A 55658-nucleotide genomic window follows, 5' to 3' on the forward strand; every position below is an offset into this window, starting at 1 on the left:
CTGCAAATTCAACCATCAAAGGTAAACACGCCCTAAATATGAGTAAATATTTTTACTAACTGAAATTTAAAACACAGCAAGCTCACAACTTGTATACAAGTTAATAACAAAATAAGGGGCGTTACAGATCATTATTTTACTAACGCAGTGGGTAAAACGTGTTTGAAGCCATAAAAACAACAATTAAGTTAGTAAAAAATTGATCTACTTAGGATATGTAAGGATTGTTGAGGCTATTGGTTGGCAACAAGATCAGAATTTTACCAACTTAAGTATCTGCCAGATCACTATTTAACTAACTAAACAGCACTGGCAGATCATTATTATACTAGCTAATTAAAAGCACCTAAAAGCTTTGTAAGCTGTTCTAAACGCTTATCAGTCATAACTTTATTATCTATTTTAATAGAAACATCACCGCTTTTAATATTACGCTGTACTGATATAAATTTGTTTTCAAGGACTGCTTCACGTTTTGGAGCAACTTCAGGCTCTGCAGTTAGGCGCTTAGTTATAGCCATAGCACGCTTGTCGTCGCTTGTAATAGCATTAAGCTCTTCATCGTTAGCAAGTGCATTAACAAGCTGGTTAAACGCAGCTTCGTCTCGCTCCTTTGCAATTACCAGCTTTTTAGCTACTTCACGACCTACATGATTAGCTGTAGGATAAAGTGAAATAACATCAGCAGGAATTTGCTCATATGCTTTTACCGCATCAGCAATCGCAGTGTGTGAAACACCTTCAATGGTCGCTATTTCACGGTACGAGCCTTTTTTACCTTGCTCAATTAATTCATTTTTAGTTTGCTGATAAGCTTGGCCGAGTTCCCATAAACTAGGCGCGATGTATTGATCAGACGACACAGCTAAAATTTTAGCATCTTGATCTGTAAAATCAGTAGAGCTAAGCACTAAGTAATCGGCGTTACCTAAAATACAAGCTTTTCGTCTACGTGAGCCTGCTAGTACTAAGCTAGTATCATTTTGCTCCCATAAAAGTGCAGGGTGTTGGTTACGACCATCTTCGCTAATAGCAGGTAATATATCCGATACCGACTTTTCGTTAAGCAGCGCTTGAACACGGCGGTTTTTACCATAAACCTGAGTACTTGCTTCAATATCGCTGTGTGGGATCACTTTACAAACTAGGGTAATTTCGCGCGTAGGATCACTAGGAGCAGGCATTCTAATTACATCGCCAGCGCTGGCTTGCTCTAAAAGTGCATCAAGACTGCTGTTACCTACAGCTGTTGCAAATGGATCTAAGCGGGTGTCGTTTTTACGTTTTCTAGCCATTTTTATTTAACATCCTTACTTAGGGGTATTGAGTGATGATTGAGTAGACTGCCAATTTGATCTAATTAACATTTCAAGTTCATCTACTACATCTTTGATATTTTCTTGAGCACGCATTAGTGACTCTCGGCTTGCTAAACTATCAGACGCTTTTTGATCAAAAATAGTATTAAAAGACGATGAACTAGCGGTAATTGCAGAGCTGTGATTAATTGGATAACTCATTACTTGGCGACCAAAAGCACTACGAACATCTTTTACTATATCGCGTTGAGAGTGATTACCTTTTACATAGTTGGTCACTAAAAATTGCATAAAGTCCCAACCGTTATGGCCTAAGGCTGCAACAGTATGATAAATCTCACCTAATCGTTTTAAGTATTTATTGTTAGCATCAAAATCAACAGCTTCTGGATGAACAGGAATAAGCATAGCAGTAGATGCCATTAAGGCGTTATAAAACATAAAGTTAAGGGTAGGGGCTGTATCAATTAATATAATGTCAAACTCATCTTTAACGGGGGCTATTACTTTTTCAAGTAACTTATGATAATGGCGAGTTTGCTCATAATTAGAGGTGTCTTTGAGTAAAGTAGCAGTTTCATGCTCAAAATAAAAATCGTCCATACCTGATGGTAAAACACGAATATTAGGAATATGGGTTGGTAAAAATGAATTAGAAACAAACTCTGGCCAAGTTTCACCTTCGTCTAAATCAATACAATCACGCATTAAATCGCCAACAGTAATTGGATCGTGCTCACTTGAAGGAAAGAAGCTTGAAGATGAACCTTGCGGATCTAAATCAATTATACCAATACGATAACGTTTGATATTTGTAGTTGCTAAAGCAGCTGCAATATTAACCATGCTAGTTGTTTTACCACAGCCACCTTTAAGCGAATTAATTACTATAACTTGTAATTTGTCGTCATCAGCACGGTGATCTGGCTTAATATCCATAATATCAGCCATAGCAAAAATGTTTACTAAAGTGTAAGCATAGTGGCCATTAGCACCGCGTTTTATATTAAGATCGTCAAAATCACCGTTATCATGTCGTCTTTTTAGGGTACGATTATTACAACCTAGTAAATCAGCTGCTGCTTTTTGAGTGTAGGTTCTTAATTCTTTTTCTTCTGATTTAAGATGAGCGCGGTAATGTTGAATACGTCCTTCTAGTGATTTTTCAGCAACTTCGGCAGTTGCTTTTAAAAGCCGGTAGGTACTTAGCGCGTTATTATTGATAGACATACTTTCTTCCTCAAAGTTAGGCTGCAAGTATAATGTCCATTCAATTAGCTGTAAACAACTATTTAAGACGACATGCATTTTAATAACAAGACATTCAAAAATATTTTTACACCATTAATATTGCTTAGTATAAATAAAGAAGTTTAAAGGTGGTTAAATATATAAGGTAATAAAGGTTAAGGGTGTATAATCTAAATATAACTCTATGATTTTTATAAATAATATAAAAAAAAGCAGATCAGCTTTATACTTGGTTAAGATCAGATCTTTATCTACCCTTGGATCACCTTTTTACTAAGCTATATTTTAAATGTAGGGTTATGCACAAGTTACTCAATTAGTTATGAACAAAAACAGCTTGGCAGATCAACTTTTTACTAAGTAAATTATAAAGTTATGCACCAAGCAGTGCTTTAAAACGTGGCTTTAATTGGTATAGATCTGATCTGTAGTAAGTACAGATCAGATCTATGCTAACTCAATAAGTCTTTATCCACAGGGATAAAAAATTTAAGGCTAATTTGTCGTGCTAATTTTACAAAAAAACTAAATGTGATGGACAAAATAACACCTGAGTTAGTAAAAATTAGATTTATAACTGTACTGTTAGTAAAATAGTGATCTAAAATCATGATAAATACATTAACCTTAGTAAAATAATGATCTGAACATTTTATTTAAACTCGGATCACTTTTATACTAACTTAAACATTTAACTTTTGTCGTTTTATGTGTTGTTATTAGCTGTCGCAATAAAAATGGAAATAAGAACAATGAGCCGAAAGGTCAACATCTCGGTAGATAACTTGCCCGATACACTAAGGGGCCAAATCCACGGGGTGGAAAGTGCAATCGATAACGAAAGTTTAGCACTGTTTACAGATAATAAAGATGTGCGAATTTCAATCGAAAATGCAGCTCATGGATTACGTGCTTACTCTAACACATTTAATCATTATGATTTGTGGGGTCGCTTTGTACGTTCTGGCCATAAAAAATTGCCATTAGAAGAAGCTCCTAAAAAAACAATAATAACGCGTAAAATATCTGAAAAAGTAGATGGTATTTTATATGATGGCGAAATAAAAATAACTCCTGCTGTTGTTAGTACGCGCAAAGATGGTGAAGACGTTGAATATTTAGTATGGCCATCAGATAGAGAAGAAAAAGTTGAGCGCGCACTTATTCGTTTAGCCTCTAAAGGTAAAATAGTAAAAATTAATTTTAAGTCCGGTATTCAATATGCTGTCGTTTTTTCTATGAACGAATTAGCACAGGAGCTTAAAGCGGTTGGGCAGTCAATGCCTTATCCAGCAATCAAAGAATCATTAGAAGCACTTCAAGGTTCTAAGCTTTCATTTAAATATTCTGCTACCGACACTAAGAATTCAGACATTGACGATTCTTTTTATGAGTCAAATATGAATTTTTTATCGTCGCTACACTTTAGTGGTAAAAAAGGTCAAGGTGGCAATGTTAAATGTGTTGCATGTTTAAATGCCTTTGTTCATAACATGATTGATAACCTTGAATACAAAGGATATTACTTTAATAGCGCGCAAGAATTAAAACGCGGCTTATCACGTTGGATGATGTTACGTTTGTATCATCTTTGGCGATATGCGGCGCCAGGTAAAACGTATCATTTTAGATTACTTTCTATTATGGAAAAATATGGCTCTATTTATTCTACCGATGACATTACTGAGAATAAATTAAAGGCATTACGTCGTGATATGACTACGACAATGAAAGATTTGATCGAAAAAGGGGCTATATCTGAATACAGCATCACAAATGTAAAAGATGATAAAACCGGAAATATTATCGACTACACATATGAAATGCATCCATCGGATCAATTTTGCGACGAGATACTTACATTAAACAAACACAATAAACGCATAGAAATTCAAGGCGGTAAACGTATTGTTGAGAATGCAGTTTTAATTGATGAAGATAAAATTGAAGAAATAGTAGAAAAATAAAAAGCTTTATTTTAAACAATTAAACACCAAACCAAAAAGGCCACATTATGTGGCCTTTTTAACATAATCATTATTTGTCTACTTGCTCTAAATATAACCGATCGACTAAAAAATCATACTCTCGCTTACGTGGGTGAGCATCTGGCTTTTGATAATCAGGTAAAATACCAAGCTTTACATCTGGTTCTGGGTTTATCAAAATAAAGGGTAATGCAGCACTAACGTGGTAACGATTTTGAGCTGTGTATCTAACATTTACTTGAGGGCTTACACGGGTAGGGCGTCTAATCCTTAATTTTTCTTTTTCACCTAAACTAGCTACACGCATTTGTTCTTGTGCAACTAATGATTGCCATTTTTGTTGATCAATCATTTTGGGGTTTCTGTAACCGGCCGATTTATCAAGCATCTCTAAAGCCATTTTTTTGGTGAGTGTTTTTGTTGCGTGTTTATGCATCCATGTAAAACGTACTGAAAAAGGCGAATCACTCTCAGAATGTATTTTTCTGTAGGCAGCTAAAGTAATTAAATTAGGCATTGCATTGTGTACCGCTTCAAAACGAGCATCGTTATTATCTATCGCGACAATACAAGCTTTAAAATCAGCCTTAGCTTTATTCACCTGAGCTATTCGATTATTAAGCGCTTCTTTATCTGCATTTTTAATTACAAGTAAACCAGGGTGGCGCTTTAAAACACGACTACTTAAACCATCTTTTTTATAAATATCAGTGAATGAATTAAGGATAGATTTATGTGCTAAATCACCCGAAATCCTATTAGTGATAATAGACTCTGGAACAATGTTTTCATCAGCGCTACTAATATCAGGCAACTGATAATATTCAGCCTTTGAGTATTCACAAGCCTTTAGCTCTTCTACTAACATTAATATTAGTTCATTCATTAAATCAAACTGACTTCTTATTTGTATTTTACTAACCATATGCAACCAAGAACACATCTTACTATTTTGTAATTATCACACATAACCTTTTGTTTGTTTATTATTTTCTCCAATTTATCTCTGTTGCTAAGATAAATTCTAAATAATATTAGGTATGATGTGTTCTTTATTTATTGGTTATACATATAATTACTACGTACACTCTAATTAAATGTAATTCGCTTGTATAATAGCCGGTAAATTAGCTGTGATCCCATTATTCAATGACTAAATCTAACTCACTAATCTACTATGGTGATAAATAATAAACTGCAAATCATGAATGTGAGATATTTTAATTATTTATACTCTTGATGATTGAGGCTTTGGACTCTGAGGGCAAAATGAGCGGTATCAATGTTATGGAGCTTTACTAAACAGCGCTTATTTGAGTTTGTATAAATTGTAAATTGGGTACGTAGTAGGCTAAGTGGATAAGCTAGCTTTAAATAACCTAAAGCCCCATAAACACTATTAGTAATTTTTGTTACCAATTCATTAGAGTTACCGGACCACGACCTAGCATAAGTTCACCTGCATTCATACTGATTATGTTTTTTAATTATTTTAACCCGTAAAGTTAAGATTACAAACCCTTATGTTAAGTATGATGTGTTCTCTTGTTGTTTGTATACACATAATGCTTGCCTTTAATTTAATATAAGATACTCAAAATATAATCAATTTACTTTTATCTTATTGTTATTAAATGAGTAAATATTATAAAAAAAACAAAAAAATGGCGTCCAGAACAGCTTTTTAAAGTTATAAAATTTATATATACCTAGCTCATAACTAAATAATTGGTAAATAGTGAATTTAGTCCTTGAACTTAGGTGCCTGCATACGTTAATTTCTTCTTATCAGGTAATGTAGGAATGAGGAAAGAACATGCAATCGTGGAACCCAAATAGTTGGAGAGAGCTGCCAATACTGCAGCAACCACAATACCCAGATCAAGAAGAGTTAAAGTCAGTAGAGGGCCAATTAAAAAGCGCTCCGCCATTAGTATTTGCTGAGGAAACAAGAAGCTTATTTAAACAGCTTGAAGATGTGTGCGAAGGTCGTGCATTTTTACTTCAAGGTGGTGATTGTGCTGAGTCGTTTAGTGACTTTAACGCAGCTAATATTCGCGATACGTTTAAAACCATTTTACAAATGGCGGTTGTATTAACTTACGGCGGTAAATGCCCTGTAGTTAAAATTGCACGTATGGCTGGCCAATATGCAAAACCACGCTCTGCAGATTTAGAAACAATTGATGGAGTTTCATTACCATCTTACCGTGGTGATATTGTAAATAGCTTTGAATTTACAGAAGAAGCACGCATACCAGACCCTCAACGTTTAATGAAGGCTTACCACAACAGTGCAGCTACATTAAACTTACTACGTGCATTTGCACAAGGTGGCTTAGCTGACTTACACCAGGTAAACCGCTGGAATATGGGTTTTGTTGCCGCTAATCCGCAAAAAGAGCGATTCCAACAACTTGCAGACAAAATTCAAGATGCACTTGAATTTATGGAAGTGTGTGGGATTAATTCTACAATTGCACCTAGCCTTAAAGAAACAGATTTATATACTTCTCACGAAGCCTTATTACTAGGTTACGAAGAAGCGCTAACACGCCGTGACCACCTTTCAGGTGATTGGTACGACTGTTCAGCGCACTTTGTTTGGATTGGTGAACGCACACGCCAACTAGATCATGCCCACATTGAGTTTTTCAAAGGTATTAAAAACCCAATAGGTGTTAAAGTTGGCCCTGGCATGGACCCAGATGACCTAATTCGTTTAATTGATGCAGTAAACCCAGATAACATCCCGGGTCGCTTAACGTTAATTACACGTATGGGTGCTGATGTTCTTCCAGAGAAACTGCCAGCACTAGTTCGCCGCGTTCAACAAGAAGGCCGTAAAGTAATTTGGAGCTCAGATCCAATGCACGGCAATACTGAAAAAGCGACATCTGGTTACAAAACACGTAGCTTTGATAATATTATGCGTGAGATCAGCCAATTCTTTGCAGTACACAAATCTGAAGGTTCATACGCGGGTGGTGTTCACTTAGAAATGACAGGTCAGCACGTAACAGAGTGTACAGGTGGTGCTTACGGTTTATCAGACGATGACCTAGCTCAGCGTTACAAAACACAATGTGACCCTCGCTTAAATGCAGACCAAGTATTAGAAGTTGGTTTCTTAGTAGCTGATTTATTAAAAGACGCTCGTAAGTAATAAGTAAAAAATTAAAGCCGCATATTGCGGCTTTTTTTAGCAAAATAATAAATTAGTTTGTTAGTACTTACGTCGCTCAAGGTTACTATCAATTAAGATTTTAGCAGATATTTCTTCTACCGAGTGATGGGTAGAATTAAAGTACGAAATTTTATGGCGCTTATATAGCATTTCTACTTCACGCACTTCTATTCGGCATTGCCTAATAGACGCGTATTTAGAATTTGCCATACGCCTATGTCTAATTGCAGCTAAACGTTCAGGGTCAATAGTCAGGCCAAACAACTTATGTTTGTAAGGGAGTAAACATTTAGGTAATCCCTCACTTTCTAAGTCGTCTTCTGTTATTGGGTAATTAGCGGCTTTAATACCGTATTGTAATGCTAAGTATAAACTTGTTGGTGTTTTACCACTGCGACTCACGCCAACTAAAATAATATCGGCTTCAGAAAAATTTTTAATATTGCCACCGTCATCATTCATCAGTGCGTAGTTGACGGCGTCAATTCTAAAATCATAGCTTTTTTCATGAATAGAATGCGTGCGGTGCATTTTTGGTACTGGTGCTACATCAAGCTCTTTTTGTATTTTTTCGCTATAAGTAGAGAGAAAATCGTAAGCAACAGCATCGGCCGATTTAATAATTTCACTTAAGTTATGATTAACGAAGGTAAAGAACACAAATGGCTTCTCACCTTCTTTTGCAGCAGTTGCGTTAATTAACGCTTTAATTTCATTTGCTTTTTCTTCTGTTTCCACAAAAGGAATAGTTTTATGATTAAAATCAACCGGAAATAACGACAAAGTAGCGTGCCCAAACACCTCTGAGGTGATTGCAGTACCGTCTGATATATAAAAAGCAGTTCTCATAGTTAACCTTTTTATTACGTTTAATCCCTAAAATGGGTTACTCACGGTTTACGTGAGGACTAATGCCAGTGTAGAATGAAGGTGACCTTTATAAAAGGTTTTCTTTCTTAACTCTCACAGTTTCAACTACAATTTGTTTTTTGGAGAAAGACCCGTGCAAGAATACGTTCTCTGGTATCAAGAGCTTGGTATGCAAGATGTTCCTCGTGTTGGTGGTAAAAATGCCTCACTCGGTGAAATGATTTCAAACCTAGCAAACGCAGGTGTACAGGTTCCGGGTGGTTTTGCCACTACAGCCGACGCTTTTAACGAGTTTTTAGATCAATCAGGACTCACCGCAAAAATTCACGACATTTTAGATACACTCGATGTTGATGATGTAAATACACTTGCCAAAGTAGGTGCCGATATCCGCCAATGGATAATCGATACACCATTCCAACCTAACCTAGATAAAGCAATCCGCGACGCTTACAGTCAACTCCACGGTGACACAACAGCAGAAGTTTCTTTTGCAGTACGTTCATCAGCTACCGCTGAAGACATGCCAGATGCATCATTCGCAGGCCAACAAGAAACTTTCCTAAACGTAGTAGGTATCGACTCAGTAATGGTCGCTATTAAACACGTGTTTGCTTCTTTATTTAACGACCGTGCAATATCTTACCGCGTTCACCAAGGTTACGATCATCGTGGCGTAGCGTTATCTGCTGGTATTCAGCGCATGGTACGCTCAGATAAATCAGCATCAGGCGTCATGTTTAGTATTGATACAGAGTCTGGTTTTGAAGACGTTGTATTTGTTACATCAAGCTATGGCTTAGGTGAAATGGTTGTACAGGGCGCAGTAAACCCTGATGAATTTTATGTTCACAAACCAACATTACTAAAAAACAAACCTTCAGTAGTACGTCGTAACATTGGTTCTAAAGCCATTCAAATGATTTACTCACAAGATAAAGCACATGGTAAGCAAGTAGACATCGTTGATGTAGACCCAGCGCTTTCAAACAAATTTTCGATTACAGATGAAGAAGTGCAAGATCTTGCCAAACAAGCTGTAATTATCGAAAAACATTACGGTCGTCCTATGGACATCGAATGGGCAAAAGACGGTAATGACGGCAAACTATATATAGTTCAAGCGCGTCCAGAAACCGTGCGCTCAAACGAAGACGCAAACGTAATGGAACGTTTTCAATTAAACGGTACTAGCAACGTAATTGTTGAAGGCCGTGCAATTGGTCACAAAATTGGTAGCGGTGTTGTACGCGTACTCGATTCAATTAAAGAAATGGATCAAGTACAAGAAGGTGACATTTTAGTGACCGACATGACCGACCCAGATTGGGAACCAATCATGAAGCGTGCTGCAGCCATTGTTACAAATCGTGGTGGTCGTACGTGTCATGCTGCAATTATTGCACGTGAATTAGGTATTCCAGCAGTGGTTGGTTGTGGTAATGCAACCGATTTAATCAAAGCGGGTCAAGAAGTAACAGTATCATGTGCCGAAGGCGATACAGGTTACATCTACGAAGGTATTTTAGACTTTGAAATACTAACGTCGCGTGTTGATAAAATGCCAGAACTACCAATGAAAGTGATGATGAACGTAGGTAATCCCGATCGTGCATTCGACTTTGCACGTTTACCGCATGCAGGTGTTGGCCTTGCCCGTGTTGAGTTTGTTATTAACCGCATGATTGGTGTGCATCCTAAGGCACTTTTAAACTTTGATGCGCAAACACCTGCTCTACAAGCAGAAATTACCGACATTATTGCCGGTTACGAATCACCTGTAGAATTTTATATCTCTAAGTTAGTAGAGGGTATTTCTACACTTGGTTGTGCCTTTGCACCAGAGCGCGTAATTGTGCGTATGTCTGATTTTAAATCAAACGAATACGCAAACTTAGTTGGTGGTGAGCAGTACGAACCAGAAGAAGAAAACCCAATGATTGGTTTTCGTGGTGCTGCACGTTATATCTCTGAAGACTTCCGTGATTGTTTTGCCCTTGAGTGTGAAGCAATAAAACGCGTAAGAAACACCATGGATATGACCAACATCGAAATCATGATTCCATTCGTACGTACCCTTGAAGAAGGTAAACGCGTAATCGAATTACTAGAAGAGCATGGCCTTAAACGTGGCGAAAATGGTCTTAAAGTAATCATGATGTGTGAGCTTCCGTCAAATGCATTACTTGCAGATGAATTTTTAGAAATGTTCGATGGATTTTCTATCGGCTCTAACGATTTAACTCAGCTAACACTTGGTTTAGACCGTGACTCAGGTTTAATCGCACATTTATTTGATGAGCGTAACCCTGCTATTAAAAAGCTACTTTCAATGGCTATTAAAACAGCTAAAGAAAAAGGTAAATACGTAGGTATTTGTGGCCAAGGACCTTCAGATCATGAAGACTTTGCAGCATGGTTAGTAGAGCAGGGCATTGATTCTGTTTCACTAAATCCAGATACAGTACTAGAAACTTGGTTATACCTAGCAGACAAACTTGCTAAATAATTACGGTTTTAGTTACTAATAAAAATGCCAGCTTTATAGCTGGCATTTTTGTATGTGGTATAATTTAGCGTGCTAATTTTTTATCTAAATAATTACACGATTTAGTTAAGGCTTTTTGGCATAGTTTTAAATAATGCCTCGCTTTTGGGTAGTAAAAAGAAAAGCACAGTAACCCCGCCATAAAAAATATTAGCGACGGGCCTGGCACGATTGCAAAAAACAACCCAAGCAAAATAAACAAAACACCTATGATCTGTAATAGTAATTTTTTCATATAAACCTCTATACATTGGTTTAACTTGATTATAAATACAGAACCTCAAAATACGACAAAAAGAGTGTTACAAACTGTAAAATCTTCAATTTCTATTAGCCATCACCATGATATAATTACACAAATGCCTTAAATTATCGCCGTCATGATAGCAACAATTACACAGCAAGATGCAGCGACCGAACTTGTCGCAAATTACTTAAGTACTATTAAAAATCAAGGTTTTAGCGGAGACACCGATGCAAGCTATGCAACGCGTTTAACTGCCTCTACCGATAACAGTATTTATCAGCAAATTCCGCAAGGTGTTATTTTTCCTAAAACTGAAAAAGACATTCAACTCGCTTTGCAAACCGCATCTCGCGACCCGTTTTTGTCGCTTACTTTTGGCCCTCGCGGCGGTGGCACGGGTACTAACGGGCAGTCACTAACGCCCGGTATTGTTGTTGATTTATCACGTTATATGCGAGAAATTCTCGAAATTAACGTAGAAGAAGGTTGGGTAAGAGTACAAACAGGTGTAATAAAAGATCAATTAAACGACTTTTTAAAACCTTATGGTTTTTTCTTTTCACCCGACTTATCTACTAGTAATCGAGCAACTATTGGCGGAATGATCAGCACCGATGCATCAGGCCAAGGGTCACTCGTTTACGGTAAAACCAGTAATCATGTTTTAGGTTTAACCACCTATTTGGTTGATGGCACACCTATGGTTACCTCGCCAATCGACATACAAAAAGCAAAAGTTATCGCCGAGCAAGACTCACTTATAGGCAGTTTATACAAAACAGTATTAGATATTTCTATTACGCAGCGCGATGCTATTTTAGAGAAATTCCCGCGTTTAAATCGCTTTTTAACCGGTTACGACCTAGAGCATGTGCTAAGTGATGACTTACAAACTTTTGATATGAGCAGGCTAATTACCGGATCAGAAGGCTCATTAGGTATAGTTACTGAGGCAAAATTAAACTTAACTCCCATAGCCGAGTTTAAAACACTCATAAATATTAAGTACGATAGTTTTGATTCTGCACTTCGTCATTCACCTTTTTTGGTAGATGCACGTGCAACCTCTGTTGAAACAGTCGACAGTAAAGTATTAAATTTAGCCCGCGAAGATATAATTTGGCATTCAGTATCGGACTTAATAACCGACGTACCAAATAAAGATATGCAAGGGCTCAACATGGTTGAGTTTAATGCAGTATCTCCCGACGACATAAAAGACAAAGTAAACACACTTTGTACATTATTAGATCAGTGCGTAGCAAATCAAACCAACGGTGTAATTGGTTATCAGTTAACCAACGATAAAAGCGATATTTTAAAAATTTACGCAATGCGTAAAAAGTCAGTGGGTTTGCTTGGTAATGTTAAAGGCAGCCAAAAGCCATTAGCCTTTGCCGAAGACACCGCAGTACCGCCAGAAAACTTAGCCGATTATATTGTAGAATTTAGAGCATTACTCGATAGCCATAATTTACAATATGGTATGTTTGGCCATGTTGATGCCGGCGTTTTACACGTACGCCCAGCACTTGATATGTGCGACCCAGAACAAGAAAAACTACTGCGTACAATTTCTGATGATGTTGTAAAACTCACTGCAAAATATGGCGGGTTAATGTGGGGCGAGCACGGTAAAGGTTATCGCAGCGAATATGGCCCAGAATTTTTTGGCGAGCATTTATTTAATCAACTGCGCAAAATTAAAACGGCATTCGATCCTAATAACAGAATCAACCCTGGTAAAATATGTACACCTATTGAAAGTGAAGACTCACTTGTAAGTGTAGATAGCCAAAAACGCTCGTACTTTGATAAACAAATATCTATCGATGTAAAAACCAGTTTTAATAACGCCATGACCTGTAATGGTAACGGAATATGCTTTAACTACGACGAAAATTCACCTATGTGTCCGTCGTATAAAGTAACCGGCGATCGTAGGCATTCACCAAAAGGGCGCGCAACATTAATGCGTGAATGGTTACGACTTCAAGAATCAAAAAATGTAGATTTACTGGAAGTAGAAAAAGAGCTTAATAAAGGTGAAGTTATTACCTGGTGGGAACGTTTTGTTCATAGCCGAGAAAAAAACAAAGGCGTTTACGATTTTTCTCACGAAGTAAAAGAATCTATGGATGAATGTTTAGCATGTAAAGCGTGTACAACTTCATGCCCAATAAAAGTAGATGTACCAACTTTTAGAGCGCGCTTTTTAAATTATTACCATAGTTATTACGCGCGTCCACTTAAAGATTATTTAGTCGCAAACATAGAAACTTCAGCTCCGCTTATGTCAAAATTTGCACGAGTAATTAATCCTGTTGTAAAAACCAATTTAGTAAGTGGGTTAATTAAAAAAACGGTTGGCTATGTCGATACACCTCAATTAAGTATTCCATCACTTGATAAACGTGTAGCCAAAGCGCATAAATTTAATTTTGAATTATTAAGCTCACTTTCAAGTGAAGAGCAAAATAATTATGTGCTAATTGTGCAAGACCCGTTTACTAGTTTTTACGAAGCTGAATTAGTACAAAGTTTTATAACGCTTATAACTGCACTGGGTAAAAAGTCAATGCTATTACCCTTTAAACCAAATGGTAAAGCACAGCACGTTAAAGGTTTTTTACACGAGTTTAAAGTAACAGCAAAAAATGCCGCCGAGTTTTTAAATAAACTCAGTGATATAAATGCGCCACTGGTTGGTTTAGATGCATCGTTGGTTATGTGTTATCGCGATGAGTACAACACTATTTTAGAAAATAACCGCGGTGATTTTCATGTACAAATTGCACATGAATGGCTGCAAACTCAATCTTTCAAATCGTTAAGTGCAACGCAAAAGCAAGATACAGAATTTACACTACTTAGCCACTGTACAGAAACAACGGCATTACCAAAAGCGGCAAGTGTTTGGAAAACTATTTTTACCGACATTGGTTTATCACTAAACACGACAAATACCGGGTGTTGTGGAATGGCGGGTACATACGGCCACGAAGCACAAAACCAAAAAAACTCTCGTGCACTTTACGAAATGAGTTGGAAACCAATTGTAGACAAAAATAAGCCAGAGCAACTTTTATCTACCGGGTTTTCGTGCCGCAGCCAAGTTAAACGCTTTGAACAATTTAAACCTAAGCACCCAATAGAGTTACTCGCACAGGTACTTAGCTAATAAAAGTTAAAAATAAAAAAGGCGTAACTTAAAAATAAGTTACGCCTTTTTTATTAATACCCATTCGCTTTATTAAATGACCAATTTTGAGGCTGGAAAAAAGCCTTTAAACTTCGGCAAAAATTTTGCTAATTTTTATAAAAGTTATTTAGATTGTTTAGCAAAACTATCTGCAATTGGCTTTGTACTTATACCGTGAATAAACACACTAAATAAAATAGTTGTCATGGCGATAGTTGCAATGTCGTATTTATTTTCTATTTGTGTATCTATAACCATTAAAGTAAAAACAATCGATGCTAAACCTCGCGGTCCAAACCAAGCAAATGTAAAACGTTCCTTAATATTGAGCGCTGTAAATTGAAGCGACAACATAACCGGAATTATTCTAATTAACGTAGTACTAAGTAACGCATAAATAATTATTTCTTTATTCAAATTTGGTAAAACTAAATATGCACAAACAAAACCAAACAGGCACCAAATCATTAACGATGTAAAATCAGCAATATGCTCCGAATCTTCAATCAGTTCTGCTCGCACACTTGTGTCTGAAAACTTATCAAATAACAAACCCGCAATAAATACAGCAATAAAACCACTGCCATGAAAATACTGCGTTATTGAAAAAATAGCCATGGCAAAACCTAATAGCAAAAATGGGCTAGTGTTTTGTGCAAAGTAATGACGTTTCATTGCAAAATTTAATACCGGAATAAATAAAGCAATTGAAGTAACAGCTATCAAGACAGCTAAACCTAATTCTCGCGAAAATACACCTAATGTTTGCGATGCTGTTATTGCTGAATCAGGATTTTTAGCAAGTAAAATAAATATTAAAAATACAGGTACACATAAACCATCGTTTAATCCGCTTTCAGTATTTATACCTTCTCGAATTTTTTCAGGTACATTTGTACTTGCTAATAAACCTTTACTTAACGCTGCATCGGTCGGCGTTAAAATTATTGCAAGCAGTGCAGTTTGAATAAGTGATAACTCTGTAAATAAAAATAGTCCAGCGCCAATGCCAAAAAGTAAAGTAAGGGGTAGGGCAACAAACAGTAATAAACTAGGATACTGAAAACTATGTTTTAAAACACTTAATTTAGATTTAGCCGCATCCGAAAATAAAAATATACTTAAAGTCAGTTCTATTAACGGTAATAAAAAATCTATACCCGTTTTTAATTCTTCGCCTTCATTGGGTAGTAACCACGCTAAGCCCATTCCGCCTAAAACAAAAAACATGGGTCCTGTAATTTCTGTCCGCTCTAATTGCCTAATAGAAATTGAGTAAACTAAAAATAAAAAACCTATAAATGCTATTACTAAGTATTCCATTAAATTTTCCTTTTAACGCCAGATTTTGCTCGCTCTTTAATATTTGTTTGAATATAAATTTGATCGGTTGTCGCAATTTTAGAGTGACCTAAATCTTCCGATAAATGTTTTAAAGGCCGTGTTTGTGCATCGTGTGTTGCACCGGTATGGCGTAGCCAATGTGCAGTTGCTGCTTCAAGTTGTTCTGCATCATCTTTAAAACCATCATCAAGTAAAGATTGTTGGGCTAAATCAAAACTTTGTTGCACTAAACGCCTAATTTGCCTAACGGTCATTCCACCTTGGCCACGAATTTTATGAACTAATGGTTCTGATTCGTCAACGCGAGGTAGGGCGGGTAACCCTCTGTATAATCGGTAGCGTTTTAAATATTCAACAAAATCATCACTTAACGTAACATCACGAAGTTTATTGCCTTTACCCATAATACGTAAAAACCAAAATCCGTCATTATCTTGCCAAAAATGAGACATAACAGGCGACCACTGCGGACGCTCTGACAATTCAGAAATCCGTAAATATAACCCTTTTAAACACGCTAAGGTAAATAAATTACGCTCAAGATCTGGTTTTTGTTCGCATAAATCACGTGTTACACCAAATACATATTCCCACTGAATATCACTTAATGTATCAGGAATTTGTATTTGAGACTGAACCACTAAATAGGGGCTATTTTTTTTAACCACAGGGACAAAGTTCGCGAATGTGCGTTCTTCTAATATCGCAAATTTAAAAAACACGTTTAATGCAGTAAACATAGCCGATAAAGTTTGCTGGCTTGCTATAGATTCTTTTTGCATGAAAGGGCGCCAATTTTGGTTTAATCGGCGAATACCTTGCTCATCTTTATAGCGCCATTGCACAGAAGTTGATGCCCATTTTTTATCTGGCTCAACCATAAAATCGACATAGGCTTCAATGTCTTCACGCTTTAAATCGAACACTGATTTTTCGGCAATTAACCAAGACCATAAATAAAAGCGTTCTAGCTCATTTCGAAAACGACTATATGTTGCTTCTGATTTTCGTCCGTAAACATATAAAAACTGGTATAAAAATTTAAGATCAGCCTTTGATTCAGTTACAGTCAAGCCAACTTGCTGTATAAAGGATGCAAGTTCTGGGTATTCTGATTTAAGAGTATCGTCATCAAGATGAGCAATTTGGTATCTTAATTGTTTTAACGTATCAACTAAAGCAACAAGCATAATGTGTAAATATTCAATAAAATAATAGACTTACAGCTTAACGTTAAAGTCCGATACTGTCTAGTATTGGACATAGTGAAAGTTTAATTATTTACACATTTTTACTGATTTAGTTTTGCTAGGTCTTTTTAAGGAAAGTTTATGAAAAAGTTTATTATTTTAAGTGTAATTACATTAAGTGTTTTACTTACAGGTTGTGCTACAACGGGCAGTGCTTCACCAGGCGAAAAGCGCTCTTTAGTGCAAAGCATGAAATCAAATACACTAGACAAATTATATGCACAAAAACCCGATGTTAAAAAACAAATTGCCAACTCGGCTGGTTACGCTGTATTTGATAACGCAAACGTCAATGTTGTTTTAGCCAGTTTTGGTGGTGGTTATGGTGTTGTAAAAAATAACCTAACCGGTAAATCAACTTACATGAATATGGGCGAAGCCGGTTTAGGCCTAGGTTTAGGTGTTAAAGACTTTAATGTTGTTATGGTTTTTCATAACCAAGCAGCAGTAAATAGATTTATTGAACACGGTTGGGCATTTGGCGGAAATGCAGATGCAGCTGCAAAATACGAAGATAAAGGCGGTGCATTGGTTGCCGAAGCTATTGCAGATCAAGTAACCGTATATTCTTTAACCGAAAATGGCCTTGCACTACAAGCTGTATTAAAAGGCACTAAATTTTGGGTAGATTCTGAGCTAAATTAACCCCTCATAACTCTCCTAAAAGCGGGCTGGTTTGTATAATCACGCTCGCTTTATTATAAACGACACAATTTAACATAACGTAATTTATGGGTTGTTATTTAAAAGTTGTAAAATCACATACTACCTTGTATATTTTTAATACTATTAAATATTTAAAGGAATAAAAATGACTGCTTTCAAAATACTGATGTTATTCATACTTCTCTGCTTTTCCAATAGTAATGCGTTTGCAAATAGTTCAACACCTTCATATTTACAAAATGAAATCAATGAAGCCCATAAAGCTTATTTGTTTAAAGATACAGCCACCGGTTTGTATGCATTAAACGCACTAGCTCGTTTGTTAAAGTTTATAGGGCCAGATGAGCTATCAATTGAAGGAACTAAATTAAACCTAGCATTAACTTATTTTAGAATTGGTCTATTACATGAAAAAAATGGTGATGAACTACTTAAAGATAAATATTTTTCACAAGCAATAGAGCTAGCTCCAAATTCAGAGGGAATTTTAACTAATGACTTTCGCTCATTAGCCAATAAACTTGATCACAATTTTAGTGAATGAAACATTTTATAAATAATGATTAGTCGATAGTTAAAAATTTATCTTATATAAAAGAAATCGTGACACTTTATTTCACAAAGTCATTATATAAATAATAAAGCTAGTTATTGAGGTATTAATAATTAGCTTTTTAAATTAAAAATCACACAAGATCTTGTGATGATTACCCTAAATTAGTTGGGAAAACACATCAACAATGTAATTAAGCTGAAATTACTTTTCGAATATCATTCTTTTCTACAAATTCTATTTATGAGATTAGCTTTAATTTTTCTTTCGAATCTACCTTTATCTTTACGCAGCCCTTAACTTATTGTCATTTAACACCCATAGATTTTATCTAGCCATCAATTTCTTATCAAACGCTTCAGCCAACTTTTCAGTTTCACTAAAAACGGTATTCCAATATTGAATACGTGTGTCTGCATCGAGATCAGTAAAGTCGTTTCTATCTGGAATTTTTCCGTAAGGTAAACCGGCTATAAATTCTTTTGATGGTGAGATCATCACAACATTATCGTAATTTTGTGGTGCTACTTTACGTTTTAAATTTTTATCGAACCACCCTGCTTTTGGCTCACTATTAAAATGCGGATATAAAATTAAGCCTGGGTTATTAATTTTTAAATCAAAGTGGTAGTCAATTATTCCGCCATCGCGATACATACCTTGTGGCGAACCGGCAATATTTTTTATTCCTTGCATAACCAGTGGTATTGAACCCGATGCAAGTAAGGCATCTTTTAAATTAGTTTGGCTAAGTGTTATGGTTTGGGTTTTAAAATTATAGCTATCGGTTATTGATAAGTTACTGTTTGGCGCGCCAAAAACAAATCGCTCGTACTGCAAACCTAATAATTTTCGGTTAACACGGTTGAGCATATAACTTTTTGATAAACCCATTAGCTGTATTAATTTATTTTCGCTGGCAATAAAACCATTCGATTTAGCCACTATAAAATGCGCTTTAAACACAGGGTTATTTATTATTTCGGTTACGCCGTTATCGCCAAAAACATCTTCAAGTAATGCGCGCGCTTTTATTGTTATTTCATTTGGTGTTGGTTTATTACTAGAATAACGAGTTTGCGAATACGATTTTGCTAAACGCTCAATGGCAGCAACCGGATCGTTTTGAGCAAAACACGCAGATCGAAATGCGCCAGCAGATGATCCGATTAAATTAAGTGGTTGGGTACGGTTTTTAAAAAACTCACCAAAAATATATTTGTCTAAGCCGAATAAAGTAAACCATTTAGGCCCGCCACTTGCCCCTAAAAAAGAGGTAAATAATTCGGGTTTAAAGCCCTGCTCGTTAATAATTTTGGCTGCTGTTTTACCTGCGTAAATGTCGATCATCTAATCGGTTTACCTTATTATTTTATATTTTAGCGCTGTTTACAAAACCTAAAAATGAATAATTATGCAAAATAAAAGAACGGTTTTATGTTGCCATAAAACCGCTTTTTATAGTTAAAGTTGTTTTTAAATACGAGAACTAGTCCCAAATGCCGCTTTCGCATTTCCCCTGTACTTTTACATCTTTTACTTTAAATTCGGGCTCTATGCCTTTTTCTCTTTGTGTGTTGTAGTCTCGATTAACAGACAAAATAGTTGGTGTAAGCAATATAATAGCGATTACGTTAACCACTGTCATTAACCCTAATGCTATATCGGCTAAGTCCCATACTTCTTTTAATGACGCAGATGCGCCCCAAAGCATCATTGATAAATAAAGTAATGTATAAATTGTGCGCCCTACTTTGTTATCGAGCTTGAATAAATGAAGGTTACTTTCTGCGTAGGCATAATTTGCTACTACCGAGGTAAATGCAAATAAGGTAATTGCAGCTGCAACAAAGTACACGCCGCCTTGTGCTAAATGTGCAGTCATGGCGCTTTGCGTTAAACGTATACCTTCCATTTCGCCGCTTATATCTACATCGGCTAATAAAATAACTACGGCGGTACAACTACAAAGTACAATGGTGTCGAAAAACACGCCAAGCATTTGTATGTAGCCTTGTGTTACTGGATGGTTAGGAATAGGGCTTGCGCTTGCTGCAGCATGCGGCACACTACCCGCACCGGCTTCGTTAGAATATAAACCGCGTTGAATACCATTTTTAATGGCTGCACCCATTGCACCTGCGCCTGCTTCTTGTAGACCAAAGGCCGATAAAAATACATCTTTAAGCATGGCCGGTACTTGCGGTAAGTTCATAATTGTAATAATAACGGCAGCTGCTACAAATAATATGCCCATAAATGGCACTACACGTTCAGCAAAGCGGGCAATGGCTTTAAAGCCGCCAAGTATAATTGAGCCTGCTAATACCGTAATTACTAAGCCTGAATAAAAGGTGGGTACTTCAAATGCATAGTTTAGTGCATCGGTTATGGTATTGGTTTGCATTGCACTAAAGGTAAAGCCGTAACCTAAAAATAAACATGCGGCAAACACAATAGCAAAGGCACGGCTGCCTAAACCTTGTTGAATATAATAAGCGGGGCCACCTCTAAATTCGCCACTACTGTCGCGTACTTTATATACTTGGCCTAGTACGCTTTCGGCAAAACCTGTGGCCATGCCGAGTATGGCAATAACCCACATCCAAAAAATGGCACCACTACCACCAAGCGATATCGCAACGGCTACACCCGCTAAGTTACCTGTACCTACACGAGCACATAGCCCAGTACATAGTGCTTGAAACGATGATATGTCGTCTTTTTTACACTTACTGCTGCCTTTTAACAGGCTAAACATATGTTTAAATTTAAGTATTTGTATTGCTTTTAAACGTACCGAAAACCAAATACCAGCAAACAGTAGTATGTAAATGAGTACTTGCCCTTCTCCCCATAAAAGGCCATTTACACTTTTAACTACGGTATCGAACATGGGCTAATCCTTTTGTATTTATTATATTTTTACTCAATGGTTAGTTGAGTAAGCGACATTTAATTATGCGTATTAGCCATAGATTAAGGCAGCTTTGCTGCCTTATAATGTGCTCTTAGTGGTAGGTTATTTACGTTGCAAGTGAATACCTGCAATCATGCATCTAACCGAACCACCCGCCGACTCTATGGTTGGTACAGGTAACGGAACAAGTTTAGCTGTTTTTTGTATTACTGCTTTTTGCTCGGTTGTAAGTGCATTAAACGCCGTTTGTGAGAGTGCTAAAATTCGGCCATTTTCACCTTGTAGCTCTATTGCGTTACCGCAAAAGTGAGCTATTTGCTCATTTGATAAGTTAATAACTTCTAAATGGCTTTGTAAAAAGTGGCTAGTTAATTGTTTGTGCTGACTATTTGGCACCATATCTAGGCTGATCATGGCAAACTCTGTAGCTACACACATTAATACATTAGTATGATAAACAGCAGTACCTTGTGTGTCGTACGCGTTAAAAACAACAGGCTTTAACTTAAGTTGCTCACACACGGTATTAACCACTGTTTTAGTAGTGCGCTTAGACTCTACTGCATAAGCAAGCTTGTGTTGGTGGTCAATTACAAGCGATCCGGTGCCTTCTAAAAATGCATTTTCTTTCGCTAAAAATGAATAATCAGTCACAGACAACACTTTATAGTGATTAGTCAAAAAATCAATAATATCTTTACGATATTCTAATCTTCTGTTTTCTGCATACATTGGGTACATAACTAGTTCGCCACTGTTGTGAGTAGAAAACCAGTTATTAGGAAACACTGAGTCGGGCGTATGTGTGTGTTCGTCTTCAAAAAGGTGAACTGTTACGCCTTCGTTTTGTAGCAATTTAACTGCATTGGTTACTTCGTCAAAGGCAAGCTGGCTTTGATTTTGTGAATGACAGGTACTTTGAAATGTGTTGTCTAACATGGTTTGCGGGTTAGACGTAAAATGATGCGGACGCACCATAACCACAGCTGTAGGAGCTTGATTTATTATGCTCATGCTACTTGCTCTTGGCTTACTGATTTATTGCTTTGCTCTGTATTAAGCACCGAAAACAAGTTACGTGGGTCGGCTTGTTGTGTAATTAAATCGAGTAATTCAAATTCCCCTGAGGCAACTAACTCGTCTTTTATAAATACAAGGGCACTAAAGTCTTCGCTTGCAAAGCCTACGCCATCAAATATGGTTAGCTCATCTTGGCTTGTACGCCCAAGCGATTGTTTATTAATTACTTTATGAAACTCTGTAACCGCAAAGCTTTCGCTCATTTGTTGTATTTCGCCCTCTACTCTGGTTTGCGGCTCGTACTCTACAAACACATTTGCGCGCTCTAATAATGTTGAATCAAGCTCTGTTTTTCCTGGGCAATCGCCACCTATTGCATTTAAATGCACACCCTGGGGGATCATATCGCTGGTTAAAATAGTGGCATTTTTTTTATCGGCTGTGCAGGTGGTAATAATGTGCGCGCCTTGTACGGCCTCTTTTGCGCTATTACAAATAGTCACGTTTAGGCCACAGTTACTTAAATTGTTAAACGCTTTTTGCGACGCGTTTTTGTCAATATCGTATAAACGAATATGAGTAATGCCTAATACCGCTTTAAAAGCTAACGCTTGAAACTCAGACTGAGCACCATTGCCAATTAATGTTAGTGTTGTTGAGTTTTCTGGTGCTAAATATTGTGCAACCAGTGCCGATGTTGCTGCTGTGCGTAATGCTGTTAATAGGCACATTTCGCTGATCATCACCGGATAGCCGCTATCAACATCAGACAAAATACCAAAAGCCGCTACCGTTTGAAGCTCTTTGAAGGTATTTTTTGGATGGCCGTTTACGTATTTACAGCTAAACATTTTGCCATCGCTTACGGGCATAAGCTCTATTACGCCATCAGGAGAATGCGCTGCATAGCGCGGTGATTTATCAAACTCGTGCCAGCGAGCAAAGTCGTGTTTTAACCTTTGCGTAAGTTTAAGTAAAACGTTTTCTATTCCTACTTTATTTATAAGCTTGGCCATTGTTTGTACGCTTACGAATGGAACGCCTTGTTTTGGCTGTGCTATAAAGTGACTCATGACTACCTCTGTAATAACAATATGAACTGATTGAAATAAGTTTATCGACTACAGATGCCAGTTAAAATGCCAATTCTTTATACAAATAATAGTATTTTTTATCAATTTGCTATGCAATAAAGTACAAATTTAGTAATTTGTAATAAACATATAACCCAAGGCGTTTTATGACCCCTTATATTTACGACTCATTAGATAACGCGTTAATAGCCGAATTAAGAAAAGACGGCCGTGCTTCTATTTCAGCATTGGCAGATGTATTAAATGTATCGCGCGGTACAGTACAAAACCGTTTAGACCGATTAGTTTCATCGGGTGCTATATTAGGTTTTACTGTACGGGTGCACGAACACATAGAAACCGAAGCCGTAAGAGCTATTATGATGGTAGAAGTAGTAGGTAAATCTACCTCGCAAGTTATAAAAACTATGCGCGGCATACCCGAGCTTACTAAGTTACATACCACCAACGGCGCTTGGGATTTAGTAGCAGAAATACAAGCCGGAAACTTAAGTGACTTTGATGGTGTACTCAGGCAAGTACGCGAAATAGATGGCATTTTAAATAGCGAAACCAGTATATTATTGTCATCTACTTAGGTTAGGTTTAATAACGTCCTTTTACACTTAAGCGTTAAAACACAGCTACATTGCGTAGCTGTGTGCGTAATCTACGATACGTGCGTTTTGGCTTTTTAAATACTCTCTGCCCGCTTTTACACCTAGCTTATGATCAAACCGTAAATCGTTGTTTGAGCTGCCTAATAATTTACTATGCAGCTTTTCGTCTGCAAAAATTTGTATAATCTCTACATCACTTGGCGGGTTTGCAATAAAGTTAAGCTCATCTAAATACGCTTGCTCATGCTGAATTAAGTAGTCGAGTGTTTTTGGGCAGTAGCCTGATGCACATGCAAATGTTCTTAATTTTTGCACCCACGCAGATTGCGCCTGAAAGTGTGCGTCTACGGTTCTTATAACGACAATTTTACGTGCACCACGGTTATATGCTTCGCGTACAGGTAATGGTGCAGCTAAACCGCCATCGAGGTAAAAGTCTTCTTCGCTTTGCTCTGCCGCTAAGTGTGCTTCGTTTGCCGCTTTTGTATCTAACCAAGGTGTTAGTTTAACGCCTTGTTTATATAAAAACGGTAATGCGCTTGATGCTTTTAACAGATCGCGCCATTGCTTGCCTTCACCGGTAGGTGATAAGTAATAGGCTTTTCTGTCGCGTGCGTTAGTAGCGGTTATTAAAAGCTCACGATCGCCTAAACTAGTTTTAGCTGTTTTAAAGTCGAGTACTCTGTTTACCTCAGTGGTTTTATCAAAGTACCAGTCTAAATCTACTATGTGCTTACCCATCAAGCCGCGACCTAGTTGAAAAAAACGTTTATTGCGCGAAAGCCCTCTAATTAAGCGCTTAGCGTAACCTTTTTGGCGAGCTAAGTAGCTAGTTAAATTTTGCGAACCAGCAGAGGTGCCAATAAATAAGTCAAAAGGGTCGTAGTTTTGTTCTAACCACGCATCAAGTACACCGGCTGTGAATATCCCTCGTTGTCCGCCACCTTCAGCAATCAGAGCAACTTTTGGCTGCGCTGGTTTAGTAACTGAATTAGCTGATGGGGTGTTTAGAGAATTCACGGTGTACCTGCCTTTAATTTAATAATGTTTTTGTTTATACGGTCATTATAAAAAATTAAAGTGATATCTTAAAATTGATTGTTTAAATCAGTTTAATTGAAAAAACAGAACGGTATTAAATGCAAAATTTGCCGCTAAATATTGGCATAACACTTTGCACTAACTATTTAAATACCGAAAACAACTTAATACAGACACCACTAAAAGTTAATAAATAGGTATAAAACAACTAACTTTTGATGATGTCTGTATACTAACAAGCCTTGGGTGTACGCTTGCTTAACTAAATAACCAATTAATGTTTTATTTCCATTAAAATTTCTAGTGCACGGTGGCGTTTTTCACTATCGTATACGTCGTTTGTAAATATAAACTCATCCACCTCAAGCTCTTTGGCTATCATCTCTAGCTTGTGTTTTATACTTACGTGCCCGCCTACCACGCTTAAGCTTAAAAAGTTTTCTACATGAGCGCGCTCTTGTTCGCTCCATAAACCTTCCATGGTATCTACCGGTGGCTTTAACCACAGCTCTTTACCACGTATTAGTTCAAGTACCCGTTGCTTTGAGGTGGTAGATAGGTATTGCGCTTCTTCGTCAGTTTCTGCTGCCACCAGCGGTAAAGCAAGCATTACATAGGGTTTATCGAGTACGTTTGAGGCTTTAAATTCACGTTTATACAGTGCTATTGCATCATGTACAAAACGCGGCGCAAAGTGCCCTGCAAATACATAAGGTAATCCTTTTTGCGCGGCCAACTGAGCGCTAAATAAACTTGAGCCTAATAACCAAAGTGGTACGTTTGTATCCTCCCCCGGAATAGCACGTATTGAGTGAGTACCATTGTATGGGCCTAATAATGTTTGTAGCTCTGTTACTTCACCTGGGAAGTTTTCAGCTCGGCTCATATCGTTATTAAGTGCTCGGCTGGTAACAGGGTCACTACCGGGTGCACGGCCAAGGCCTAAATCTATTCGCCCGGGGTATAAACTTTCAAGCGTACCAAATTGCTCAGCCACAACTAATGGTGAATGGTTTGGTAGCATTATTCCGCCAGAGCCAACACGTATACGCTGAGTTTTACCTGCAATGTGCCCCACTAATATTGAAGTAGCAGCACAAATTATACCCGGCATATTGTGGTGCTCGGCCAGCCAAAAGCGGTTAAAGCCTAATTGGTCGGCGCGCTGGGCGTATTTGGTGGTTTTATTGAGCGTGTGAGAAACGCTTTCCCCTTTGATCATGGGGGCAAGCTCTAATAACGAAAAAGGAATGGAAGATAACAAAATAGCAGCTCCTAAAAATGCATACTAATAATGGGTGTATTATCAGCATAAAACACTTAAGTGGGACTGCTATTAAATCAATTCAAGTTAAGGGTAAGCATAAAAGCAAAATAGGTATATGTTATTTTGCTCTAAGGTATTCAAGCAAGCTCAGCATTTTGTTGGCGCTGCTTTTTATAACCTTCAGAATCAACGCCTTTTTTCCAATAACCTGATGACACTATATTACAGCGCGGTATGTTAAAGTGCTCACTAAACACGGCTTTAGCTTTACGAACTAAACCGGCCTCTAGCGCCATAAACACAATAGGTGGCTGCTCTGTTAGCTCAATAGTTTTAATTGCATTGAGCATTGCTTCATCTGCGTTATTGGTAATTATCCAATTAATGTTGCGTGTGGTGTCTAAATCAATAATGTCTTGCTCTGTTGGGGCATGTATAAATGCATCAATTTTTGAAAATAAAGGCAGCGTTTGTACATAGCCTTTAATAGCATTTACCGATGTTAAATCGCCAAGTAATACATAATGTGAATGCTTGTAATTATCGAGCTTTTTAGGGCCTGGGCCTGCTATACCTAGCTCATCCCCTACTTGTGCAATTTTAGCCCAATGAGTTGCTGGGCCTTGGTGCATATTAATTACAAAATCGAGTGTTAGTGCGCCGCTTTGCTCATTTACATGCTGTATTGTGTATGAGCGCATGCATGCCGTTTTTAAATTTAAATCGGCAACGCCATTTTGTGGAATAAGCACTTTTACATAATTACCAATGTGCGCACAGGTTATATCTGCAAAATCGTCTGAGCCTACAACAATACGCTGTAAGTGCGGTGTAATTTGCTCAGTGCTTAATACTTTAGCTTTGCGAACTTGTTTACCCATTTAAAATCACCTCGTTTACAAAATAGTTAACTGCTTTTTACAGCAAGCATTGCACAACGCCCCATTGGTTGATAAAATCAACTATAGCAAATTAATTGACATTGTCAACCATATTGAGAGCCCTATGAACACGCCTTTATCAAATACCTTGTTTGAACTCATGCAAAATTATCGTGTAACAATCCGCGAGGCCATTAATGCCAAAGAGCTGGGTATTAACGCTATGCATGTACGCTGTATACATATAATTGCCGGTACAAGTAACTGCACAGCTAACGATATAGTTACTAAAACACAGCGCGATAAAGCACAAATAGCACGGTTAGTTAAAGATCTTATTGCGTTAAACCTTATTAATAAGCAAGCAAGTGAGCACGACAAACGCTGTTTTATTTTGTCGCTCACTGAGCAAGGCAATACATTGTTTGATAAATTATTAGCGTCTGAGCAGCAAATAAATGATCAAATGTGCAAAAATTTAAACCCTCAACAAATCAAAGACTTTTTAACTACAGCACAACAAATGATCAAAAACATGGATTGATCGTCTTTCACTTCTTGGCATAACTCATACAAAACGCATATACTGTACACTTATACAGTATATGCGTTTTAGGTTGTGTTATGTTTGTTATTCCCGTTTATATAGAAGCCGGTGTGTGTGGGTTTGAATCGCCCGCGGCGCAATATACCGAGCTAGGTGTTTCTCTTGATGAGCTATTAATAAAGCACCCAGATGCCACATTTATTGGCATTGCATCGGGTAACTCTATGCAAGAGGTAGGTATTTTTGAAGGCGACCTACTTGTAGTAGACCGTGCAGAGCAAGCCGATAATGGCGATGTTATTGTTGCCAATTTAAATGGCTTGTTTGTTTGTAAGTTACTTGATAAAACCAATGCAAGGCTGCTGTCGGCATCGCCCTTACATAAGCCTGTACAACTCACCCCAGCAGATGAGTTTCAATTAGAGGGCGTAGTAACGCTTTCTGTACGCATGCACAGGCACACTCCAGAGCTTTTAAAATGTACGCCTTAGTTGATGCTGTTTCATTTTATGCAAGTGCCGAAAAAGTATTCGACCCTTCTATTCGATCCAAACCTGTTGTTGTACTTACTAATAACGACGGCTGCGTATGTGCTGTGTGCCCTATTGCTAGGCAGTTAAACATTCCTAAATTTGGCCCTTATTTTAAAGTTAAGCATTTGCTTGAGCAAAACAATGTAGTTGTACGCTCAAGCAATTACGAGCTGTATGCCGATTTAAGCGCCAAAATGATGAACATAATTGGCCGCTTTTGCGACACACAATACATATACAGTATTGATGAGTCGTTTTTACACTTTAATGGCTACACGCCACTGATTAAAAACTGGCACGAATACGGCCATGTAATAAGGCGTACCGTATGGCGAGAGGCAAAACTGCCCGTAGGCGTAGGGTTTGGGCCGACGCCTACCCTTGCCAAAGCGGCTAACCATGCCGCTAAAAAGCTAAGCGGGTTTGATGGTGTAGCCGTTATAGATAACGATCAAAGTCGCCAAGCCATTTTACAAAGAATGAGCTGCGAAGATGTATGGGGTATAGGCAAGCGTCTAGCTAAAAAGCTTAAAATAATGAACATAAACACAGCATGGGAACTTGCACAGCAAAGTCCTAAAACAATGCGCCGTGCGTTTAGTGTGGTTGTAGAGCGTACAGTAAGCGAGCTTAACGGTGTAGCGTGTTTAACCTGGGACGATGTACGCCAAGATAAACGAGAAATTTATTCTACCCGTAGTTTTGGCGAGCGAATATACGAGCCTAGCGCATTAAAAACCGCCCTTATGAACCATGTTACTACGGTTGCCAGTAAATTACGGGCGCAGCGCTCACTAACAAAACAACTTTATATATTTGCCGCAAGCGGTAAACACGAAGACCGCTATTGTAAAAAGTCGTTTATGTATAAGTTTGCAACCCCCACTAACGATACCTGCGTAATGGCAAATGCAGTCTCTGAGGTGTTTAATAATATTTATCAGCCAGGTGTTCGGTTTTATAAGTGTGGCGTAGGCGCTTTAGAGCTTACCTCGGTGCAGTATCAGCAAAGCGATTTATTTAACCAAAGTGCCGATAACCCAAAATTAATGCAGTGCCTAGATACAATAAATAACCGGTACGGAAAAGGCATTCTAAGCCTTGCTAGCAGTAAATTAAACAACCGCTGGCACATGAACCGTGATTATTTATCGCCCCAGTACACGACTCGCTGGCACGATATTCCTAAAATTTACTGTTATGAATAAGCGCGCTATTGCCTTTGTAAATTAAACGCTGTATTTAATCGGCTTGTTTTTCAAAGGTGCAGTGTACTTGAGGATCGTTAAGGGTGTATTTAACGGTGGTAGGGCTTGCAAATTCTATACTTTGCCTAATGGTTTTTTCGTTAACGGGATCAACACAGCGACTCATTCTTAGGCTGTTATCTACACCATCACTTTTGTACTTAAACGAGCTGGTTACAAAGCAAAAGTCAGGTTTTTTAGTTGTACGTGTGCCGTTATGCAGGCTTTCAAATACAATTTGCGAACCTAATTTAAAACCGGCATCGGGATACACTGGGTTTATTAAACTCAATTGACTATCAACACAAAGCGAAGAGCTTGCTGAAACCACCTTATAATTGCCTAGCTTTGTTTTTAATAAAGGAATAAAGCGGCTCTTATTACTTGGCGTAGCAGTGTTAGCAAAAAGTACATTGCTTAGAAATAAACAGCTCAAACATAATAAAACTTTACGATAACTCATTAAAATTCCAACTCATTACTAGTAAAAATAGCATAACACACTCCTACCTATACTCACTTAAAATACATTTAGTTCATAAAACAAAAAAGCCCCTTGATCAAATCAAGAGGCTTTTGATTATCTAAAAATATATTTAATCGTTAGCGCTACTTAAAAATAAGTGCTCGTCTGTAAACTACAGCACATGTTAAAAGTAATAACATGAAAGCTAATGAGCCACCACCGCCACTACTATCTTCACTACTTGAAGAAGCTGTACTTGCTACATTAGTAACGGTAACAGTTAAACTTTGCTCAGTCTCACCTTCACCATCTGATACAACAAGCTTAAAGCCTAACTCTGTAGTTTGAGAAACATTCGGCGCTGTAAACTTAAGGGTGTTAGAGTCAACATCATCAATAGCAACTTCAATTCCCATTGTTTGAACCCACTTAAACGTAAGCTCAGATGACTCTTTATCACTTGCAGAGGCCGTAACAGTAACTTGCTTAGCTTCTTCAACCGAAACAGAAGATGTACTTAGTTCTACACTCGGCAATTGATTTACATGTAAAAAAGTAACTGTAAATACTTCAGTAAACTGCTCATACCCATCAGATATTACCAAAGTAACATTTGCATCAACAGTTTGTTCAAACTCACCAACGCTAAGCACGGCTTTACCTTGTGTATCTTCAGCTGCAATAGATAACTGAGGATGTTCAACACGCCACTCGTAAGATAACGTATCTCCATCTGGGTCAGTAGAAGCAGACGCATCAAGCTCAATAGTAGCAAGCTCTTCTATCGTTGCTGGCATATCCACATTTAATACAGGCGCCTGATTTAGGCTCTCTTGCGCCAGTTTTGCAACTATTTCAATAACCCCGTTAACCTCTCCATCAAGGTCAAATGAGCTACCGTCGGTAATTGCAAAGCTAAAGCAGCGTGAGCACACTTGCTCATATACATTACCTGATAATACAGTGGCCGACTGCCAACCAGCAGCGGTTAGTAATCTCACTTGCATGTCAGAGCTTAAAATAGAATTCACGTGTTCAGGCAGTGCAATTTCTGCGGTGTTTGATGAATTAGATAACGTAACACGAAGGTTAATTACATCACTTTTAGCTTGAAAGTGAGGCTCTACAATATCTAAATCTGGGAAATAAGTGCTAAGTGCCTGTTCAGAAATAGACATATCAGCAATATAACCCGCTGCTAGTGCTTCTTTGATGCTACCTACAGCTAAGTGATTAAATTCATCAATGCTGTGAGCACTATCACCTGAAGCTAAGATAGCTGTATTAGTGACCGATGAGCTATCTAGGTAATCAGCAATACCATCTTTATCATTATCACCTACCCCTTCCTCAATATCAGGTATACCGTCGCCATCAGTATCTAGCTCAGGGTCATCAAATATAACGCTATCAACAATACGTAAACTAGTTTGCTTAGTTGCTAGTAGTTCATCACCTTGTTTTACACGTAAAGTTAAATCTATATTATTGGTTTGCTCAGAAAGATTTGCACTAAATGAAACATCCCACTGTGAATCAGCTGTTTTATATATGTAAAAATCAACACCTGCGGGGCCAATAAGCTCAAGTGATACATCACTACCTGTACTAGGTAAATTTACTAACTTAATGGTGGCATTAAAGTCAGGTAAAGAACGCTGAATAGTTTTATTAACTGCTTTACCATTTTGATAAAAATCAGTAATAAACTGCGTCTGTGCCGCTTCACTTAAGTACACTAGCTGGCTGTTATCATTTTTGTCTATAAACGCATTACCATTAGATAGAACACTAATACTTGCTGCGCTGCCTATAAATTCTCGCTCTAACTCAAGCTTAATAGGTCCATACTGATTAGTAGTAAAATACTGGGTACTATTATTAGCTTGCAAATGAAAGCTAGAGTAACCATATGGATTAGCGCCGCTAATAAAAACATCTACAAGCACATTACCATTTTGATACACATACGTAGTAGGCTGAATACTAATTTCAGGGAAAATCATAGCCCTTACGTCGCCTGACACATGATTTCCAGCTTCATCAACAGCAGATACAGGAATAGATACATCCCCCGTTCTAAATACAAAGCTATCATCAATTTCCAGAAGCGTTATAGCTGAAACACTATCGTAAATAACACGATTATCTAAAAGTGCATTTTTTATAGCCGTGATAGTGCTGCCATAAACACTAAAAGTATACGGTTGGATAATCGGGGCAGTCGTATCAACAAGTGTGACTGTTTGTATAGCCGATGTTTCGTTACCAACATTATCTCGTGCAATCCATGTAATCTGGTGCTCGCCAAGGGGCAAGTAAGACCCTGAGCTTGTGTATACTTGAGGCTCTAAATGACCGTTATCAGTCGCCTGGGGAGTATATAGACGGGTAATATTAGTATTTTGTGAGGTCGCCTCAAGCGTAATTGGCTCAAGACTTGATATAAACTCAGGCGGACTATTTTCACCGCGGCTTGCATCATCTGGGTGGCTATCTTCACTGTCTTGAACACCATCACCATCTGAATCTGAGCTAAGCGGATTACCCGAAAGTTGATACTCTTGTAAATTAGTCAAACCATCATAGTCGGCGTCATAATTAGCGTCGTAGGGTTCTAAAGCATTTAGCCTATATTCAACTTCCCAAAAATCAGGAATACCGTCCGAATCATAGTCGCTGGTGAGGTCTATATCTGCAGACCAGGTAATGTTATCAACTGATAACGGTTGCTGCTGAAGGTATAAGTCCTCATATTTAACTTTAATAATGTTAAAACCATCATCTACCGGTAACAATAAACGAGACTGGCTACCACGATTTACATCTATAGGGCTACCATTTAAGCTTATTTGCAGCGCTGGAGAGTCATAAACCAAATAGTCTAAATTAATAAAACCGGCTTCAAATAACCCCGCAATGGCAAACCCCCCAACCTTGCTAGTAGGCGTTAATGCTAAGCTAAGGCTTGCATCGCCCAAAGTTGACCAACTTGTATTAGCTTGCCAACCCCAAGAGTTAACGGCAAGTTCGGTAAACTTAGTCGGAAGAAGGCCATCTTCAAAGCTTTCATTTAATTGCGTAAAAGATTGCACTAATGATGAAGCATCGTTAGCTAGACTCTGAGAGTAAAACTCCTGAATATTTGTATAACCATCTTCATCGTAATCTAAATTAGCATCTGCAGCATCTAAAGGTAAAAGATCATTACTTACCTCATAGCCATCACTTAGTTCATCACCATCTGTATCTGCTGAGGTTGGATTAGTTCCTAGGTTAAATTCTTCTAGGGCTGAAAGACCGTCAGTATCAGCATCAGATGCAGCATCACTTGCATCAAGGCGATTTAATCCATTAACTAATTCCCAGTAATCTGGCAGTTGATCATTATCAGTATCTGTTAAATCAGTTGGAGAAAATAAAGCAAAGTTATCAAGCCATACAGTATCGGCACCGAATGAGACAAAACCGTCTTTATAATATTTAAATTCAATATTATGAAGCCCTTCGCTTAGGTTAAGCACAATAGACGTTGCTTCTGTGGTATTTGAATTACCTCGGTCATTACGCTCAAAAACGGGTTGTCCATCAATAGTAATACTTAAAAAATCGCAGCAAGACTCTGATTCAATTTTATAATCGAATGCTAATACACTCTCTTCAAATAAACCTGTTACAGTGAAGCTACTAAACTGTGAGTGACTAATAACGCCTGAGCGAATACTTTGTATACCGTCGGTCGCAAAATCATTCGTAATAAACCAAGGAGCACTAGAACCTTCGGCTTCAACCATCCAACTAGGTAGTGCAGAGCCTTCAAAGGAGGTAGTGAGGTTTAAAGCAACAGGGAAAGAAGTATCTGACTGCGGATCAGTGTTTGCCAAGTACTCTGTTAAGTTTGAAAAGCCATCACTGTCCGCATCATCCAATGCATCTGAAGAGCTGGTTAAATCTAAACTATTATTGTACTCCCAGCCATCAGGGATAGTATCGCCATCTGTATCAGGGTTATTTGGTAAACCCGCGTTTAAAAACTCTAAAAGGTTAGATAAGCCATCCGCGTCAGCATCAAGTGATGCATCTTCACTATTATTTATATCAAGACCATGCTGTAATTCCCAAGAATCAGACATACCGTCATTATCAGCATCAGGAAAATTAGGCCCTATATATAAATTATCTATATATACAGCATCTGCAGGAGTAGAAACGGACAAATCTTTAGAATAAGTAAACTTAACAGTATTTAGTCCAGCAAGAACTTGGAAAGACGCGTCCTTCCACTCGCTTATTCCTGACTCATCTAAAACAATTGAACCATTAATATAAACAGTAAAATAGTCATAACCAACTTCTGTGTCTAATGCGTAGTTAAAGTTTACATAGCCTTGCTCGCTATTTAAAAAGCTAAACTCAACACTGGTTGATTGGTTGTCTGTAATGTCGTTATTAGTCAACACAAAGCCAGAATCTTCATTAATTTGAGTTGTTACCCAAGGCGTTTGTAAATTTGACGAAATAAGCAAATCTGGAACAGCTGCATCATCGAAGTCAAAGGTTGTTTCAGGAAAAACGACCGGCTCAGAGCTTGCGTCTGAAGGGTCACTATTACCAAAGAACTCGATTACATTACTCCAGGTGTCTGAGTCTAAATCAAGTTGAGCATCATCGGCATTTAATGGGTTTAATGAAAATAAGACTTCCCAACCATCAGGCATGCGATCAGAGTCAGAGTCTGCATTATTAGGCTCAGTAAGATATACATTTATTTCATCATAGTCTGATAAATCATCTGAGTCGGTATCTGCTGAATTTGGTAGAGTATTAGCTGTGTACTCCTCAAGGTTAGTTAAACCATCTTGGTCTAAATCAAGTCCAGCATCAGCGGCATCGTTTGGGTCTAATCCGTAAAGGAGTTCCCAGTTATCATCCATTAAATCAGTATCAGCATCGATAAACTGAATGTTATCGCAGGTAACACCTACTTCATTAAATGCTGAGATTACATCGTTTGCACTGTATCTTAGGTCAATAGCCGAGTTTATAGCGCCACATGCACCATTAATAAAGTCACTAGAGTTAACCCAATAATTTTGATTAGCAAAAAGCATTATTTCAAACGCTTTTTTAGGATCCCATCCAGTGGTATTCGAAAGTAAAAAGAAAGCGCGATTAAAAACACCGCTACTAAAATGAACATCCATGCCTGAGTAATAATCGCTCGCTCTGTCAATTGAAAGTCCATCTAGTGACGGCGTTTCAAAGTAACGAAGTGCAGGGTCTATTTTAGAAATATCAGCACCAGATAACCAATCAGTCTCTCCACGTAAAAAATATTCAGCTGTTTCACCAGCCATATCAGAGAAAGACTCGTTAATACCACCCGATTGATCTGAATATATTAAATTAGAATTTTGACTGGTAAAACCATGGCTGACTTCATGAGAAACAATATCAAGGGATACCAATGGATAAAATTTATCGGCACCATCACCAAAAGTCATTGCCTGACCATTCCAGGTGGCATTTTCCCAATTGTTACCGCTGTGGACGCGCATTAATAATTGAAAAGTAAGTGGCGCCGTGTTGTACCACTGTTGATACATATCAAACACAGCCGTACCAAATGCATGCGCATCATTTAAAGGAGAAAATGCCCCATTTACCTCTTTATGTGTATTACGGTCACAGGCAAAAGAGTACGCTTCACTTGGCTCAAAGCCAGACTCCATCGTAACAGTTTTAACTTTATCGTTTTCTAAAAAACACATCCCATCACGCTGCGTTATATCCAGCGTTTCGGCGTCAGTACCGTATTCGTACTGGCCTGTTTTTGTATTACCACCAGGGCCCGTGCCATGAGCACTTTGAATATTATCCCACAGCTTAAATACACGGTAATCAGATTCGCTTACCAAGCCTATTGGTTTTTTTTCAACGCCATTTTCAGTGACATCTAACTCAATTAAGCGAACAAAATGTGCTGCTCCGTTATCAATATAAATATAACGGTGGTTATTGATTACTTTGAAAGAGGTTGAATCAACAAGCTTAGCTTTAATTAAAAATGCATTAACAGCAGAGTATTCATCAAACTGGCTATTAGCTGTGTTATTTAAAGATTTGAGGCTAATATTTTTAGCAAAAAAGCCGCTTATATGTTGATTGCTAGACTGGACTGTAATTTGCTGACCCCAAATAGGCACACCTGCAAAATGCTGCTGCATTTTTTTTGATAAACTAGTTTGCTTAGCAGAAACAGACCCAGAAGGTTCTACTTCTATAAAGTAAGAACCTGCAGATGCTTTGCTGGCTAATGCTACATTATGATTTAAAAGCGAGTTAATTTCTGATGCGGATGATTTATTAACACGCTGCGAAACCGCCGCATGTGAACTGAGCGAGTTTATAAAGCAAAACGCGATCAATCCTGATGAGAGTGTTTTATACATAACATTCCTATGTCGTATATTGTTGTTATTCAGTGCTTATTCATTTAAAAACACGGAAATATAACATGTTTATTAACATAGAGTCATTTGAAAAGATGAATAAATGGGTACGATTGTGAACAAATGTGAAGCTAAAAGCCAAGATGGCATACTCAAATACAACCACCTTGGCACAAGAAAAGGGCTAAAATTACTGCCAATATTTTTGAAATAACTGTGGGTAGCTTTGTTTTAAAAATTTAGGTTTGTCTTTAAAGCGCTTACCCGCTGGTTGCTCACCTGATGGAACAAACGGCAGCTCGTCATCGTTTCGTTCTTCATAGAGTAAACCCGCAATTAAATCGTACTCGTCAATATAGGGGTAAGGTTGCTCGTTTAAATAATATAACGGTGAACACTGTGCTAATGAGTCGGCATTAGTTAAAGCATTGTTAAATACTGTTTGTCCGCGAGATATAAGCCAGCATCTAAATTCGCTAAAACCGTATTCGTCGTTACAGCCAGCCATAACAAATGCAGCACCAAATAAATCCCAGGTAAAACATTTGCGCATGTGAATACCAAAAAATTTATCAAAAGCAATGAGCTGCTCGTCGGTTAACTCGCTCAATTTAGCTTTTAAGTTGTCGCTTACGCTTTGTGGGTCGAGCCCTAACTCAGGCGTGGTCACTAAATCCCAAAATTCCTGCTCTGTTAACGCTGTCATTATAAAATCTCTTTGACTCGGCCGACTTGACCATCTTCTAGGCGTACTTTAATACCATGTGGGTGATTAGGTGATTTAGTTAATAACCGTTCAACAATCCCCTCAGTTAAAGTGCCACTGCGTTGATCTTCTTTTAATACAATATTTACTGTTGTGCCTGGTGTAATTTGCGAACGCGTAGGAACAGCCATCGTATACATCCTAAAAATAGTTTTACCAATTATAGCGCCCATAGTAAGGCAAACCAATGTTAATCAACTAAAAACGATATTTGCTTAGCCGTTATAGGTAAGTTTATTTTGCCAAGCTCTGCTGTAATAATATCAGTGATCTGATTTAGGTGAGTTTCGCTCTCGTGGTATGCCGTGTCATCTGCAAAATAACACTTCACTTTTAATGACTTTGTTTCGTTTTTAAAATCAATTGTATGGGTTAAGTAAGCAAACCCTGGGTATGAGTGTTTAATGCTTTCGCATGCGGTGGTAAGCGCGTGTCTAATTTGTTTATCGCGGAGTTTTTGTGTTTTGGTCATGGTTTATTTAGTTTGCTCGCTTTGCTGCTTTTTGTATTCTTCAAAGTTTTTATCTTGGTTTTCAAGACATTCGTAATACTCTTTATCGGCTTTATAATTACATTCATCAAGGCGTGCTGATTGTATTTCGTGAAAGCGCGCATCAGAGCTACAGCCTGCAAGTACCGATAATCCCACAAGCAGCAACGCACTTTTAGTTATTTGACTGATTATCATTAAATTTCCTTACATTTTTAGTAATAAAAATACGTTAAATCACAACAATATTATTGTATATTAGCGCCATAAAACCTTACTTTGCATAGGATTCATAATTATGATGTCGCAGTTACAAAAGTTGTTTCAGCGTATAGACAAAAGCAAGATATTTCAATCATTTGTTATTGCTGTTATTGTTGTTTCTGCCCTTACCGTCGGTGCTCACACTTACTCACTTCACCCAACTGTAGAATTTGCCCTTAACTGGATGGATGTAGGGATCACCGCATTCTTTTTAGTTGAATTAATTATTCGCTTTATAGCAAGTAAAGGAATAAAAGACTTTTTCTCAAAGGGGTGGAATATATTCGATACCATAATTGTACTAGGTAGCTTATACCCTGCAGCTGGTTCGGCTGTATTGCTTGCAAGGCTGCTGCGTATATTTAGGGTACTGCGTTTAGTATCTATGATCCCCGAGCTGCGTTTATTAGTTAATTCCTTGCTAAAAGCCATTCCGCAAATGGGCTATATAGCGCTGCTAATGTTTGTTATATTTTATATTTACGCGGCCATGGGCAGTATGATGTTTGCTGACATTAACCCCGTGCTTTGGCAAGACGTTTCAATTTCAATGCTTACGTTATTTAGAATAGCGACCTTTGAAGATTGGACCGATATAATGTACGAGACCATGGCGGTTTACGAGCTAAGCTGGATTTTTTATCTGACCTTTATATTTTTAACTGCGTTTGTATTTTTAAATATGATGGTAGGCGCTATTTTAGAAGTAATGGGCGAGGAGCATCGCAATGCCCGTGAAGAGCAAGCAGATAGTAACTCGCTACCCGCAACGCAAGGGCAAGTAAATGAGCTACAAGCGCAAATTGCAGAGCTAAAAACGTTATTAAATAAAACCTCGAATAGTAAAAATACACCTAGCTAAAACTTAAAAGCCCTTTGTATTAGGTAAATACAAAGGGCTTGAAGTTATTCATCTTCGTCTTGCGTGTCTTCAAACGAAATTACGTTATCAACCTTCATCTTAAATGCCTCAAAAAAAGCATTTTTTAGCACCGAAATAACTGCCTGAAAAGTAGAAACATCGGCATTATCTAACTGCCCTTCAATAGGAATACGTGCAGCCACCAGCTTAGAATCATCGTTTTCTAATAGCGAGCTGAGTAAATCTATACTGCCTTCAAAAATAGCGGTAAATAGGCCGTCGTCATCTTTTTCAATGTCTTCGCGCCACGAAAAAACACTTAAATTGTGCACACCGGCTTTTACATAACCATTTAAGTTATTGTTATTAGCTGCAAGCTCCATTGCACCATCAATACCACCGGCTTCAATATCAAATGGGGTATACACTTTAAAAACAGTTTCTAGATTTTTAACCGAAAAACGCTGTACTTCAACATTAAAATCAAAATTAGCCTGTTCACTAAAAGGGTCTAACTTACCGTTTAACGAAAGTGCAGCCTCTCCCATTAAAGCCCCTTCTACATTTAAACTGGTGACTAACGTTTTAGAAAGGTTTTGGGCATTGGTTATATTTTTAATCTCAGCATTTATATTTGAAATATAGGTGGGTTTTTCGCCATCGTTTGTCGCATTAACTAACGAGACTTTACCGTTATTAATACGCAAAGTATCGATTGAAAAGAGCACTAAATCGTTAGCAAGCCCAACCCATGTTGTTTCGTCTTTAACTTGTTGGTTTTGCTCAGTGGTTGATGGGTCTTTATCGTATATAACAATTTCTGGGCGAGAAAAAGCCATATTAGTGACTAAATTACCCTTTAAAAGCGCAGACCAAGCAAGAGAAAAATCAAGAGTTTGTACCGCCAATAACGGTTTAGGGGCCGATGTTGCATCTACAGCGTAAATTTCAACATCGTCAATGGCATAAGCACCGCGGTATAAATATAAATCAACATCGCCAACATGCCCTGTTATTCCTTGTGTTTGTTCAAGCTGCTGGTTTACATAATATTGCACAACATAAGGCGCAGCTATTCGCGCGATAATAAGTATCAGTAGAGTGACAATTGCCGTTGAAAACCATTTATTACGTGAGTGTTTAAAAGTGAAAGACATGTAATATCCTTATATAAGTAAAATATTACTAATATGCGTGTAATAACTACCTACAGTTAGCCGTTAATGTGTAAAAATATAAGTTATAGCTAACAGAGCAAAAGCTATACCACTTAAATAACAGCTTATCAGGGAATAAGAATAGGTCAGACGTAGTGCAATAATTAATAAAATGACGAATACAATAACAATGTGTTCTAGATATGATGTTATGCACGCCATTAAAAAAGCCAGCAAAGGTGCTGGCTTTAAATAAGAGTATTAATTTAGGCGTTATTCACCGTCTACAATTATGCGAAGCATACGACGAAGTGGCTCTGCCGCGCCCCATAAAAGCTGATCGCCTACTGTAAATGCGCTAATGTATTTAGGGCCCATAGCTAATTTACGAATACGACCAACAGGAATACTTAACGTACCTGTTACTTTAACTGGGGTTAAATCGGTAGTACTGATATCGCGCTCATTTGGAATAACTTTAACCCACTCATTATGTGAGGCTAAAATTTCTTCAATTTTTTCTACGCTAATATCTTCACGTAATTTAATGGTCATCGCTTGGCTATGACAACGCATAGCTCCAATGCGTACACATAAACCATCAATAGGTACCGGCTGCTTAGAAGAGCCTAAAATTTTGTTCGCTTCAACCTGTGCTTTCCACTCTTCTTTAGACTGGCCACTTGGCATAGGCACGTCAATCCACGGAATTAAGCTACCGGCAAGCGGCACGCCAAATTGATCTTGTGGTAAATCGCTTGAAGCCATTTTTTCGCTCACTATTTTATCAATTTCTAAAATAGCTGAACTTGGGTTATCTAATTGCTCGGCAACGCTTGAATGAATAGCGCCCATTTGTGCAATAAGCTCTTTCATATTACGTGCGCCCGCACCCGAAGCCGCTTGGTAAGTCATTGGGCTTACCCATTCAATTAGGTCTTGCTCAAACAAACCACCTAAAGCAAGTAACATTAACGATACGGTACAGTTACCGCCTACAAAGGTTTTAACGCCTTGCGCTAAACCTTGTTCAATGACATCTTTGTTTACAGGGTCAAGTACAATAATGCTGTCATCAACCATACGCAGTGCAGATGCCGCATCAATCCAATAACCATCCCAACCTGACTCACGTAATTTTGGGTAAACCGCTTTGGTGTAATCACCACCTTGACAGGTAACAATAATATCCATTTTAGCAAGTTCATTTACATCACTTGCATCTAATAACGGTTTTGCGTCGCCCGCAATATCAGGGCCGAGTTGCCCAGTTTGTGAGGTGGTGAAAAAGGTGGTGTCGATGTTTGCAAAATCACTTTGCTGCTGCATACGTTCTAATAACACAGAGCCTACCATGCCACGCCAACCGACTAATCCTACTTTTTTCATTGTTTGTTCCACTGTTTGGTTCATAAAAGATGCCTTAATACATTAAAAATTAAAATTCATTGCGTGAGAATTAATTTTTATTAACGTCAAAATAACACCCTAAGCGCCCTAAAACTAGTGAATAAATCGAAACTTAAATATTTTTCATAGTCATAAAAAAGCCCTGTATTAAATACAGGGCTAATCGGTAGTTAGGTTTTATTATATCCCCCTTCCTTGGGTATAAAATTAAAACTCGTAGCTAAAACTTAAACTAAACTCAGTGCCTTCTTCTTGACGCCAAAGTGTTAAGTTTTCTTGTTCAATTTCTTTTTCTTGGCCAAGTATATTCTTAACTTTAAAATTAACTTTAGTATTAAAGTTAGGGAAGTAAGAATAAACTAAATCAAGAGAATGAAATGACTTTTCTTCTGCGTCTTCGTTACCACGCGTACCTGGTACTATTATTCGCGGCCCAAACACGTTATAAACAACTGAAGTTGAATGAAAACCATCAGTAGAGTCATAACCCATTTGTAAGTTTGCTACCCATTCAGAGTGACCAACTAAGCGACGTTTATTATTAGTAACAATGTTAGAGACAGAGTCAGCTTCCAACGCCTCTTTTAGTTGTTGTTCAAATAAAGAATCAACCCCATCGGCATCATTTATACCAAGCTCTACACTTGAATCAGATAAAGTAACGTTACCTGATAAAAAAATGGCAGATAGGTCATTATGAATAAAACTAAAGTCAGTTAAAAAGTCTACCTCAATACCCGTTAGTTCACCCGACTGTGCATTTGCTGTAAGTAACTGCGGAGCAGCTCCACCAACACCCGCTAACTCAACCATCTCAATTGGGTTTTCAATATCTTTATAAAACAAAGCAATTGATAAATTGTTGCCAGAAGGCATGTACCACTCAAACCTAAAGTCAGCATTTTTTAGCTTAGAGCTTTGAAGCGTTGGTGAGCCTCGCACTAAAAACTCTGTCAATGGATCAACGTAATAGGTTGAGCTTACATCCCGCATATCTGGGCGAATCGTTGTTTCACTCAAGTTTAAGCGAAACTGCATTTCTTCATCCATAATGTAAGTAATTGCTAAAGATGGAAAAAAATCATCTTCTTTTATTGCAACTTCACTCACTTCTTCAATTGTTCCATCAAAGAAATTTGTATGTGCTTGAAAAGGGACTGATATTTGAGAAAAGTCTTCCCAACGAATACCACCTGTTATGCGCCAAGTGTTTTCGTAGAAAAAGTCGGCCATAAAATAATAAGCGTCTAACTTATGTGCAGCGCTGTACTTATCACCATCTGCGGTACCATCATCAAAAATGCCAGAGCCAGTAACACTTGTATAAAACTCACTATTAGCTAAATTATCGTCAGAAAAGATTTGGTCTATGTTTGAGCCAAATGTAAATTCATCAGCTATACCACGGTGCGTAATACCAAATTGAATATTGCTTGCATCACGTTTTTTTTCAGAGAAATCGCCACCCACCTTAAGTTCTAACTCATAGCCATCACCATAAAACGGGATACCCATATTCCAACCATACGTATCTACATCATCATGCAACGTTTGATAATCACGAGTAACGTTTGTTGCAGCAACATCTTGTAACTGCTCTGATTCAAATACACCATCATTTAAGTTAGTTTGAAAAACAACATCCAATGCGCCTGGAGCATCTCTGTTGGCGCGGCTTGTACCGGCATACCAATCAAAAAATAAATTTTCTAATTCAGGAAAGTTATGCGTCCCTTTGAGCTGCGTGGAGAACATTTCACGCTCTTCATACATAACATCAACACGGCGTAATTCAGTAACACCTTCTTCTGATTCGTTAGCATCGAAAAAATCACGGTTACGCACTCGGTCACTCATATCATGAAGGGCAATATTTGTTAGTTCAAACTTATGATTATTATTAAATTCATAACCCAAATTTAATGTGCCACTCCAGCGAACGGTTTGTTCAGTAGATATGCCATCATAAGTTTGTGCAAAACATTTATCTTCACAGCCTAAACTACCTAAGTTTGTACCACTTTGCTCTTTAACTACTTCCCATTCATTGTCATAGGAAACAGCGGCAAGTACACCAAATGTACCCACTTCAGACTCAAATCTATCACCTAGTGCTACTGAAAAATTCATGCCTGGATCAACGTCTTTCTCAGTAGGTCCAACTTGCCAATCTAGAGATTGAAGGAGCGCTTGACGCTGCTCAAGCGTAGTATTGCTGTCACCTTCAAGTCCTGCATCACTTTTAAGCGCTGTAGAAATCAATGACGGTAATGCACGTGTACCATCATCGCGCCCCATCCAATCATCATCACCACCACTGTAAAAATAACCTGTGTCACTGTTAGAAGTGTTATATGAAGTACCTAACTGTATTTTAAACAAAAAATCAGAAGGAATAGATTTGGTGCGAATATTTACATTACCACCACCAAAGTGCGCTGGCATATCAGGAGAAAACGATTTCTGCACACTTAAACTTTCAATAATATCCGATGGAAATAAATCCAGTGGAACAACTGATCGAGTAGGATCGGGGCTTGGAACATACATGCTATTAAGTTGGGTACTTGAATAACGCTCACCCAAACCACGAACATAAATATACTTACCATCGACTAAGGTTAAACCAGTCACACGACGAAGCGCTGAAGCTGCATCGCCATCACCTGTGCGTGATATTTGATCAGCACCCATAATATCAGCAACAAATGCCTGATTTTGGCGCTCTTGTAGTACTGCGCCTGCACTACCTTTTAGTCGCTGGCCAACAGCAACTACTTCTTCTATTTCTTGAGCCTCGGCTTCGGCTGCTATAGCTGTGTTTACTGATAGCCCCATAATTGCGGCCATAACTGCGCAATTTAGTTTACAAAGAACAAGAGAAGAGGGTTTAAAAGATTTCATTTTTATACTCCGAAACAAAACAAGACATTAGCCGGACTTACGTCCGGCTTTTAGTAGAGAGGATTAAAGACCTACCTTAACCCAACCTGCTGTCCAGTCTGTTTGTGCATCCATTGCACCAATGTAATCTACTGAATCAAAGTAACTATCTAGGCTTGAAGAATCAAAACCATTACCTAGCAGTAATGACTCAGCCGAAGGCATATATCCGTTATCTGCTAGATTAAGGTCTGTGGCTGCTTGCACAGAGTTACCTGTTTGGCCTAAGAACCAAGATTCAACATTACCAGTACCAATAGCTTGCGTACCAAAGTTATTTGCCGTTTCACATGCAACAACTGAGTGAGTAACAGTTAATGTACCATCCTCGGCGCGAGGCGCTGAATCTGAACCCACACGTAAACAATTTGAATAATCTGCACCGCCTGTTACAACCACGTTTTTAAGCATACCTGCAGTGCCTGCACGTAGACGTATACCGTTAACCCCTACATTACCAATAATAGTAACATTAGAAATTGTAGGCATTGTAAGTGGTGTTGCATTTGAATCAAACTCAGAATTATCCGCCTCAATCGCATTATCACCTGTTGAATCAGCTTGTTTGATAAGTACGTATTGCGCTTTACCCGTCCAACCAAATGACCAATCTAGTGAGTCATCACCAATATTAGTTAAAACCAGGTGACTGATGTTTGCAGTACCACCGAAAAATTCAACACCATCGTCCAGATTTTCATGAACGTGAATGTAATCAAGCTCTGTTTGACTACCAACACCAGCAAGCGTAATGCCGTTTAACTCATCTCCGTTACCAAGCGTTTTACCTGCTTGTTTAACTGCCACGTATTTTAAAGTACCTGAGTTATCTTCTGGGTCATTACCACCAAATTGGCCAGCGTCACCTTCAGCAGACACACCACAGTTTGCAAGCTCATCAGCGGTAGCTTCGCCTTCTTGATCGCCACACGAGTTAGCCGGTGCATTACCTAAAAGCACTAAACCGCCCCATTGACCAATAGTCGTTTCGCCACCAGTAACATCTTCAATAGACGTCATAGTAATTGGCTGAGTTGCACTGCCTACGGCCTCTATTTTAGAACCACGACGAACAACTAAGAAGTCATCACCCGACTCGCCAATTAGCGTAGTACCAAATTGAACATATAAAGTCGTTTCATCAGCGCGGTCATTACCTACGGCTGTACGGCCTTTTAGAATCCAATGTGCATCGTTAGTTAATGTTACGTCTGAAGTGAATACAACATCAGAAGTTAACTGATAAACTGGCTTGTCTGTGATTGCAGGAAAGCTTGCTGATACATCAGTAGCAAAACCCTGCTCTAAGGCGTTTTGAATATCATCAGGAAAACTTGGCGTTATAGCGACTGTCCAACCATCCATCCAGTTATTATCGCCATCAAACGCACCGATATAATCTGTTTTAGTAAAGAATGAATCAAGGTCTGACGAATCAACACCCGAACCTAATAATGGAGAGCTCGATTTAGGTGTAAAGCCATCGGTTGCTAAACTGAGGCCAGCAGATGTAAGCGTTTGGTTACCTGTTTGGCCTTCAAACCAAGATTGAACGTTACCACCAGCGATTGCTTCACTACCAAAATTATTATCTTCACTACATGCCACTACAGAGTTTTCAATAGAAAGCTCTCCAGATTCTGCATTGGCTACAGAGTCAGACCCCACACGTAAACAGTTTGAGTAATCTTCTGGTCCTGTAATTACAACATTGCGAAGAACGCCAGCAGTACCGGCACGTAAACGAACACCATTTGTACCATCAGCCCCCACAATTGTAACGTTAGAGATAAGTGGTTTAGTTAAAGGTGTAGCATTTGAATCAAACTCTGAGTTATCCGCTTCAATAGCGTTATCGCCACCAACAGCACTTTGTTGAATATAGATATTTTGTGCACGACCTGTCCAACCAAACGACCAATCAAATGCATCGTCACCAATGTCAGTAAGTACTATGTTACGAACATTTACAGTACCACCAAAAAACTCAACGCCATCATCAAGGTTTTGGTGAACTTGGATATATTCTACTTTTGTTTGTGAACCAACACCTGCAAATGAGATACCGTTTAGTTCATCACCATTACCCAGTGTTTTACCTGCATGCTTAACAACAATATAACGAAGAACACCTGAGTTATCATCACTGATATCACCACCAAACTGACCCGCGTCACCTTCAGCTGATACACCACAGTTAGCTAATTCTTCTGCAGTCGTTTCACCAGTTTGATCGCCACACGAGTTAGCAGGCGCATTACCTAAAAGTACCAAACCGCCCCACTGCCCAATTGTTGTTTCAGCGCCTGTTACATCTTCAATAGATGTCATTGTAATAGGTGCAGTTGCATTACCATTGGCATTAATTTGTGAACCACGACGTACAACTAAAAAGTCATCGCCTGATTCACCAATTAGCGTTGTACCCGCTTGAACATATAATGTAGTTGCATCTGCGCGGTCATTACCAACTGCAGTACGACCATTTAAAATCCAATGTGCATCGTTAGTAAACGTTACATCTGCTGTGAACGTTGTATCTTCAGCTAAGCGATATACGGGCTTATCCGTAATTTCTGGGAACTCACCAGATACATCTGATGCTAAGCCTTGTGCAAGCGCATTATCAATATCAGTAGGGAAGCCACCATTAATACCAACGGTCCAACCTTCCATCCAGTTAGTTGACCCATCAAAAGCACCAACTTGGCCATTTGCGATAAGCGGCGAGCCAGCAAGAGGTGTATAACCGTTGTCATCTAGCATTAAATCAGCTGGAGTAAGTGTTTGGTTAGCGTCTTGGCCTTCAAACCAAGATTGTACATCGCCACCGTTAATAGCTTCGCTGCCAAAATTATTCGCTGCAGTTTGACAAGCAACGATAGAGTTTGTAATCGTAAGCGTGCCATCCTCAGCACGTGGTACTGAATCTGAACCTACACGTAAACAGTTTTCATAAGTAGCTGGGCCCGTTACAAATACATTTTTAAGAGCGCCCGCAGTACCCGCACGTAAACGAATACCGTTATTTCCCTCAGCACCCACAATTGTAACGTTTGAAATAGTAGGTAAAGTTAATGGTGTTGCACTTGAATCAAATTCAGAGTTATCAGCTTCGATAGCGTTATCGCCTACGTTAGCCGCTTGCTGAATATAAACGTTTGTAGCTGAGCCCGTCCAACCAAAAGACCAATCTAGCGAATCGTCACCAATATTGGTAAGTACAACATTGCTTACATTAACGGTGCCACCAAAAAACTCGATACCATCATCAAGATTTTCATGTACTTGAATATAATCAACTGTAGTTGCAGAGCCAACACCGGCAAACGTAATACCATTTAACTCATCACCATTACCTAACGTTTTACCGGCTTGCTTAACAAGTACATACTTTAAAGTACCTGAATTATCATCACTGATATCGCCACCAAATTGGCCTGCGTCACCTTCAGCCGACACACCACAATTAGCAAGTTCATCAGCTGTTGCTTCACCTTCTTGGTCGCCGCAAGAATTTGCTGGCGCGTTACCTAATAGTACTAAACCGCCCCACTGGCCAATCGTTGTTTCTTGAGCTGTAACATCTTGAATTGAGGTCATTGTAATGGGCTGACTTACAGTCCCTACCGATTCAATTTGTGAACCGCGACGAACAACTAGGAAGTCATCTCCTGTTTCGCCAATAATCGTTGTACCTTGCTGAATATAAAGTTTGGCGTTATCTGCGCGATCATTACCAACGGCAGTTCGTCCATTTAATATCCAGTGCGCGTCGTTTGTTAACGATACATCAGTAGTGAACACGGTATCTGCAGCTAAGCGATAAACAGGCTTATCTGTAATAGATGAAAACTCACTAGAAACATCAGTTGCTAAACCTTGAGTAAGAGCATTATCAATATTAGTAGGAAAGCCAGTAGTCGCATTTTGTGAATCATCACGTGATGACGTTTCATCACTTGTATCGTCACCGCCTTCAACAACGTTAGTTACTGTATCACCTTCATTGATAGTTGTGTCGCCTTCAGATACTACTAAGTCTCCACCACAACCTGCTAAAGATACTGCAGTTGCAATCAAACTTACTTTGAATAAGTCAGATAATTTCATTGTTCACTCCATTAAAGTATTTAATTATTTTTTAGGTGCTTAAATAAACTCAAGTCACCTTAAAACACTTAAACAATGCTTTAAGGTCACTTGAGTTTAGCTGCGGTAACAATACGGGAGACTTATGACAAAGTAGTTACAGTTTGATAACCATAAGATGACAATGGTAACTAACTAAAAATCAGAAACTTAAATGATTTTAACGACGAAAAAAACCGCCCTAAGGCGGTTTTGGTGTTGCGATTATGAAATGGTTTTACACGCGTTACTTTTTTAATGAGTAAAGCGCTTTAAAATTTACAACAAAGCTGTTTTGAGAGTTTCTGCATGCACTTTTTCACGCTTTACATATTTGATCCACTGCTGTGCTAAACGCTGAGATTTTTTATGTTTTTCTGCCTGCTCAAACGCTAAAATTGACGCATCAAAATTTTGCATGTTGTACTGAGCCATACCCAGGGCAACGAATGCATTTGATTCAAAATCAAGGCCGCCTTTATCTAGTGCTTTACGTGCAGCATCAGCGGCTTCTTCATATTGCTCTGTGTTAACAAACACTTCTGCTAGGCGTTGTTCGTATTTACCGTGCTCTGATAAATCAGCCGCTTTTGCAAAGTAGGTAATAGATTTTTCATCTTCTTTCGCCTGAATCATTGCCTCGGCTACAAAAGCGTAGTTTTTTGCTGTTTTTTCAGCAATACCTTTATCAATAGCTTCGCTCATAACAACTGCTGCTTTAAACGCCAAGCCATTGTATAAATAAACTTGAGCAAGCTGGCGTAAATCAGACTTAGAAGTTAAAAAACCTTGTTGATAAGCTGATTCAATCACTGCTAGTTGCTCTTTTTCTTTGCCCGTTTCGCCATACATTCCAGAGAGCTGAACCCAATATTCAGGCTTATTGTATAGCTTTACCATACGTTCAAGTACGGCAACTACTTTGTCAGTTTGGTTAAGTGAGTAGTACATAGCACGTTGTAATACTAGCCAATTTTCTTTTGGGGTTTTACCTTCGCTGTCACTTAGTGAAATAACTTGCGTAATATACTCTAGCCCTTTTTGGTAATCCTTTAACTGATAATACGTTTGTGCTCTTAATAAATAGTAACCTTCTGTTTTAGGTTTAGTATTTATTGAATCCCATTTATCTAAAAACGTAATTACCTTTTTATAATCACTATTGGCCATTGCCAATTGCGCCAAGCTAAATGTAGTGCTTAAACGAAGTGATTCAGGAATGGCCTCCTCTGCAACCACTTTTTCAAACGAGGCAATCGCTTTTGGTAAGTCGTTTTCGTTGTAATAAATAAAGCCGTAAAAGTTATGCATCATTGCAATTTCGTACGAGTTCATGCTTGAAGCTCGCTCTTCAATACTATTAAGCGCTTCAAGGCCTGCTTTAACATCGCCATCGTCGGCAAGTTTTTGCGCTCGAGCAAGCTGGCTATAAACCTTTTCACGCAGTGCGGGTACACGCTTTGTTTTTTGTTCTGACTCTGCATATGCACTTGCCAAATTAACGCCAGGTAACATATTTAGAGCACTTGGAGTTACAATGCTTGTGCTGATCGCCGCAGTACAAAACAATGTAACTTTTAAAATTTTAGTTGTTGGGTTTAATTTTATAACTGATTTAATAAATGGTTTCATAATCGCCTCGCATTTCTGTCCGTTGACTTGTGGTTAGATATTTCATTAACCACTTATTTGGAAAGATATTTTATTTTGAACACCCGCCACTTCAACGGCTTCACCGTTAACTACACGCGGCTTGTATTTAAACTTGAGTGCAGCATCCATTGCGGCTCTATCAAATAGTGACTCGGGAACTGCTTTTACAACCTGAGGGTCGCGCACTGTGCCTTGCTTAGTTACTGTAAATTCAACAATCACATAGCCTTCAATGCCGCGAGATAAAGCACGACGCGGATACACAGGCGCTACTTTAACGATGGGTAAGTATTCGCCATCGCTTGTTTCCAGCGCTAAGCCGCCTGATAAGTTCACATCAGCATCTACATTGGCGCCAAAGTCGAAATTATTGGCGTTTGCCGCTGTATCACTACTTTGCATTTGTGGTGATTCCATTGGCGGCGGTGGCTCTTTTGGTGTGGGTGGCTTTTGCGGTTTACGTTCTTTTTTTTGTACTGTTTCTTCTTTTTTCAAACGTACAAAATCTAAAACGTTACCTTTTACTGGCTCCGACATAGCACCTTTACCACCGGTGATAAGTGCCTGCATGCCTAAAAACAGCATAAAGGTCACTACTCCGGCTACAACTAATGCAACTAAATATCGCAACATAACTAACCCTTACGACGCATCTTGAGCAGCAATAGATACATCAAACGCACCTGCAGCGCGCGACGCATCCATTACTTTAATTAACATATCAGTCGTGGCTTTTTTGTCGGCTTGAATAACCACGCTCCCTTGTGGGTTTTCAGCTTTTAAGCGCTCAATATTCGCTTGCACTGCACGTACATCAATTTGGCGTTTATTAATCCAAATTTCACCTTTGTCTGAAATCGCAACTAAGATGTTTGCACGCTCTTTTTTAACAGCTGTGGCTGCTTCTGGGCGGTTTACATCAATACCGGCTTCTTTTACAAAAGAGGCAGTTACAATAAAGAAAATAAGCATAATAAATACAACGTCTAACATTGGTGTCATGTTAATTTCTTCTGCTTCGTCTTCTTGTAATAGGTTTCCTAACGGGGCTCTCATTTTTATTCTCCTAGGATAAGCGGCGTAAAAGTTAGCCGCCTATCTATATTTATTTAGTGATCTAAAACCATGCTATCTTCAAGTAGTTCAACTTCGCGCTTAGCTCTGCGTTGTAAAAACGTAGAGGCAAATACTCCCGAAAGTGCGCCAACCATGCCTGCCATAGTAGGAATAGTTGCTTTGGAAACACCTGATGCCATAGAGCGCGCACTACCAGTGCCTGTAATTGCCATTACATCAAACACTTCAATCATGCCGGTTACTGTGCCTAACAAACCAAGGAGCGGACAAAGCGCTACCATTACGTTAATTAACGCAAGGTTTGTGTTTAAGCGCATACCCGCACGGGATATCATCGCCTGGCGAATTTGCTCTGCATTCCAGCTATTGCGCTCTGCACGGTTAGTCCAATCGGCCTTTACGCCATGTTTATAACTACGAAAACCATTAAATAAATAAATAAATCGCTCGAGTATCAATAACCACATCGCGAAGATTAACACCCCGATGACCAAGAGAACTTGGCCACCAGTGTCGAGAAAATCACGGATAGCATTGATTGAGTCAATCAATAGCACCATGGTTTATGCTCCTTTCTCACTACGCTTGGCGATAATACCTGCACTTTGCTCTTGTATAGTAAGCAAAATGTTTTTAGCGCGAGTATTAAGTAAGGTGTATAAAAATACCGTAGGAATAGCCACAACTAAGCCAAGTACCGTTGTTACCAATGCTTGTGAAATACCACCAGCCATTAATTTAGGGTCACCGGTACCAAACAGCGTGATAGCTTGGAAGGTGTTGATCATACCGGTTACTGTACCGAGTAAACCAAGTAGCGGTGCCACCACTGAGATGATTTTAATCAGTGTTAAATTACGCGTTACTTTTGGCATTTCACGTAAAATAGCTTCGCTTAATTTAAGCTCTAATGTGTCGTGGGCAACATCAGGGAACTGATCTTTTACTTTCATTACGCGACCAAGTGGGTTGTCGTCGCGTGCTACATCATCTTTAAGTTGGCGACGGATTTTTCCACCCATAACCATTAGCGAGAAAAAGCGCTCAAGAGAGATAAGTAAAGCTATTAAACCTACACCTAAAATAACGTAACCAACTGTACCGCCTTGGTGTACACGCTCTTGCGTATCGGGTGCTTGTACTAATAAACCTAAAATAGAGCCACCGGTTGGGTCAAGTGCAAACTGTACAACACCGTTTTTAGTGTTTTGTAACTCATCTGCCGTGGCTGTAAAACGTGATACTGGCTGACGTGTTAACTCACTCAATGTGTTAGTAGCAGGATTAAACTCTAAATATTTACCGTTTGATACAAGGTTAAATGCACCTACACGTAGTACTTCTTGCTGTGCTTTAGTGCCGCCCTCAACTATAACGCTTGCATCAAAACGACTTACTTTACCTTGCTCGGTCATTTCACGTTGTAGTTCAAACCACACTTTTTCAATATCTTCGATAGAGGCAAGCTTTGAGGTTGAACCCATTTTTTGAGCCAGCTCATCCATAAATGTACTACGTCCAGCAATCTCGGCTGATACCACTGAGGTTGCAAACTTATTGCTTGAATCCCCTGCTACTTGTTGAAGTACACCAAATAACTCTTTAAGAGATCCCATACGTTTAGATAATGTATCGGTTAAATTAGCTAGCTTTACTTCATTTTCTTCAAACTGAGTTTCTAAACGTTCAGATTCAACAAGCATTTGATTACGCTTTGCTTGTGTATTTTTAAGCATTTGTACTTGCTCATTTTGACGAGCTGCAAACTCTTGTTCACGTTGTTTATTTTGTACGCTTTGGGCTGACTTACCCTCTTCAAGGGTTTTAAGTAGTGAATCTAAATTCATCGGCTCTGCCGCTACACATGTACCCGTAATGCTAAGACTTGCAGCAAAAAGGGCTACTTTTGTCATTTGAGTAAACAATTTCATTTCTAACCTCTTATTCTGCTGCGTGTACTGGCAGAGTTAACATATCTGGGGCAAGTTGCTTACGCGCTATGCGTAAACCTTTATTGATTTGGCTTATTGTAGAATCTGGCAAAGCAACAAACGATTTAGTGTCTGTATTCCAGCTACCTGCTTTTTTACCGTCGCGTGTTAAGTAAATAAGTTCTAAGCGGCCAATGCGTAAAAAATCTACCTCGCGCTCTTTACCGTCTATATCTAATAAAGAGGTGTAGGCTTCGATAGTGCGACCGTAATCAACTTCAACTTGGTAAGCTTCAAGTACACGGCGAAATTTTTCGCTTGAGTTGATGTCTGCACGGTTCATCATTTCACTTAAAGAGGTAATTCTTTTTGTGCGTTCGTCAGTTAAAAATGGCACATCTAGTGCTACAAACTGCTCAAGGCCTGTGATCATACGTAACATAAGCGGGGTAATTTGACGTTCAATAATAGAAACTTGATCCATTGACAGGTTAAGTGATTCCATTTCTTCAATTTGGTTATTTAACTGCTTAGTTAATTGCGCGTTGTAAACAGCTAACCCGTCAATTTCTTTGTTAAGCGTTTTAAATTGTTGAAGACGTCCTTGCATTGAGTCTGCAATCTTGTCTATTTTTGTTTGTGATTGCGCAGCTAACTTATTTATTTCGCTGCTTTTATCGATAACCTTATCTAAATCGTTTGCGTGTACAGCAGCACTTGCAGCCACAATACCAGCTAAGATTAATGGTTTAACGCCTTTCATCGCATACACCTTTACTCGTTAATTAGCGGATTTGCTAGTTGGTTTTTTAGCTTTAATTGTTAAATGCAAACAATTTAAAGACTAAAGATTTTCAATGAGCGAAATTGTATAGATGAAAAATGACAGGCATGTTGCGCAAAAAAGTCGGTTTTATGACAGCGGTAATAATGACGACTTAATGAAGCAAAAGTGTAATGAGCAGTATAAAGAGAGAATGAGTGCTTTGTGACAAAACACTCATTTATAAAAAGTTATTTTAAAAGCGCACTAATTTTATTAAAGGACTGCTGCCAATCGGTGTAATTAATATCAATAGGAAAAGCTTTATCATTATTAATAAGCACTAATGATGGAAAGCCTTGAATGGGTAAGCTATGAGCATAGGCAAGCTCGGCATTAAGCTCATCATTAATTTGATGTGATTGCAGTGAACTTGCAAAATCGGCTTTATCTAAACCAATGTGCTGCGCAAGTTCAATTAGTGTGTTTTCATCAGATGGGTTTTGAGCATTTAGATAATAAGCATGTTGAATAGCAGCGACCATGTCGGCCTCTTTATTTGCTTTGCGCGCTATAAGTGCAGCCCTACATGCTGGATACGTTGAACGCCTGGGCTGGCACTCTTGCCAAAAGGCATAATTAAATTGTGTACCTAACTGTGCAGCAATTTTACGCCATGTGTTTTGTAACATATCTTGCATATTTTGTGGCATAGGCGCTTGGCTGTCCGGTGCTAAGCCCCCCACTTTGTACTCTATGGTTAATATATCTTTAAAGTTATTTTCTAGTTCGCTTTTTAATTTTAACCAGGTAGGTGCAAAACCCCAACACCAACTACACATTGGGTCATGAACATATATGAGTTTACTTTGTGTCATAATTAACCTTTATTATGTGCTGATATAACTTTATTGCGACCTTGCTCTTTCGCTAAATATAAAAATTCATCAGCTTTTTTAATTCTTTTTCGTACTCAGCCACATTATTTACTTGTGCTACGCCTATACTACACGTTAATACGACTCTGGATTTAGTACTATTTAAAATAACATATTCACTGACATATTCTCTAAAGTCATCAGCTAATTTAGTGGCCTGTTGACTGCGCTCATTTGGCAAAATCACTACAAATTCCTCACCACCATAACGCGCTTTAACCGCAGAGCTTGGAAACTGCGACTCTAGCAATTTTGTAAACTCAATTAAAACAGTATCACCAAAGTCATGGCCGTACGTGTCGTTCATCGCTTTAAAGTTATCTAAATCGAGTAATAAAATTGAAAAAGGTAAGTATTCGTGTGGGTTTTCATCAACCAATTTTAAAAAATGTGAGGTTATAAAGCGCCTGTTAGCACCACCGGTAAGCTGATCGGTATAAGCGTCTTGTGTTTGTTCAAGAGTAATACCCGCGATATTCATATGGCTTCTGTGCCTAAAATATTCACCAATAAATGAAAATACAAACACTAGGGCGTGTTGATCTTTGCGGATTGAAATTTGTTCAATCTAGGGGCGATTAAATCGCGGCGCGAGGTTTGTAACCTAGTGGGCTAAGTAAAAACCGAGCAACAAAGAGTTTATCGCCCCTAGGCAGAACCCGAAGGGCAGCGCATGTTTGGCATTTATGCTGCGTTATCGCCTATTTATGTGGAATAACCACACTTCATAAGCTCTGCCTTGCCTTAAAACCAAACATACTGCTGCAAATTCAACTATCAA

At 38.5% G+C, this 55658-nt stretch carries 42 protein-coding genes and 1 pseudogene; 11 read left to right on the forward strand and 32 right to left on the reverse strand.

The genetic code is table 11. The features are described 5' to 3' along the window. Positions 1-332 precede the first annotated feature (332 nt). Both CWC11_RS12955 and CWC11_RS12960 read right to left on the reverse strand, forming a co-directional pair. Positions 333-1295, reverse strand: coding sequence for a transcriptional regulator (locus CWC11_RS12955; RefSeq protein ID WP_138683018.1), 963 nt, complete (start codon positions 1293-1295; stop codon positions 333-335). Positions 1296-1310: 15 nt separating this feature from the next. Then, positions 1311-2549, reverse strand: coding sequence for an AAA family ATPase (locus CWC11_RS12960; protein WP_138683019.1), 1239 nt, complete (start codon positions 2547-2549; stop codon positions 1311-1313). A gap of 773 nt (positions 2550-3322) precedes the next feature. On the opposite strand from CWC11_RS12960, the gene CWC11_RS12965 reads away from it, so the two are divergent. Then, entirely contained in the window at positions 3323-4537 is a 1215-nt protein-coding gene (locus tag CWC11_RS12965) for a hypothetical protein (RefSeq protein WP_033021802.1), read from the forward strand. A gap of 70 nt (positions 4538-4607) precedes the next feature. On the opposite strand, the gene CWC11_RS12970 is transcribed toward CWC11_RS12965, so the two are convergent. Further along, positions 4608-5483 (reverse strand): DNA replication terminus site-binding protein, encoded by an 876-nt coding sequence (locus CWC11_RS12970; protein ID WP_138683020.1) that lies wholly within the window; start codon positions 5481-5483, stop codon positions 4608-4610. 891 nt (positions 5484-6374) lie between these two features. Between CWC11_RS12970 and CWC11_RS12975 the strand changes: the two genes are divergently transcribed. Beyond that, entirely contained in the window at positions 6375-7724 is a 1350-nt protein-coding gene (locus CWC11_RS12975) for a class II 3-deoxy-7-phosphoheptulonate synthase (protein ID WP_002962128.1), read from the forward strand. Between the two features lie 60 nt (positions 7725-7784). On the opposite strand, the gene ppsR is transcribed toward CWC11_RS12975, so the two are convergent. Next, positions 7785-8594 carry a posphoenolpyruvate synthetase regulatory kinase/phosphorylase PpsR gene (ppsR, locus tag CWC11_RS12980; protein ID WP_002962129.1) on the reverse strand — a complete coding sequence of 270 codons (810 nt, stop codon included), beginning with the start codon at positions 8592-8594 and terminating at the stop codon, positions 7785-7787. Between the two features lie 154 nt (positions 8595-8748). On the opposite strand from ppsR, the gene ppsA reads away from it, so the two are divergent. After that, complete coding sequence (ppsA, locus tag CWC11_RS12985) at positions 8749-11124, forward strand: phosphoenolpyruvate synthase (protein WP_138683021.1); 2376 nt, start codon at positions 8749-8751, stop codon at positions 11122-11124. A gap of 64 nt (positions 11125-11188) precedes the next feature. Here the strand turns inward: ppsA and CWC11_RS12990 are convergent, their stop codons facing one another. After that, positions 11189-11398 (reverse strand): PGPGW domain-containing protein, encoded by a 210-nt coding sequence (locus CWC11_RS12990; protein WP_089349815.1) that lies wholly within the window; start codon positions 11396-11398, stop codon positions 11189-11191. 145 nt (positions 11399-11543) lie between these two features. Between CWC11_RS12990 and ydiJ the strand changes: the two genes are divergently transcribed. Further along, entirely contained in the window at positions 11544-14591 is a 3048-nt protein-coding gene (ydiJ, locus tag CWC11_RS12995; RefSeq protein ID WP_138683022.1) for a D-2-hydroxyglutarate dehydrogenase YdiJ, read from the forward strand. Between the two features lie 144 nt (positions 14592-14735). Here the strand turns inward: ydiJ and CWC11_RS13000 are convergent, their stop codons facing one another. Beyond that, positions 14736-15935, reverse strand: coding sequence for a cation:proton antiporter (locus tag CWC11_RS13000; RefSeq protein WP_138683023.1), 1200 nt, complete (start codon positions 15933-15935; stop codon positions 14736-14738). Continuing rightward, entirely contained in the window at positions 15935-17146 is a 1212-nt protein-coding gene (locus CWC11_RS13005; protein WP_104644155.1) for a tyrosine-type recombinase/integrase, read from the reverse strand. Before CWC11_RS13005 ends, CWC11_RS13000 begins: the two co-directional genes overlap by 1 nt. 141 nt (positions 17147-17287) lie before the next feature. Between CWC11_RS13005 and CWC11_RS13010 the strand changes: the two genes are divergently transcribed. Together CWC11_RS13010 and CWC11_RS13015 are read left to right on the forward strand one after the other, a co-directional pair. Further along, complete coding sequence (locus tag CWC11_RS13010) at positions 17288-17851, forward strand: lipid-binding SYLF domain-containing protein (protein ID WP_058550353.1); 564 nt, start codon at positions 17288-17290, stop codon at positions 17849-17851. Positions 17852-18017: 166 nt separating this feature from the next. Next, positions 18018-18416, forward strand: a complete 399-nt coding sequence (locus CWC11_RS13015) for a hypothetical protein (RefSeq protein ID WP_138683024.1) — start codon at positions 18018-18020, stop codon at positions 18414-18416. 336 nt (positions 18417-18752) lie between these two features. Here CWC11_RS13015 and CWC11_RS13020 read toward each other — a convergent pair whose 3' ends face one another. From CWC11_RS13020 to ocd, 4 genes are all read right to left on the reverse strand, one after another. Next, positions 18753-19775, reverse strand: coding sequence for a patatin-like phospholipase family protein (locus CWC11_RS13020; RefSeq protein ID WP_138683025.1), 1023 nt, complete (start codon positions 19773-19775; stop codon positions 18753-18755). A gap of 139 nt (positions 19776-19914) precedes the next feature. Further along, positions 19915-21321, reverse strand: a complete 1407-nt coding sequence (locus tag CWC11_RS13025; protein ID WP_138683026.1) for an alanine/glycine:cation symporter family protein — start codon at positions 21319-21321, stop codon at positions 19915-19917. Positions 21322-21447: 126 nt separating this feature from the next. Then, positions 21448-22359, reverse strand: a complete 912-nt coding sequence (gene ctlX / locus CWC11_RS13030) for a citrulline utilization hydrolase CtlX (RefSeq protein ID WP_138683027.1) — start codon at positions 22357-22359, stop codon at positions 21448-21450. Then, on the reverse strand, positions 22356-23438 hold the full coding sequence (ocd, locus tag CWC11_RS13035; RefSeq protein ID WP_138683028.1) for an ornithine cyclodeaminase: 1083 nt from the start codon (positions 23436-23438) through the stop codon (positions 22356-22358). Before ocd ends, ctlX begins: the two co-directional genes overlap by 4 nt. 167 nt (positions 23439-23605) lie before the next feature. On the opposite strand from ocd, the gene CWC11_RS13040 reads away from it, so the two are divergent. Next, positions 23606-24037, forward strand: a complete 432-nt coding sequence (locus CWC11_RS13040) for an Lrp/AsnC family transcriptional regulator (protein ID WP_089349805.1) — start codon at positions 23606-23608, stop codon at positions 24035-24037. A gap of 45 nt (positions 24038-24082) precedes the next feature. Here the strand turns inward: CWC11_RS13040 and CWC11_RS13045 are convergent, their stop codons facing one another. The 3 genes from CWC11_RS13045 to CWC11_RS13055 all read right to left on the reverse strand — a co-directional run bounded on the left by CWC11_RS13045 (position 24083) and on the right by CWC11_RS13055 (position 27247). Beyond that, a complete protein-coding gene (locus CWC11_RS13045) occupies positions 24083-25078 on the reverse strand; it encodes a patatin-like phospholipase family protein (protein WP_089349802.1) in 996 nt (331 codons plus the stop codon). A gap of 295 nt (positions 25079-25373) precedes the next feature. Beyond that, positions 25374-26363, reverse strand: coding sequence for an LLM class flavin-dependent oxidoreductase (locus tag CWC11_RS13050; protein ID WP_138683029.1), 990 nt, complete (start codon positions 26361-26363; stop codon positions 25374-25376). Positions 26364-26503: 140 nt separating this feature from the next. Beyond that, a complete protein-coding gene (locus CWC11_RS13055) occupies positions 26504-27247 on the reverse strand; it encodes a siderophore-interacting protein (RefSeq protein WP_138683030.1) in 744 nt (247 codons plus the stop codon). A gap of 124 nt (positions 27248-27371) precedes the next feature. Here CWC11_RS13055 and CWC11_RS13060 point away from each other — a divergent pair, with 124 nt between their 5' ends. The 3 genes from CWC11_RS13060 (at position 27372) to CWC11_RS13070 (ending at position 29535) form a co-directional block, all read left to right on the forward strand. Next, positions 27372-27791 (forward strand): MarR family winged helix-turn-helix transcriptional regulator, encoded by a 420-nt coding sequence (locus CWC11_RS13060; RefSeq protein WP_138683031.1) that lies wholly within the window; start codon positions 27372-27374, stop codon positions 27789-27791. A gap of 80 nt (positions 27792-27871) precedes the next feature. Continuing rightward, entirely contained in the window at positions 27872-28285 is a 414-nt protein-coding gene (locus CWC11_RS13065) for a S24 family peptidase (protein WP_138683032.1), read from the forward strand. Beyond that, positions 28273-29535 (forward strand): Y-family DNA polymerase, encoded by a 1263-nt coding sequence (locus tag CWC11_RS13070; RefSeq protein ID WP_138683033.1) that lies wholly within the window; start codon positions 28273-28275, stop codon positions 29533-29535. The genes CWC11_RS13065 and CWC11_RS13070 overlap by 13 nt, the downstream gene beginning before the upstream one ends. A gap of 34 nt (positions 29536-29569) precedes the next feature. Here the strand turns inward: CWC11_RS13070 and CWC11_RS13075 are convergent, their stop codons facing one another. The 6 genes from CWC11_RS13075 to CWC11_RS13100 all read right to left on the reverse strand — a co-directional run bounded on the left by CWC11_RS13075 (position 29570) and on the right by CWC11_RS13100 (position 37946). After that, positions 29570-30037, reverse strand: a complete 468-nt coding sequence (locus CWC11_RS13075; protein WP_249330740.1) for a hypothetical protein — start codon at positions 30035-30037, stop codon at positions 29570-29572. Between the two features lie 146 nt (positions 30038-30183). Further along, the gene (locus tag CWC11_RS23525) at positions 30184-36492 is read right to left on the reverse strand and encodes a M4 family metallopeptidase (protein WP_138683034.1); all 6309 of its coding nucleotides are present in this window, start codon (positions 36490-36492) and stop codon (positions 30184-30186) included. A gap of 190 nt (positions 36493-36682) precedes the next feature. Then, positions 36683-37198, reverse strand: a complete 516-nt coding sequence (locus CWC11_RS13085; protein ID WP_138683035.1) for a DUF4240 domain-containing protein — start codon at positions 37196-37198, stop codon at positions 36683-36685. Next, on the reverse strand, positions 37198-37389 hold the full coding sequence (locus CWC11_RS13090; protein ID WP_058550338.1) for a YwbE family protein: 192 nt from the start codon (positions 37387-37389) through the stop codon (positions 37198-37200). Before CWC11_RS13090 ends, CWC11_RS13085 begins: the two co-directional genes overlap by 1 nt. Positions 37390-37448: 59 nt before the next feature. Next, complete coding sequence (locus tag CWC11_RS13095; RefSeq protein WP_138683036.1) at positions 37449-37730, reverse strand: hypothetical protein; 282 nt, start codon at positions 37728-37730, stop codon at positions 37449-37451. A gap of 3 nt (positions 37731-37733) precedes the next feature. Next, positions 37734-37946: a hypothetical protein gene (locus tag CWC11_RS13100; protein WP_138683037.1), complete on the reverse strand. Its 213-nt coding sequence runs from the start codon at positions 37944-37946 to the stop codon at positions 37734-37736. A gap of 100 nt (positions 37947-38046) precedes the next feature. Here CWC11_RS13100 and CWC11_RS13105 point away from each other — a divergent pair, with 100 nt between their 5' ends. Further along, positions 38047-38874, forward strand: coding sequence for an ion transporter (locus tag CWC11_RS13105; protein WP_138683038.1), 828 nt, complete (start codon positions 38047-38049; stop codon positions 38872-38874). Positions 38875-38918: 44 nt separating this feature from the next. Here the strand turns inward: CWC11_RS13105 and CWC11_RS13110 are convergent, their stop codons facing one another. The 12 genes and pseudogenes from CWC11_RS13110 to CWC11_RS13165 all read right to left on the reverse strand — a co-directional run. Continuing rightward, entirely contained in the window at positions 38919-40031 is a 1113-nt protein-coding gene (locus CWC11_RS13110) for a DUF748 domain-containing protein (protein WP_138683039.1), read from the reverse strand. 273 nt (positions 40032-40304) lie between these two features. Continuing rightward, on the reverse strand, positions 40305-41444 hold the full coding sequence (asd, locus tag CWC11_RS13115; RefSeq protein ID WP_138683040.1) for an aspartate-semialdehyde dehydrogenase: 1140 nt from the start codon (positions 41442-41444) through the stop codon (positions 40305-40307). A gap of 204 nt (positions 41445-41648) precedes the next feature. Further along, positions 41649-44345 carry a TonB-dependent receptor domain-containing protein gene (locus tag CWC11_RS13120; protein ID WP_138683041.1) on the reverse strand — a complete coding sequence of 899 codons (2697 nt, stop codon included), beginning with the start codon at positions 44343-44345 and terminating at the stop codon, positions 41649-41651. 63 nt (positions 44346-44408) lie between these two features. Continuing rightward, positions 44409-48497 carry a beta-helix domain-containing protein gene (locus CWC11_RS13125; RefSeq protein ID WP_138683042.1) on the reverse strand — a complete coding sequence of 1363 codons (4089 nt, stop codon included), beginning with the start codon at positions 48495-48497 and terminating at the stop codon, positions 44409-44411. Positions 48498-48794: 297 nt separating this feature from the next. Beyond that, the gene (locus CWC11_RS13130) at positions 48795-50123 is read right to left on the reverse strand and encodes a tetratricopeptide repeat protein (protein ID WP_171038425.1); all 1329 of its coding nucleotides are present in this window, start codon (positions 50121-50123) and stop codon (positions 48795-48797) included. A gap of 69 nt (positions 50124-50192) precedes the next feature. Continuing rightward, positions 50193-50798, reverse strand: a complete 606-nt coding sequence (locus tag CWC11_RS13135) for an energy transducer TonB (protein ID WP_171038426.1) — start codon at positions 50796-50798, stop codon at positions 50193-50195. Positions 50799-50810: 12 nt separating this feature from the next. Then, positions 50811-51224, reverse strand: coding sequence for an ExbD/TolR family protein (locus CWC11_RS13140; protein WP_058550327.1), 414 nt, complete (start codon positions 51222-51224; stop codon positions 50811-50813). Between the two features lie 53 nt (positions 51225-51277). Further along, positions 51278-51805 (reverse strand): MotA/TolQ/ExbB proton channel family protein, encoded by a 528-nt coding sequence (locus CWC11_RS13145; protein ID WP_138683045.1) that lies wholly within the window; start codon positions 51803-51805, stop codon positions 51278-51280. Positions 51806-51808: 3 nt separating this feature from the next. Beyond that, positions 51809-53176 carry a MotA/TolQ/ExbB proton channel family protein gene (locus CWC11_RS13150; RefSeq protein WP_138683046.1) on the reverse strand — a complete coding sequence of 456 codons (1368 nt, stop codon included), beginning with the start codon at positions 53174-53176 and terminating at the stop codon, positions 51809-51811. A gap of 10 nt (positions 53177-53186) precedes the next feature. Then, the gene (locus CWC11_RS13155) at positions 53187-53939 is read right to left on the reverse strand and encodes a DUF3450 domain-containing protein (protein ID WP_138683047.1); all 753 of its coding nucleotides are present in this window, start codon (positions 53937-53939) and stop codon (positions 53187-53189) included. 251 nt (positions 53940-54190) lie between these two features. Continuing rightward, positions 54191-54817, reverse strand: coding sequence for a DsbA family protein (locus CWC11_RS13160; protein ID WP_138683048.1), 627 nt, complete (start codon positions 54815-54817; stop codon positions 54191-54193). A gap of 2 nt (positions 54818-54819) precedes the next feature. Continuing rightward, positions 54820-55412: pseudogene (locus tag CWC11_RS13165) on the reverse strand (GGDEF domain-containing protein); the annotation flags it as partial. Positions 55413-55658 lie beyond the last annotated feature (246 nt).

It is taken from the genome of Pseudoalteromonas sp. S3178 (assembly GCF_005886985.1).
Classification (GTDB): Bacteria; Pseudomonadota; Gammaproteobacteria; order Enterobacterales; family Alteromonadaceae; genus Pseudoalteromonas; species Pseudoalteromonas carrageenovora.

Bases quoted from the DNA above. Each gene is read 5' to 3' on its own strand.
- CWC11_RS12970 (WP_138683020.1), bottom strand. From the start codon at position 5,483: ATGGTTAGTAAAATACAAATAAGAAGTCAGTTTGATTTAATGAATGAA.
- CWC11_RS12955 (WP_138683018.1), bottom strand. From the start codon at position 1,295: ATGGCTAGAAAACGTAAAAACGACACCCGCTTAGATCCATTTGCAACA.
- CWC11_RS13000 (WP_138683023.1), bottom strand. From the start codon at position 15,935: ATGGAATACTTAGTAATAGCATTTATAGGTTTTTTATTTTTAGTTTAC.
- CWC11_RS13140 (WP_058550327.1), bottom strand. From the start codon at position 51,224: ATGAGAGCCCCGTTAGGAAACCTATTACAAGAAGACGAAGCAGAAGAA.
- CWC11_RS13095 (WP_138683036.1), bottom strand. From the start codon at position 37,730: ATGACCAAAACACAAAAACTCCGCGATAAACAAATTAGACACGCGCTT.
- ocd (WP_138683028.1), bottom strand. From the start codon at position 23,438: ATGAGTCACTTTATAGCACAGCCAAAACAAGGCGTTCCATTCGTAAGC.
- CWC11_RS13090 (WP_058550338.1), bottom strand. From the start codon at position 37,389: ATGGCTGTTCCTACGCGTTCGCAAATTACACCAGGCACAACAGTAAAT.
- CWC11_RS13055 (WP_138683030.1), bottom strand. From the start codon at position 27,247: ATGGGTAAACAAGTTCGCAAAGCTAAAGTATTAAGCACTGAGCAAATT.
- CWC11_RS13025 (WP_138683026.1), bottom strand. From the start codon at position 21,321: ATGTTCGATACCGTAGTTAAAAGTGTAAATGGCCTTTTATGGGGAGAA.
- CWC11_RS12960 (WP_138683019.1), bottom strand. From the start codon at position 2,549: ATGTCTATCAATAATAACGCGCTAAGTACCTACCGGCTTTTAAAAGCA.
- CWC11_RS13120 (WP_138683041.1), bottom strand. From the start codon at position 44,345: ATGAAATCTTTTAAACCCTCTTCTCTTGTTCTTTGTAAACTAAATTGC.
- CWC11_RS13020 (WP_138683025.1), bottom strand. From the start codon at position 19,775: ATGATCGACATTTACGCAGGTAAAACAGCAGCCAAAATTATTAACGAG.
- CWC11_RS13070 (WP_138683033.1), top strand. From the start codon at position 28,273: ATGTACGCCTTAGTTGATGCTGTTTCATTTTATGCAAGTGCCGAAAAA.
- CWC11_RS12990 (WP_089349815.1), bottom strand. From the start codon at position 11,398: ATGAAAAAATTACTATTACAGATCATAGGTGTTTTGTTTATTTTGCTT.
- CWC11_RS13060 (WP_138683031.1), top strand. From the start codon at position 27,372: ATGAACACGCCTTTATCAAATACCTTGTTTGAACTCATGCAAAATTAT.
- CWC11_RS13155 (WP_138683047.1), bottom strand. From the start codon at position 53,939: ATGAAAGGCGTTAAACCATTAATCTTAGCTGGTATTGTGGCTGCAAGT.
- CWC11_RS13015 (WP_138683024.1), top strand. From the start codon at position 18,018: ATGACTGCTTTCAAAATACTGATGTTATTCATACTTCTCTGCTTTTCC.
- CWC11_RS13010 (WP_058550353.1), top strand. From the start codon at position 17,288: ATGAAAAAGTTTATTATTTTAAGTGTAATTACATTAAGTGTTTTACTT.
- CWC11_RS13145 (WP_138683045.1), bottom strand. From the start codon at position 51,805: ATGGTGCTATTGATTGACTCAATCAATGCTATCCGTGATTTTCTCGAC.
- CWC11_RS13125 (WP_138683042.1), bottom strand. From the start codon at position 48,497: ATGAAATTATCTGACTTATTCAAAGTAAGTTTGATTGCAACTGCAGTA.
- asd (WP_138683040.1), bottom strand. From the start codon at position 41,444: ATGAACCAAACAGTGGAACAAACAATGAAAAAAGTAGGATTAGTCGGT.
- CWC11_RS12965 (WP_033021802.1), top strand. From the start codon at position 3,323: ATGAGCCGAAAGGTCAACATCTCGGTAGATAACTTGCCCGATACACTA.
- CWC11_RS13150 (WP_138683046.1), bottom strand. From the start codon at position 53,176: ATGAAATTGTTTACTCAAATGACAAAAGTAGCCCTTTTTGCTGCAAGT.
- CWC11_RS13085 (WP_138683035.1), bottom strand. From the start codon at position 37,198: ATGACAGCGTTAACAGAGCAGGAATTTTGGGATTTAGTGACCACGCCT.
- CWC11_RS13110 (WP_138683039.1), bottom strand. From the start codon at position 40,031: ATGTCTTTCACTTTTAAACACTCACGTAATAAATGGTTTTCAACGGCA.
- CWC11_RS23525 (WP_138683034.1), bottom strand. From the start codon at position 36,492: ATGTATAAAACACTCTCATCAGGATTGATCGCGTTTTGCTTTATAAAC.
- CWC11_RS13040 (WP_089349805.1), top strand. From the start codon at position 23,606: ATGACCCCTTATATTTACGACTCATTAGATAACGCGTTAATAGCCGAA.
- ctlX (WP_138683027.1), bottom strand. From the start codon at position 22,359: ATGAGCATAATAAATCAAGCTCCTACAGCTGTGGTTATGGTGCGTCCG.
- CWC11_RS12975 (WP_002962128.1), top strand. From the start codon at position 6,375: ATGCAATCGTGGAACCCAAATAGTTGGAGAGAGCTGCCAATACTGCAG.
- CWC11_RS13100 (WP_138683037.1), bottom strand. From the start codon at position 37,946: ATGATAATCAGTCAAATAACTAAAAGTGCGTTGCTGCTTGTGGGATTA.
- ppsR (WP_002962129.1), bottom strand. From the start codon at position 8,594: ATGAGAACTGCTTTTTATATATCAGACGGTACTGCAATCACCTCAGAG.
- ydiJ (WP_138683022.1), top strand. From the start codon at position 11,544: ATGATAGCAACAATTACACAGCAAGATGCAGCGACCGAACTTGTCGCA.
- CWC11_RS13105 (WP_138683038.1), top strand. From the start codon at position 38,047: ATGATGTCGCAGTTACAAAAGTTGTTTCAGCGTATAGACAAAAGCAAG.
- CWC11_RS13160 (WP_138683048.1), bottom strand. From the start codon at position 54,817: ATGACACAAAGTAAACTCATATATGTTCATGACCCAATGTGTAGTTGG.
- CWC11_RS13005 (WP_104644155.1), bottom strand. From the start codon at position 17,146: ATGCTTGTTGCTTTAGTTGATACGTTAAAACAATTAAGATACCAAATT.
- CWC11_RS13065 (WP_138683032.1), top strand. From the start codon at position 27,872: ATGTTTGTTATTCCCGTTTATATAGAAGCCGGTGTGTGTGGGTTTGAA.
- CWC11_RS13075 (WP_249330740.1), bottom strand. From the start codon at position 30,037: ATGAGTTATCGTAAAGTTTTATTATGTTTGAGCTGTTTATTTCTAAGC.